This window comes from Streptomyces sparsogenes subsp. cuspidosporus (genome assembly GCF_039532705.1).
Taxonomy (GTDB): domain Bacteria; phylum Actinomycetota; class Actinomycetes; order Streptomycetales; family Streptomycetaceae; genus Streptomyces; species Streptomyces sparsogenes.
Map to the genome: position 1 here is coordinate 1 of NZ_BAAASD010000051.1, position 56,059 is coordinate 56,059.

At 72.3% G+C, this 56,059-nt stretch carries 49 protein-coding genes, 2 pseudogenes and 1 riboswitch (1 of these 52 cut by a window edge); of the genes and pseudogenes, 23 read left to right on the top strand and 28 right to left on the bottom strand.

Translation table 11 applies throughout. The features are described 5' to 3' along the window. The 5 genes and pseudogenes from ABFY07_RS36850 to ABFY07_RS36870 form a co-directional block, all read right to left on the bottom strand. A partial coding sequence (locus ABFY07_RS36850; RefSeq protein ID WP_346178669.1) for a magnesium chelatase ATPase subunit I occupies positions 1-1,329 on the bottom strand: 1,329 nt, incomplete at its 3' end. Between the two features lie 139 nt (positions 1,330-1,468). Continuing rightward, a complete protein-coding gene (locus ABFY07_RS36855) occupies positions 1,469-3,082 on the bottom strand; it encodes a cobyric acid synthase (protein ID WP_346178670.1) in 1,614 nt (537 codons plus the stop codon). 185 nt (positions 3,083-3,267) lie between these two features. Beyond that, positions 3,268-4,227, bottom strand: a pseudogene (locus tag ABFY07_RS36860) (cobalamin biosynthesis protein); the annotation flags it as partial. A gap of 124 nt (positions 4,228-4,351) precedes the next feature. Continuing rightward, a riboswitch (cobalamin riboswitch) is annotated at positions 4,352-4,551 on the bottom strand. Positions 4,552-4,752: 201 nt separating this feature from the next. Beyond that, positions 4,753-5,019, bottom strand: a complete 267-nt coding sequence (locus tag ABFY07_RS36865) for a hypothetical protein (protein WP_346178671.1) — start codon at positions 5,017-5,019, stop codon at positions 4,753-4,755. Between the two features lie 12 nt (positions 5,020-5,031). Continuing rightward, positions 5,032-6,279 carry an inorganic phosphate transporter gene (locus tag ABFY07_RS36870; protein ID WP_346178672.1) on the bottom strand — a complete coding sequence of 416 codons (1,248 nt, stop codon included), beginning with the start codon at positions 6,277-6,279 and terminating at the stop codon, positions 5,032-5,034. A gap of 358 nt (positions 6,280-6,637) precedes the next feature. On the opposite strand from ABFY07_RS36870, the gene ABFY07_RS36875 reads away from it, so the two are divergent. The 6 genes from ABFY07_RS36875 (at position 6,638) to ABFY07_RS36900 (ending at position 13,439) form a co-directional block, all read left to right on the top strand. Beyond that, positions 6,638-7,354 (top strand): class II aldolase/adducin family protein, encoded by a 717-nt coding sequence (locus tag ABFY07_RS36875; RefSeq protein ID WP_346178673.1) that lies wholly within the window; start codon positions 6,638-6,640, stop codon positions 7,352-7,354. 170 nt (positions 7,355-7,524) lie between these two features. Further along, positions 7,525-8,658: an alpha/beta hydrolase family protein gene (locus ABFY07_RS36880; protein ID WP_346178674.1), complete on the top strand. Its 1,134-nt coding sequence runs from the start codon at positions 7,525-7,527 to the stop codon at positions 8,656-8,658. Positions 8,659-8,744: 86 nt separating this feature from the next. Then, positions 8,745-10,214: a hypothetical protein gene (locus ABFY07_RS36885; RefSeq protein WP_346178675.1), complete on the top strand. Its 1,470-nt coding sequence runs from the start codon at positions 8,745-8,747 to the stop codon at positions 10,212-10,214. A gap of 158 nt (positions 10,215-10,372) precedes the next feature. Next, entirely contained in the window at positions 10,373-11,971 is a 1,599-nt protein-coding gene (gene abc-f, locus ABFY07_RS36890) for a ribosomal protection-like ABC-F family protein (RefSeq protein WP_065958309.1), read from the top strand. Between the two features lie 347 nt (positions 11,972-12,318). Then, complete coding sequence (locus ABFY07_RS36895) at positions 12,319-12,543, top strand: helix-turn-helix domain-containing protein (protein WP_065958307.1); 225 nt, start codon at positions 12,319-12,321, stop codon at positions 12,541-12,543. 116 nt (positions 12,544-12,659) lie between these two features. Then, positions 12,660-13,439, top strand: a complete 780-nt coding sequence (locus ABFY07_RS36900; protein ID WP_428837072.1) for an enoyl-CoA hydratase/isomerase family protein — start codon at positions 12,660-12,662, stop codon at positions 13,437-13,439. A gap of 218 nt (positions 13,440-13,657) precedes the next feature. Here the strand turns inward: ABFY07_RS36900 and ABFY07_RS36905 are convergent, their stop codons facing one another. The 7 genes from ABFY07_RS36905 to ABFY07_RS36935 all read right to left on the bottom strand — a co-directional run bounded on the left by ABFY07_RS36905 (position 13,658) and on the right by ABFY07_RS36935 (position 21,921). After that, complete coding sequence (locus ABFY07_RS36905) at positions 13,658-14,413, bottom strand: SDR family oxidoreductase (RefSeq protein ID WP_346178677.1); 756 nt, start codon at positions 14,411-14,413, stop codon at positions 13,658-13,660. A 4-nt stretch (positions 14,414-14,417) separates the two neighbouring features. Continuing rightward, a complete protein-coding gene (locus ABFY07_RS36910; RefSeq protein WP_428837071.1) occupies positions 14,418-16,232 on the bottom strand; it encodes a glycoside hydrolase family 15 protein in 1,815 nt (604 codons plus the stop codon). A gap of 26 nt (positions 16,233-16,258) precedes the next feature. Further along, on the bottom strand, positions 16,259-17,209 hold the full coding sequence (locus ABFY07_RS36915; protein ID WP_346178679.1) for an SURF1 family cytochrome oxidase biogenesis protein: 951 nt from the start codon (positions 17,207-17,209) through the stop codon (positions 16,259-16,261). Positions 17,210-17,291: 82 nt separating this feature from the next. Then, complete coding sequence (locus tag ABFY07_RS36920) at positions 17,292-17,525, bottom strand: hypothetical protein (protein WP_076971072.1); 234 nt, start codon at positions 17,523-17,525, stop codon at positions 17,292-17,294. A 63-nt stretch (positions 17,526-17,588) separates the two neighbouring features. Beyond that, entirely contained in the window at positions 17,589-18,590 is a 1,002-nt protein-coding gene (locus tag ABFY07_RS36925) for a DEDDh family exonuclease (RefSeq protein WP_065958288.1), read from the bottom strand. Between the two features lie 155 nt (positions 18,591-18,745). Beyond that, on the bottom strand, positions 18,746-20,290 hold the full coding sequence (locus ABFY07_RS36930) for a S8 family peptidase (RefSeq protein WP_346178680.1): 1,545 nt from the start codon (positions 20,288-20,290) through the stop codon (positions 18,746-18,748). Between the two features lie 65 nt (positions 20,291-20,355). Beyond that, positions 20,356-21,921, bottom strand: a complete 1,566-nt coding sequence (locus tag ABFY07_RS36935; protein ID WP_346178681.1) for a S8 family serine peptidase — start codon at positions 21,919-21,921, stop codon at positions 20,356-20,358. 273 nt (positions 21,922-22,194) lie between these two features. Here ABFY07_RS36935 and ABFY07_RS36940 point away from each other — a divergent pair, with 273 nt between their 5' ends. The 3 genes from ABFY07_RS36940 to moaA all read left to right on the top strand — a co-directional run bounded on the left by ABFY07_RS36940 (position 22,195) and on the right by moaA (position 25,308). Then, entirely contained in the window at positions 22,195-22,551 is a 357-nt protein-coding gene (locus ABFY07_RS36940; protein WP_065958281.1) for a DUF485 domain-containing protein, read from the top strand. After that, positions 22,548-24,146 carry a solute symporter family protein gene (locus ABFY07_RS36945; protein ID WP_346178682.1) on the top strand — a complete coding sequence of 533 codons (1,599 nt, stop codon included), beginning with the start codon at positions 22,548-22,550 and terminating at the stop codon, positions 24,144-24,146. The genes ABFY07_RS36940 and ABFY07_RS36945 overlap by 4 nt, the downstream gene beginning before the upstream one ends. A 172-nt stretch (positions 24,147-24,318) precedes the next feature. Further along, positions 24,319-25,308, top strand: a complete 990-nt coding sequence (gene moaA, locus ABFY07_RS36950) for a GTP 3',8-cyclase MoaA (protein WP_346178683.1) — start codon at positions 24,319-24,321, stop codon at positions 25,306-25,308. On the opposite strand, the gene ABFY07_RS36955 is transcribed toward moaA, so the two are convergent. Then, on the bottom strand, positions 25,291-25,530 hold the full coding sequence (locus tag ABFY07_RS36955) for a hypothetical protein (RefSeq protein ID WP_065958275.1): 240 nt from the start codon (positions 25,528-25,530) through the stop codon (positions 25,291-25,293). The two genes, moaA and ABFY07_RS36955, sit on opposite strands and share 18 nt — an antisense overlap. A 193-nt stretch (positions 25,531-25,723) precedes the next feature. Then, a complete protein-coding gene (locus ABFY07_RS36960) occupies positions 25,724-26,113 on the bottom strand; it encodes a DUF3099 domain-containing protein (protein WP_346178711.1) in 390 nt (129 codons plus the stop codon). Between the two features lie 239 nt (positions 26,114-26,352). On the opposite strand from ABFY07_RS36960, the gene ABFY07_RS36965 reads away from it, so the two are divergent. Beyond that, positions 26,353-26,634: a GlsB/YeaQ/YmgE family stress response membrane protein gene (locus ABFY07_RS36965; protein WP_346178684.1), complete on the top strand. Its 282-nt coding sequence runs from the start codon at positions 26,353-26,355 to the stop codon at positions 26,632-26,634. Between the two features lie 108 nt (positions 26,635-26,742). Here the strand turns inward: ABFY07_RS36965 and tyrS are convergent, their stop codons facing one another. From tyrS to ABFY07_RS36985, 4 genes are all read right to left on the bottom strand, one after another. Then, on the bottom strand, positions 26,743-28,164 hold the full coding sequence (gene tyrS / locus ABFY07_RS36970; RefSeq protein WP_346178685.1) for a tyrosine--tRNA ligase: 1,422 nt from the start codon (positions 28,162-28,164) through the stop codon (positions 26,743-26,745). A 111-nt stretch (positions 28,165-28,275) separates the two neighbouring features. Next, positions 28,276-29,685 carry a metallopeptidase TldD-related protein gene (locus ABFY07_RS36975; protein ID WP_065958268.1) on the bottom strand — a complete coding sequence of 470 codons (1,410 nt, stop codon included), beginning with the start codon at positions 29,683-29,685 and terminating at the stop codon, positions 28,276-28,278. Next, positions 29,682-31,208 carry a TldD/PmbA family protein gene (locus tag ABFY07_RS36980; protein ID WP_346178686.1) on the bottom strand — a complete coding sequence of 509 codons (1,527 nt, stop codon included), beginning with the start codon at positions 31,206-31,208 and terminating at the stop codon, positions 29,682-29,684. The genes ABFY07_RS36975 and ABFY07_RS36980 overlap by 4 nt, the downstream gene beginning before the upstream one ends. A gap of 198 nt (positions 31,209-31,406) precedes the next feature. Further along, complete coding sequence (locus ABFY07_RS36985) at positions 31,407-32,492, bottom strand: DUF5937 family protein (protein WP_346178687.1); 1,086 nt, start codon at positions 32,490-32,492, stop codon at positions 31,407-31,409. Between the two features lie 100 nt (positions 32,493-32,592). On the opposite strand from ABFY07_RS36985, the pseudogene ABFY07_RS36990 reads away from it, so the two are divergent. Beyond that, positions 32,593-33,844 (top strand): annotated as a pseudogene (locus ABFY07_RS36990) (MFS transporter). Between the two features lie 169 nt (positions 33,845-34,013). Here the strand turns inward: ABFY07_RS36990 and ABFY07_RS36995 are convergent. From ABFY07_RS36995 to ABFY07_RS37010, 4 genes are read right to left on the bottom strand one after another with little or no spacing between them, the layout of a single operon-like run. Next, positions 34,014-34,334, bottom strand: a complete 321-nt coding sequence (locus ABFY07_RS36995) for a hypothetical protein (RefSeq protein WP_346178688.1) — start codon at positions 34,332-34,334, stop codon at positions 34,014-34,016. Position 34,335: 1 nt separating this feature from the next. Beyond that, positions 34,336-38,784, bottom strand: a complete 4,449-nt coding sequence (locus ABFY07_RS37000; RefSeq protein ID WP_346178689.1) for a DUF6531 domain-containing protein — start codon at positions 38,782-38,784, stop codon at positions 34,336-34,338. Further along, complete coding sequence (locus tag ABFY07_RS37005) at positions 38,781-39,332, bottom strand: hypothetical protein (RefSeq protein ID WP_346178690.1); 552 nt, start codon at positions 39,330-39,332, stop codon at positions 38,781-38,783. The genes ABFY07_RS37000 and ABFY07_RS37005 overlap by 4 nt, the downstream gene beginning before the upstream one ends. Continuing rightward, positions 39,329-39,628, bottom strand: coding sequence for an SseB family protein (locus ABFY07_RS37010; RefSeq protein ID WP_346178691.1), 300 nt, complete (start codon positions 39,626-39,628; stop codon positions 39,329-39,331). The genes ABFY07_RS37005 and ABFY07_RS37010 overlap by 4 nt, the downstream gene beginning before the upstream one ends. A gap of 198 nt (positions 39,629-39,826) precedes the next feature. Between ABFY07_RS37010 and ABFY07_RS37015 the strand changes: the two genes are divergently transcribed. Next, positions 39,827-40,588 (top strand): class I SAM-dependent methyltransferase, encoded by a 762-nt coding sequence (locus ABFY07_RS37015; protein ID WP_346178692.1) that lies wholly within the window; start codon positions 39,827-39,829, stop codon positions 40,586-40,588. An 18-nt stretch (positions 40,589-40,606) separates the two neighbouring features. Here the strand turns inward: ABFY07_RS37015 and ABFY07_RS37020 are convergent, their stop codons facing one another. Further along, positions 40,607-40,942 (bottom strand): antibiotic biosynthesis monooxygenase family protein, encoded by a 336-nt coding sequence (locus ABFY07_RS37020; RefSeq protein WP_346178693.1) that lies wholly within the window; start codon positions 40,940-40,942, stop codon positions 40,607-40,609. A gap of 29 nt (positions 40,943-40,971) precedes the next feature. Continuing rightward, entirely contained in the window at positions 40,972-41,100 is a 129-nt protein-coding gene (locus ABFY07_RS37025; protein ID WP_346178694.1) for a hypothetical protein, read from the bottom strand. 9 nt (positions 41,101-41,109) lie between these two features. Between ABFY07_RS37025 and ABFY07_RS37030 the strand changes: the two genes are divergently transcribed. The 4 genes from ABFY07_RS37030 (at position 41,110) to ABFY07_RS37045 (ending at position 43,852) form a co-directional block, all read left to right on the top strand. After that, positions 41,110-41,673 (top strand): GNAT family N-acetyltransferase, encoded by a 564-nt coding sequence (locus ABFY07_RS37030; RefSeq protein WP_346178695.1) that lies wholly within the window; start codon positions 41,110-41,112, stop codon positions 41,671-41,673. Between the two features lie 147 nt (positions 41,674-41,820). After that, positions 41,821-42,525 (top strand): 3-oxoacyl-[acyl-carrier-protein] reductase, encoded by a 705-nt coding sequence (gene fabG / locus ABFY07_RS37035; RefSeq protein ID WP_065958253.1) that lies wholly within the window; start codon positions 41,821-41,823, stop codon positions 42,523-42,525. Between the two features lie 5 nt (positions 42,526-42,530). Next, positions 42,531-43,301, top strand: coding sequence for an enoyl-ACP reductase FabI (gene fabI, locus ABFY07_RS37040; RefSeq protein ID WP_065958252.1), 771 nt, complete (start codon positions 42,531-42,533; stop codon positions 43,299-43,301). Positions 43,302-43,525: 224 nt separating this feature from the next. Beyond that, on the top strand, positions 43,526-43,852 hold the full coding sequence (locus tag ABFY07_RS37045) for a hypothetical protein (protein ID WP_065958251.1): 327 nt from the start codon (positions 43,526-43,528) through the stop codon (positions 43,850-43,852). An 82-nt stretch (positions 43,853-43,934) separates the two neighbouring features. Here ABFY07_RS37045 and ABFY07_RS37050 read toward each other — a convergent pair whose 3' ends face one another. Then, positions 43,935-44,627 (bottom strand): FadR/GntR family transcriptional regulator, encoded by a 693-nt coding sequence (locus ABFY07_RS37050; protein WP_346178696.1) that lies wholly within the window; start codon positions 44,625-44,627, stop codon positions 43,935-43,937. Between the two features lie 114 nt (positions 44,628-44,741). Here ABFY07_RS37050 and ABFY07_RS37055 point away from each other — a divergent pair, with 114 nt between their 5' ends. From ABFY07_RS37055 to ABFY07_RS37070, 4 genes are all read left to right on the top strand, one after another. Continuing rightward, the gene (locus ABFY07_RS37055; RefSeq protein WP_346178697.1) at positions 44,742-46,043 is read left to right on the top strand and encodes a CynX/NimT family MFS transporter; all 1,302 of its coding nucleotides are present in this window, start codon (positions 44,742-44,744) and stop codon (positions 46,041-46,043) included. Positions 46,044-46,097: 54 nt separating this feature from the next. After that, positions 46,098-46,214 (top strand): SGM_5486 family transporter-associated protein, encoded by a 117-nt coding sequence (locus tag ABFY07_RS37060; RefSeq protein ID WP_281182456.1) that lies wholly within the window; start codon positions 46,098-46,100, stop codon positions 46,212-46,214. Between the two features lie 248 nt (positions 46,215-46,462). After that, a complete protein-coding gene (locus ABFY07_RS37065) occupies positions 46,463-46,651 on the top strand; it encodes a hypothetical protein (RefSeq protein WP_346178698.1) in 189 nt (62 codons plus the stop codon). A 109-nt stretch (positions 46,652-46,760) separates the two neighbouring features. After that, positions 46,761-47,279: a SixA phosphatase family protein gene (locus ABFY07_RS37070; RefSeq protein ID WP_346178699.1), complete on the top strand. Its 519-nt coding sequence runs from the start codon at positions 46,761-46,763 to the stop codon at positions 47,277-47,279. A 71-nt stretch (positions 47,280-47,350) separates the two neighbouring features. On the opposite strand, the gene serB is transcribed toward ABFY07_RS37070, so the two are convergent. Continuing rightward, the gene (gene serB / locus ABFY07_RS37075; RefSeq protein WP_065958242.1) at positions 47,351-48,586 is read right to left on the bottom strand and encodes a phosphoserine phosphatase SerB; all 1,236 of its coding nucleotides are present in this window, start codon (positions 48,584-48,586) and stop codon (positions 47,351-47,353) included. A 78-nt stretch (positions 48,587-48,664) separates the two neighbouring features. After that, positions 48,665-50,080, bottom strand: a complete 1,416-nt coding sequence (locus ABFY07_RS37080) for a streptophobe family protein (RefSeq protein ID WP_346178700.1) — start codon at positions 50,078-50,080, stop codon at positions 48,665-48,667. Between the two features lie 222 nt (positions 50,081-50,302). Between ABFY07_RS37080 and ABFY07_RS37085 the strand changes: the two genes are divergently transcribed. Further along, on the top strand, positions 50,303-53,023 hold the full coding sequence (locus ABFY07_RS37085; protein WP_346178701.1) for an FHA domain-containing protein: 2,721 nt from the start codon (positions 50,303-50,305) through the stop codon (positions 53,021-53,023). Positions 53,024-53,175: 152 nt separating this feature from the next. Here the strand turns inward: ABFY07_RS37085 and ABFY07_RS37090 are convergent, their stop codons facing one another. After that, positions 53,176-53,967, bottom strand: coding sequence for a transglycosylase SLT domain-containing protein (locus ABFY07_RS37090; RefSeq protein WP_346178702.1), 792 nt, complete (start codon positions 53,965-53,967; stop codon positions 53,176-53,178). Positions 53,968-54,414: 447 nt separating this feature from the next. On the opposite strand from ABFY07_RS37090, the gene ABFY07_RS37095 reads away from it, so the two are divergent. Continuing rightward, positions 54,415-55,572, top strand: a complete 1,158-nt coding sequence (locus tag ABFY07_RS37095) for a GAF domain-containing sensor histidine kinase (RefSeq protein WP_346178703.1) — start codon at positions 54,415-54,417, stop codon at positions 55,570-55,572. Continuing rightward, positions 55,565-56,059 carry the 5' portion of a response regulator gene (locus ABFY07_RS37100; protein ID WP_346178704.1) on the top strand. It continues 165 nt past the right edge of the window, so the window shows 495 of its 660 coding nt (coding positions 1-495); it begins with the start codon at positions 55,565-55,567; its stop codon lies beyond the right edge, outside the window. The genes ABFY07_RS37095 and ABFY07_RS37100 overlap by 8 nt, the downstream gene beginning before the upstream one ends.

Genomic DNA, 56,059 nt, shown 5'->3' on the forward strand with positions numbered 1-56,059 from the left:
CACCGCGCCGGGCTCGCCTCCGGCCCCGCCCGCCGCGCCCCCGTCGGCGGGGGCGGCCTCGCGCGGGTCGCCGGGGCCGTGGGGCGCGTCGGTGCCGGGGGAGGCGTCGGAGTCCGGGCGCTGCTCCGGGACGCGCCGGCCCGGTGCGTCGGGACCGGCCGGCGGCGCCTGCTCCGGCGCCCCGGGAGCGCCGGGAGCGCCCTGCGGCGGCCGCCCGCCCCCCGGTCCGTCGGGCCCGCCCGGCCCGTCCGGGCCCTCCTGCCCGTCCTGTCCGTCCCGCCCGTCCGGGCCCGGGTCCGGATCCGGGTCGTCGTCCCCGCCGCCGGCGTCGCGCAGCACCTCGTCGAGCTTGTCCTCGTCGAGGCCCGGCGCGTCGAACGGAGCCCGCCGGCGCCGATGGGGCAGCGACAGCAGCGCGGCCTGCCGCACGTCCTCCGTGGTCACCTCCGTACGCCCCGCCCACGCCGCGAGCGCCGTCGCGGTACGCGCCGTCACGATGTCCGCGCGCATCCCGTCCACCTCGAACGCCGCGCACACCGCCGAGATCTGCCGCAGCGCGCCGTCGCCCAGGCGCACCCGCGGCAGCAGGGCGCGCGCCGCCGCGACGCGCTCCCGCAGCGCCCCCTCCTCGTCCGCCCACCGCGCGGCGAACCCGGCCGGGTCCTCGTCGTACGCCAGGCGCCGCCGCACCACCTCGACCCGCTCGTCGGTGTCCCGCGACGCCGCGACCTCCACCGTCAGGCCGAAGCGGTCCAGCAACTGGGGCCGCAGCTCGCCCTCTTCGGGGTTCATGGTGCCCACCAGCAGGAAGCGCGCCGCGTGCCGTACGGACACCCCCTCGCGCTCCACATAGGAGGCGCCCATGGCGGCCGCGTCCAGCAGCAGGTCGATCAGGTGGTCGTGCAGCAGATTGACCTCGTCGACGTACAGCACGCCGCGGTGCGCGTCGGCCAGCAGCCCCGGCTCGAACGCCTTCACCCCGTCCGCCAGCGCCCGCTCGATGTCCAGCGCGCCCACCAGCCGGTCCTCGGAGGCGCCGACCGGCAGCTCGACCATCCGCGCGGGCCGTACGGCGCCGGCGCCCGGCTCGTGCGGGCCGTCCGGGCAGCCGGGGTCGGGCGCGGCCGGGTCGCAGGAGAACCGGCAGCCCGCGACGACGTCGATGCCCGGCAGCAGCGCGGCGAGCGCCCGTACCGCCGTCGACTTCGCGGTGCCCTTCTCACCGCGCACCAGCACCCCGCCCACGGCCGGTGACACGGCGTTGAGCAACAGCGCCAGCCGCAGGTCGGCCATTCCGACGAGCGCGGTGAACGGGTAGGGGGCGGTCATGCGGGGTTACCTCCTGCGGGGTGGACGCGGTGGGAGACGGGTAGGGCGCGGCGTGCGGCGCCTCCGGCGGGCCTCACGGCGCCCCCGCGCGTGCGCCCGGCTTCTTCGGCGGGGCTCATCCGGCCCTCTGCGGCGGTGTTCATCGCGCCCCCTGCGGCCGCGGGATCCGGGGCGCCCCCGGTGGCACGAAGGGCAGCCCTTCCGGAACGCCGTTCTCGATCAGCCGCAGCAGCGCGTCCGTGTCCGCGTGCTCTTCGATCAGGTCGCCCAGCCGGTCGAGCTGCTCCTCACGCAGCTCACCGAAGCTGGTGTCGGGGGCGGGGACGAACGCCCGGCCGGCCGCGGCCGCGACCCGGCGCAGGAAGGCGCGGCGGAAGCCGTCGCTCTCCAGCGAGCCGTGCCAGTGGGTACCCCAGACCGAGCCGACCCGGCAGCCGTCCAGGAACGGCTCGTCCGCCCCGTCCAGCAGCTCGGCGACCCCGTGGTGGATCTCGTAGCCCTCCACCCGCTCGCCGAGCGCCTCCCCGGCCGGCCGCGCCAGCGTCTTGTGCGCCGCGAAGCGGACCCGCACCGGCAGCAGCCCGAGCCCCTCGACCGTTCCGGCCCGCGACTCGACCTCGTCCTCGATGCGCTCGCCGAGCATCTGGAAGCCCCCGCAGATGCCCAGCACCGGGCGGCCCTCCGCCGCCCGCCGCGCGACCGCCTCGGCCAGCCCCCGCGTCCGCAGCCACTCCAGCGCCCGTACCGTCCCACGGGTGCCGGGCAGCACGACCAGGTCGGCGTCGGCCAGCTCCTCCGGGCGGTCCACGAACCGCACGACCACGCCGGGCTCGGCGGCCAGCGCGTCCACGTCCGTGAAGTTCGACATGAGCGGCACGGCGGCGACCGCCACCCGCAGGATGTCCGCGCCGTGCGGCGGCGCGACCACGCTCTCGCGCACCGCCCCGCGCAGCGACACCCGCAGTCCGTCCTCCTCGTCGATGCCGAGGCCGTGGGCGTACGGCAGCACGCCGAGGGTCGGGCGGCCGGTCAGGCCGCGCAGCATCTCCAGGCCCGGTTCGAGCAGGGTCACGTCGCCGCGGAACTTGTTCACCAGATAGCCCGCGACGAGCCGTTGGTCGGCCTCCGACAACAGCGCGGTCGTGCCGAAGAACGACGCGAAGACGCCGCCGCGGTCGATGTCCCCGACCACGACGACCGGCAGCCGGGCCGCCCGGGCCAGGCCCAGGTTGACGATGTCGGTGCGGCGCAGGTTGATCTCCGCGGGGCTTCCGGCGCCCTCGCAGATCACCGCGTCATGGGTGCGCCGCAGTTCGGCCAGGCACTCGGTGACGGTTCCGAGCAGCGCCTCCCGGCGCCCCGCGTGCAGCTTTTCCCCGGGGGACGCCCCCCCAGACCCCCCGAAGTATCCACGCGCGCTCAGCTCGCCCACCGGCTTGCCCAGCAGCACCACCTGGCTGCTGCGGTCGCTGCCCGGCTTGAGCAGCACGGGGTTCATCAGCGCGCTCGGCTCGACGCGGGCGGCCGCGGCCTGCATCGCCTGGGCGCGGCCGATCTCCGCCCCCTCGCGGGTGACGAAGGAGTTGAGCGACATGTTCTGCGCCTTGAAGGGCGCGACCTTGACGCCCTTACGGCTGAGCCACCGGCAGATCCCGGCCGTGACCACGCTCTTGCCCGCGTCCGAGGTCGTGCCCGCGACGAGCAGCCCGCCGCCCGGCCCGCTCCCGCCGCCCGTGCCATCCGTCCCGCTCATCCTCGATCCCTCCCCGCGGCCGAGGGCCGCGCCGTCGCCTGGCCGTACGCGCCGCCCGCGGCCCCGGGAGCCCCCAAGGACCGTGCCCGGTGAGCGAGCGCGCCATGTGGGGCGCGGGCGGCGCGTACGGGCACGCCGGGCCGCGCGGCCGTGAAGAGCCCCGTACGCGCGGCCGGGAAGAGCCCCGTACGGGCGGGCCGCAGCGCGCCGACGGCCAGCCGGGCCGCGACGGACACGCCGAGCGCCAGCGCTCCGACGCGCCGCGACAGCCGGACCGCGCGCTCGATGTCGACCGCTTCCACCGGCCGCCCGCCGGAGTTGAGCACCGGCCGGTGCTCGACGCGCCCGCCGTAGGCCAGGGTGCCACCGAGCCGTACGCCGAGCGCGCCCGCGAACGAGGCCTCCACCGGGCCCGCGTTGGGGCTCGGGTGGCGGTGGCCGTCCCGCCGCCAGGCGCGCCGGGCGCCGCGCGGATCCGGCCCGGCCAGGGCGGCGAGCACGGCGGTGAGCCGTGCGCCGGGCCAGCCGGCGAGGTCGTCGAGCCGGGCCGAGGCCCATCCGAAGCGCCGGTAGCGCGGCGACCGGTGACCCACCATCGCGTCCAGGGTGTTGACGGCACGGAAGCCCACCAGACCCGGCACCCCGGCCACGGCGCCCCACACCAGCGCGCCCACGACGGCGTCCGAGGTGTTCTCGGCGACCGATTCGACGACCGCGCGCGCGATCTGTTGCTCGTCGAGCGCCTGCGGGTCGCGCCCGCACAGGTGCGGCAGCCGCCGCCGGGCGGCGTCCAGGTCCCCGGCGGCCAGCGCGCCGCCGACGGCCCGCGCCTCCCGGCCCAGCGTGGTGCCGCCGAGCACGGCCCAGGTGGCGGCGGCGGTCAGCGCGGTGTGCGCGGCACGTGAGGGGCCAAGGGCGCGTACGACACGCGCCGTCAGGGCGGCACCCGCGGCCGCGCCGCCCGCGCACAGCGCGGTGTACAGGGCCCCGGCTCCGCGGTGGTCGCGCCACAGCAGCCGCTCGGCGGCCAGCGCGGCGGTCCCGAACGCGGCCACGGGGTGGCCGCGGCGCGGATCGCCCGTGGCGAGGTCGCCGAGGAAGCCGAGGGCGGCGCCGCACGCGTACGAGGCGTGGTCGGCACGCATCCTCAGCCCGCCGTCCCGCCCTGCCGCGTCCGGTCGTGGGGGAGGGGGAGGGGCCTCGTGGGAGGCGGCGGCATGGCGGTGCCGGGCATGGCGGTATGTCCTCACTCAGGGTCCGCGCCCTGGTTCGACGTGACCGGCGGTGAGAGTCTCCTGGCTCCCGGATCCGCGGTTCTCCCGGTCTTCCAGCCTCCGCGCGGGCGGCCGTGACTCGTAGGGCGATGGGAGAGCGCTCCCCGGTGACAGTGGCGGGACCGCGCCGGATTCTCACCGGCTTCCTCTCCTGCCGCCGTTTGGCTCCGGAAGTCCACCATGGGCCGCGAATGGCCGTCAACTCGCGAATGCCCCACCCTGCGTGAGTGTGCCGAGGCCCACACACCCCCCGACGCGACACCCCTTCCACGCCACGGCCGCCGGGCCGGACCACGCCGTGCGGCGCGGCCCGGCCCGGCGGCCGGTGGTGCTTCTCCGGATCAGGCCAGGGTCAGGTCAGGATCAGTCATCGATCAGACCGGTGTCAGGCGGGGATCAGGCCACGATCAGATTGATGCCGTACGCCACGGCCGCCGCGCACAGCGCGAAGCAGGCGTACGCGCCGAGACGCGCGGGCCCGAGGGCCGCGCCCGCCGTGGCCGAGGCGCCGGGGGTGGCGGAGGTGGCGCCCGGGCCCGCCTCCGCCGGCTGGGCCTTGCGGGAGGTGCCGAGGATGCCGAGGGTGAAGACGCCCACGAAGCCGACGGTCACCGCGAGACTGACGCCGAAGACCTGGCCGAGGGCCGCCCAGTCGATGCTCATCGCGTTACTTCCTTAGCTGGTACTGCCGGTGGCCGCGGACGCGCCTGCCGGGGTGGCGGAGGGGGTGGAGGAGACGGCGGCCACCGGCCCGGCGGGCGGCGGGGCCACGGCCTGGATGGCGGCCGTGACGACGCCCACCGGCTCGGCCGGCACGGTCTCGACCTCGTTGACGTTGGTGTGGTCCACGGGCTTGCGGCGCGAGGCCGCCCAGATCGCCGCGCAGGCGGCGACCGCGATCACGGCGACGGCGGTGACGCCCCAGTCGCCCTGGTCCGCGAGGAGCGCCGCGCCGCCCGCGACGAGACCGGCGGCGGGCAGCGTGAGCACCCAGGCGAGGACCATGCGGCCCGCGGTCGACCAGCGCACCACCCCGCCCTTGCGGCCGAGGCCCGCGCCCATCACGGAGCCGGAGCAGACCTGGGTGGTGGAGAGCGCGAAGCCGATGTGGGAGGAGGCGAGGATGACGGTCGCGGCGCCGGTCTGGGCGGCGAAGCCCTGCGGCGGCTGGATGTCGGTGATGCCCTTGCCCATGGTGCGGATGATCCGCCAGCCGCCCAGGTACGTGCCGAGGGCGATGGCCAGACCCGCGGAGACGATGACCCACAGCGGCGGGTCGGAGTCGGGGGCGATCGCGCCGCCGGTGATCAGTGCCAGGGTGATCACACCCATGGTCTTCTGGGCGTCATTGGTGCCGTGGGCGAGGGAGACCAGCGCGGCCGAGGCGATCTGCCCGGCGCGGTAGCCCTTCGCGGTCTCCTGGTCGTCGCGGCCGCGCGCCAGCCGGTAGGTGAGCCGGGTGGCGACCATCGCCGCGACACCGGCCACGATCGGCGCGGCCACGGCCGGGATCAGGACCTTCATGACGATCTTGTCGCTGTTGACCCCGTCCATGCCGACGGAGACCAGGGTGGCGCCGATGAGGCCGCCGAAGAGGGCGTGCGAGGAGCTGGAGGGCAGTCCGGCCAGCCAGGTCAGCAGATTCCAGAGGATGGCTCCGACCAGACCCGCGAAGATCACTTCGGGGCGGATCCCGGAGCCCTCGTCGATGATCCCCCCGGAGATCGTCTTGGCGACCTCCACCGAGAGGAACGCGCCGACGAGATTGAGGACCGCCGACATCGCCACGGCCGTCCGGGGACCGAGCGCTCCCGTGGAGATGGTGGTGGCCATGGCGTTGGCCGTGTCATGGAAGCCGTTCGTGAAGTCGAACACCAAGGCCGTGATGATCACGATCCCGATGAGAAGCGTGATGTGTTCCATCGAACTCCTTCGGGGGAGTGCGATCCCCGCACTTCGTGGCACGGAGCGCCACTGGGTCGCTACAGTTTGTGGTGCACCGCGAGGTGCCGGTCAGGGCTTGGCCGTCGTGTGGTCGCCGAGGTGACCGCACGAGAAGCCCCCTCCTGTGGGAGGGGGAGGAGTCACACACCCGGGCAATCCGTGCGACGGCCAACGGGTGCGCCACGACCGTAAGGACGTGGGGTGAACGGAAGGTGAACTGGGGTGGGCCCAGGGGTGACGCGTCTGTCGGGAAGGGCGGACCGATGATCCCCTGGCCCCTCCCTGATGCGTACAGGGCTGCTCGCCTGCCATGATCGGCGCCCGGAGGTGAGGGGCCATGACGAAGCCGAAGCCCACGCCCAAGCCGGGACGGGAGGCGGAGACTGCGCGATCGCCGAGGCCCGCCGGGCGGCGGGACCTGGCACAGGCCTGGGAGCGGGTGGTCGAGACGGCCCGCAGGACCGTCGCCGACGGCCTGGTCGTCGGCACCTCGGGCAATGTCTCGGCCCGGGTCGGCGACACCGTGCTGGTGACCCCCAGCGGCGTCCCGTACGACCGGCTCGGCCCGGGCGACGCGGTCGGCGTCGATCTCGACGGCCGCCAGATCCTCGGCGAGCTGGCCCCCACCAGCGAGCTGCCCATGCACCTCGCGGTCTACCGCCACACCGACGCCGCGGCCGTGGTCCACACCCACGCCGTGCACGCCACGGCGGTCTCCACGCTGGTCGACGAGGTCCCGGCGGTCCACTACATGACGGGCGCGCTCGGCGGCCCGGTGCGCGTCGCCGGATACGCGCTGTACGGCACCGACGCCCTGGCCCGCGAGATGCTCGCCGCGCTGCGCGACCGCACCGGCTGTCTGCTGCGCAACCACGGCACGGTGGTCCACGGCGCCACGCTCGACCAGGCGTACGACCGGACCGCCCAGCTGGAGTGGATGTGCCGGGTGTGGCTCACCGCCGCGGCCGTCCCCGGCCACACCCCGGCCCTGCTGTCCCCCGACGAGCTGCGGGCGGCGGCGGACAAGCTGAGCGGCTACGGCCAGCCCCGCTGAACCAGGCGCCCGCCGAGCCCGACCCCGCCGGACCGGCACCGCCCCGCCGGACCGGCACCGCCCCGCCGGGGGCGCCGGGGCCGTCCCCGGCCCGCTCGGGGAGGCGGGCGGCTCACCCGGCCGGGCCCGCCCGCTGGCCCCCGGCGCCCCGGACGACCACACTGGGAGGGATGCGCCTGCGGACGAAGGCGGTTGCGGCCGCCACGACGATGATCGGTGTCAGCGCGGCCGCGGTGGCGGCCGGGCGGTACGCCAGCGACGCTGCCCTGAAACCGAGGCCCGACCGACCCCTGCCGCACGACCCGCCGCTCACCGTGCACGCCACCGCGGCCGGCCAGATCACCCTCACCCGCAGCCTCGCCTCGCTGCGCCCCGGCACCTACGGCCTCACCGGCGCCGGATGCCACGCCGTGGTCGGGCCGGTCCTGGAGGACGCCCCGCACCCCGCGGACTGCGTGGTCCGCCGCCTGGAGCGGGTGAGCCGAGGCACCCTCGCCCCCGGCACCCGCGTCCGGTTCACCCCGCAGGTGTACACCGGCGACCCCCGGGACGCGCTCGGACTCGACCACACCGACGTGGACGTGCCCGGCGAACTGGGCCCGCTGCCCGCCTGGTTCATACCCGCCGACCGCTCCGCCTGGGTGATCACCGTGCACGGCCTCGGCACCACCCGCGAGCACCCCATGGTGGTCCTGCCGTTCCTGCACAAGCGGCAGTTCCCCGTGCTCGACCTCGGCTACCGCGGCGACCCCGACGCCCCCCGCTCCGAGGACGGCCTCGGGCACTTCGGCCGCACCGAGTGGCACGACCTGGACGCCGCCATCCGCTACGCGGTGCGCCACGGCGCGCAGAGCGTCATCCTCTACGGCTGGTCCACCGGCGCCACGATGGCCCTCCTCGCCGCCGCGAACTCCGCGGTGCGGGACCGGGTCAGCGGCCTGGTCCTGGACTCCCCGGTCCTCGACTGGCAGGCCACCCTGCGGGCCCTCGCCTCGGCCCGGCGGATCCCCTCCGCGCTGCTGCCCCTGGCGATACGGGCCGCGGAGGGCCGGGCCGCGCTGCCCGAGGGACGGCTGGTGGACGCGGTGGCCGCCGACCTGGACGGGCTGAAGGTGCCGACCCTGATCCTCCACGGCCCGGACGACACGGTCGCCCCCTGGGCCCCCTCCCGCGAACTCGCCGCCCGCCACTCCGAGCTGGTCACCCTTCACCAGGTCCGCCAGGCCCCGCACGCCGCGATGTGGAACGCGAACCCCGAGGGGTACGAGGACATGCTGGGCCGCTTCCTGACACCCCTGATGTAGAGCGAAGAGCCCCGAGAAGCGCGCCCCGGCAACCGCCGGACGGGTGCCGATTGGGCTTTCGGGCCGTCACCGGCGAGACTGCTCCCGTGACGTCCCGTACTCCGCGCGACTCCCGGCTCCGACTCGTCCGCCACCGGCCGATGGCCACGGCCCGCCGGGCCGTGCCGAACCGCGGCTCCCGACCGGCGCCCCGCCCGCCCGAGGGCACACCGCCGCCCTCGGAGCTGGCGAGACAGGCCAGGTCGGGACTCGCCGGTGCCGTACGGATCGCCCGCTGGGCCGCGAGCCGGCACGGTGTGCCGGGCGTGCTCTCCGCCGAGGCCCTGGCCGAGGCGGCCGCCGAGCTGGGGGTCTCTCCCGACCAGGCCCGGGCCGACTGGGACCGGGCCCGTCTGGTGGGCCTGATCGAGCTGCACGGCGGCACCGCCCGCCCCGGCTGGCGGCTGCGCGCCTGGGACCGCGACGACAGCGCGGTGCTGCGCGGCTGGGTCGCGCTGCTCGACGCCTGGTCCCTGGCCCGCCCGGCCCCGGCGACGGCCGAGCCCGCCGCCGTGGCGGAGGTCGTCGAGGCGCTGCCGCAGCTGCTGTCCCTGCTCCAGCTGTCGGCCGGTCCGGTGCCGGTCGCCACGCTGCTCGACATGCTCGGGCAGCGCGTCGTCGAGCTGCGCACCGAGCGGTGCGAAGTGCCGTACGGCCCGGCGGCCGCCCCCGGCCCCGAGGACCCCTCGCCCCCCGGGGAGCCGGGCGCCCCGGACTCCCCGGCCTCCCCGGCCTCCCCGGGCACCCCAGGCTCCCTGGACTCCCCGGGCTCCCTGGAGCCGCTGCTCGACTGGGCCCTGGACGCGCTCGCGTCCGTCGGCGCGCTCGTGATGCTGGACGGCTCCGGGGAAGCCGGGGACCAAGGCCGCGAGGCCGTGCTCACGGCGCTCGGCAACTGGGCGGTGTGGGTCAAGCTGGAGCAGATCTGCGTCGCCGCCCAGAGCCCCGCCGGGAACATCGAGCAGCCCGCCGCCGACATGCTGCGCGGCTGCGCGGGCCTGACCCCCGGGCCGGCCCGCGCCGAATACCGGGCCTGGCTCGCCGCCCGCCCCGTCGGCAGCGCCGTCAGCGAGCTGATCGAGGCGGCCCGCGGGGACGACGCCCTGTTGCGCGGGCTCGCCTTCGAGGCGCTGCGCGTGGTGGGGGCGCCCGCCGAGCCCGCGGTGCGGGCCGTGGTCGACGAGTCCGCGCTGCGCCCGTACGCGCTGCTGTGGCTGGCCGAGCACGAGGGGGTGGACCCGGAGGACGCCCTGGACGTGCTCACCCGCGAGGAGGCCACCTGGCTGTGGGTGGACACGGCCGCGGCCATCGCCGACCACGGCGAGAGCCCGCTGCTGGTGCGCCACCTGGAGTCCGCCGTGCAGGGCACGGTTCCGGCGCTGCTGGAGGAGGTGCGGGCCGTGGGCCACCCGCGCACCGTGCAGGTCCTGGTCGCGCTGGCCGCCGCCCACCCCGACCCGGCGCTCGCCAAGGCGGTGCGGCGCGCGGCCTTCCAGGTGCACACGGGCGGCGTCTGAGCGGCTCCCGCGGGGAGGCGCCCCCGGTCGCCCGGGCGGAAAAAACGCTTGCGCGCCCCGCTAAACTAATCGCATGGCAATTCTCCTCGCGCATTAGACGGCGTCGGCCTCCTCACGCCCGCCCGTCCCGCCGTCCACCCTGCCCTGGAGTAATTTCCGTGATCACCGCCTCCGGCATCGAGTTGCGCGCCGGCGCCCGTGTCCTCATCGAGTCCGCCTCCTTCCGCGTCGCCAAGGGCGACCGCATCGGCCTGGTCGGCCGTAACGGGGCGGGCAAGACGACGCTCACCAAGTGCCTGGCCGGCGAGGGCATCCCGGCCGCCGGCACGATCACCCGCTCCGGCCAGGTCGGCTATCTGCCGCAGGACCCGCGCACCGGCGACCTCGACGTCCTCGCCCGCGACCGCATCCTCTCCGCGCGCGACCTGGACTCCGTGCTCCGCAAGATGCGCGAGAACGAGGACCGGATGGCCAACGGCAAGGGCGCCACCCGCGAGCGCGCGATGAAGAAGTACGAGCGGCTGGAGACCGAGTTCCTCACCAAGGGCGGGTACGCCGCCGAGGCGGAGGCCGCGACCATCGCCGCGAGCCTGGGCCTGCCCGACCGCGTCCTCGGCCAGCCCCTGCACACGCTCTCCGGCGGTCAGCGCCGCCGGGTCGAGCTGGCCCGCATTCTGTTCTCGGACTCCGACGTCCTGCTGCTGGACGAGCCGACCAACCACCTCGACGCCGACTCGATCATCTGGCTGCGCGACTACCTGAAGACCTACCGCGGCGGCTTCATCGTCATCTCCCACGACGTGGACCTGGTCGAGACGGTCGTCAACAAGGTCTTCTACCTGGACGCCAACCGTTCGGTCATCGACATCTACAACATGGGCTGGAAGCTCTACCAGGCCCAGCGCGAGGCCGACGAGAAGCGCCGCAAGCGGGAGCGGGCCAACGCGGAGAAGAAGGCCGCAGCCCTCAACTCCCAGGCGGACAAGATGCGCGCCAAGGCCACCAAGACGGTGGCCGCGCAGAACATGGCCCGCCGCGCCGAGAAGCTGCTGTCCGGCCTCGAAGCGGTCCGGCAGGCCGACAAGGTCGCCAAGCTCCGCTTCCCTGACCCCGCCCCCTGCGGCAAGACCCCGCTGTCGGCCGAGGGCCTGTCCAAGTCGTACGGGTCGCTGGAGATCTTCACCGATGTCGGCCTGGCCGTCGACCGGGGCTCGCGGGTGGTCATCCTGGGGCTCAACGGCGCGGGCAAGACGACCCTGCTGCGGCTGCTGGCCGGGGTCGAGAAGCCGGACACCGGGCAGGTCACCCACGGCCACGGCCTGAAGCTCGGCTACTACGCGCAGGAGCACGAGACGCTGGACCCGGACCGCACGGTCCTGGAGAACATGCGCTCGGCCGCCCCCGACCTGGACCTGGTGGACATCCGCAAGACGCTGGGGTCCTTCCTGTTCTCCGGCGACGACGTCGACAAGCCGGCCGGGGTGCTCTCCGGCGGCGAGAAGACCCGGCTCGCGCTGGCCACCCTCGTGGTCTCCTCGGCCAATGTGCTGCTCCTCGACGAGCCCACCAACAACCTCGACCCGGCCAGCCGCGAGGAGATCCTCGGCGCGCTGCGCACCTTCACGGGCGCGGTGGTGCTGGTGACCCACGACGAGGGCGCGGTGGACGCCCTCCAGCCGGAGCGCATCATTCTGCTGCCCGACGGCGTGGAGGACCTGTGGGGCGAGGACTACGCGGATCTGGTCGCGCTCGCCTGACCCGCTCCCCGTAGATCGTTCGCTCTGGATCATTCGGCCTAGGCGTGATCCTTCATCTGAGTGAGAACGGCTCGTACCGCGGCGCGCCGCCGCCGAGCGGCGCATGACGCGTGCCGCGCGCCGGAGCGCGGTGCCCCGCTCACGCCCACCCGCGGCCTGACCTGCCGATTCGTCCACGATGTGGACCGCTCCTCGGCGCGACTGCCTGCGGAATCTTTGATTCCGGGGGCGGTCGCCCCATGAATTCGGGGAATCCTTCCTCCGCGGACCTTGCCGAATGGGTGGCCAGGAAGCCGCGTAGGGGTGATCATGAGAGTCCAGAGCGCACTTCCCATGAGGAGGCACGGGTGGCCGAGACTCTGAAGAAGGGCAGCCGGGTGACCGGCGCCGCGCGCGAAAAGCTCGCGGCAGACCTGAAGAAAAAGTACGACTCCGGAGCGAGCATCCGGGCGCTGGCCGAAGAGACCGGTCGCTCCTACGGATTCGTCCACCGGATGCTCAGCGAGTCGGGCGTGGCCCTGCGTGGTCGCGGTGGAGCGACGCGGGGCAAGAAGGCCACAACATCGGCCTGAGGCCCCAAGCGCTTCGTATCGGTGGGTGTGAGCGGTGCCACCCGGTTGATCGGACCGTCGGCCGGGTGGTTACTGTTCAGTCACTTAGTCGTGTGACCGCACCCCCGGAGGCTTCTGTGACCCTGCTGGACAAGGACGGCGTTCACCTCGCCGTGGACGACTCGGTCGCCACGGTGACCCTGACCAACCCCGACAAGCGCAACGCCCAGTCGCCCGCGACCTGGCGGGCGCTGACCGAGGCCGGCCGGGCGCTGCCGGGCAGCGTCCGGGTGGTGGTGCTGTGCGCCCAGGGCAAGTCCTTCTCCGCCGGGCTCGACCGGCAGGCGTTCACCCCGGAGGGGTTCGACGGCGAACCGTCCTTCCCCGAGCTGGCTCGCCGCTCCGACGCGGAGCTGGACGCGGCCATCGCCGGGTACCAGGAGGCGTTCACCTGGTGGCGGCGGCCCGACCTCGTCTCCGTCGCCGCCGTCCAGGGGCATGCCATCGGCGCGGGCTTTCAGCTTGCCCTCGCCTGTGACCTGCGCGTCTGCGCGGACGACGCGCAGTTCGCCATGCGCGAGACCAGCCTCGGGCTGGTCCCCGACCTCACCGGCACCCATCCGCTGGTCTCCCTGGTCGGCTACGGCCGGGCGCTGGAGATCTGCCTGACCGGCCGCTTCGTCCACGCCGAGGAGGCCGAGCGCATCGGCCTGGCCAATCTGGTCGTGCCCGCCGCGGAGCTCGACGCCGCGGCCCGTGATCTGACGGCGGCCCTGCTCGCCGCGCCGCGGGACGCCGTGATCGAGACCAAGGCGCTGCTGCGCGGGGCAGGGGAGCGGACGTACGAGGAGCAGCGCGCCGCCGAGCGCGCCGCCCAGGCCCGCCGGCTGCGCGACCTGACGGGCGTCGCCGAGTAGTAGCGAGGGGGCCCGGGCGCCCTGCGCGCCCGGCCCGCCACCGCACACACCGGTCCCGCACCGCTAGGCCCGCACCGCCACCGCACACACCGGTCCCGCGCCGCTACGCCCGCACCGCTTCGAGTACGAGCATCGCGAGGTCGTCGTCGATCGGCTCGGGGCCGGCGCAGTGGCGTACCAGGAGAGATCCGGGGCGTGCGAACCGGGCCCTGAGGGCCTCAGAAGCCGTGCAGCGCGCCGCCGTCCACCGGGAGCATGAGGCCGGTCAGGTAGGACGCGGCCGGCGACAGCAGAAACGCCGCCGTCCGGCCGAACTCCTCCGGCTTGCCGTAGCGCCGCAGCGGGATCTGCTCGCTGTGGCGGGCCCGGGCCGCCTCCGCGTCGCCGGACAGCGCGTCCAGCTCGCGGACCCGGTCGGTGTCGATACGGGCCGGCAGCAGGCCGACGACCCGGATGCCGCGCGGGCCCACCTCCTGGGAAAGGGACTTCGCGAAACCCGCCAGGCCCGGCCGCAGCCCGTTGGAGACCGTCAGGCCCGGGATCGGCTCGTGGACGGAGCCGGAGAGGACGAAGCCGATCACACCGCCGGAGGGGAGCTCCGCGGCGGCGCCGCGGGCCAGGCGGACCGCGCCGAGGAAGACCGAGTCGAAGGCCGCCTGCCACTGGGCGTCGGTGATGTCCGCCGTCGGGCCCGCCGGGGGCCCGCCGACGCTGATGAGCACGCCGTCGAAGCCGCCGAAGCGGTCGCGGGCCGTGGCGATGAGGCGCTCGGCCGTGGCCGGGTCTGCGTTGTCCGCCGCGACGCCGACGGCGTCCGGGCCCAGCTCGGCCGCGACCTCCGCCGTGGTTTTCTCGTCGCGTCCCGTGATCACGACCTTCGCGCCGTCGGCGACCAGCTCCCGGGCGGCCGCGAGGCCCAGCCCTCGGCTGGCCCCGGTGAGGACGTACACCCGGTCTTTGAGTCCAAGATCCATGGGCTCAGTCTGCCCTGCGGTCCTCGGCGAGTGTAAGGGCGGTCCGCACCAGGCCGATGTGGCTGAACGCCTGGGGGAAGTTGCCGAGCAGCCGGCCCGCTTTCGGGTCGTACTCCTCGGACAGCAGACCCACGTCGTTGCGCAGCGACAGCAGGCGCTGGAACAGGGTCTCGGCCTCCTGCCGGCGGCCGGCCAGCATGAGGGCGTCGGCCAGCCAGAACGAGCAGACGAGGAAGGCGCCCTCGGAGCCGGGGAGGCCGTCGACATTGCCGCCGTCGTCGCCCCCGTGGTCCCCGTCGGTGGTGTAGCGGCGGATGAGGCCGTCGTGGCTGAGCTCCCGGCGGACCGCGTCGATGGTGCCGATCACCCGGGGGTCGTCCGCGGGCAGGAACCCGACGCGCGGGATGAGCAGGGTGGCCGCGTCCAGCTCGGCGGAGCCGTAGGACTGGGTGAAGGTGGAGCGGGTGTCGTCGTAGCCCTTCTCGCAGACCTCCCGGTGGACGGTCTCCCGCATGACGCGCCAGCGGTCGATGTCGCCGGGCAGTTCGGGGTGGGCCTCCAGGGCGCGCACCGCCCGGTCGGCGGCGACCCAGGCCATCACCTTGGAGTGCACGAAGTGGCGGCGCGGGCCGCGGATCTCCCACAGGCCCTCGTCGGGGTCCTGCCAGGCGGACTCCAGGAAGTCCATCATGGCGCGCTGGATCTGCCAGGCGTGCGGCTCGGCGGGCAGGCCGGAGCCGCGGGCCAGGTGGAAGGAGTCCATCACCTCGCCGTAGACGTCGAGCTGGCGCTGGCCGACCGCGCCGTTGCCGACCCGTACGGGAGCGGAGTCCGCGTACCCCGGCAGCCAGGGCAGCTCGTACTCATGGATCCGGCGCTCGCCCCCGAGGCCGTACATGATCTGCAGCTCGGCGGGGTCGCCGGCGATCGCGCGCAGCAGCCAGTCGCGCCAGGCGGCCGCCTCCTCGCGGTAGCCGGCCAGCAGCAGGGCGCTCAGGGTGAGGGTGGAGTCGCGCAGCCAGCAGTAGCGGTAGTCCCAGTTGCGGACCCCGCCCAGGCGCTCGGGCAGCGAGGTGGTGGGGGCGGCGACGATGCCGCCGGTGGGCGCGTAGGTCAGCGCCTTGAGGGTGACCAGGGAGCGGACCACGGCGTCCCGGTGGGGGCCCTGGTAGCGGCACCGCGCGGCCCAGGCGCGCCAGTCCTTCAGGCTGTGGTCGAGGGCTTCGTACGGGTCGATCTGGGGCGGCCGGGGCTCGTGGGAGGGGTGCCAGGTCAGCACGAAGGCGACCTTGTCCCCGGCGGAGACGGTGAACTCGGAGCGGGTGCTGAAGTCCTGGCCATAGGTGTGCACGGCCGGGTCGGAGCGCAGCCACACCGAGTCGGGCCCGGCGACGGCGACGTGGTGGCTGTCGCTGCGGCGCACCCACGGCACCACCCGGCCGTAGTCGAAGCGCAGCCGCAGGACGCCGAGCATCTCGACCCGGCCGCGGACGCCCTCGACGATGCGGACGACATCGGGGGCCCGGTCGCGCTGCGGCATGAAGTCGATGACCTTGACCGTGCCGCCGGCCGTCTCCCACACGGACTCCAGGATGAGGGAGTCCTCCAGGTAGGCGCGGCGGGTGCACGCGCCCGCGCCCGCCGGGGCGAGCCGCCAGTGGCCCTGGTCGAGGCCGCCGAGGAGGGCGGCGAAGCAGGCGGGGGAGTCGAAGCGCGGCAGGCACAGCCAGTCGAGGGAGCCGTCCCGGCCGATCAGGGCGGCCGTCTGGTGGTCCCCGATGAGTGCGTAGTCCTCGAGTGCCGAAGTCACATCGGGCATCTTCCCGGCGCGTCGGCGATTAGTCGCTACTCGGCCTCGGCCCCGGCGTGGGCCGGCTGGGCCCCGGGTCCGCCCCTGGCCTGCGACGCGCCGCCCGGCCCAGCGTCCTGCCCGGCTTCCGGCTCGGTGTCCGACCCGGCGTCCCGCCCGGCGTCCGGCCCGGCGCCCGGCTTCGGGTCCGGCCCGTCCCCCGAGCCGGCCTCGGCCTCGGCCTCGGCGGCCCGCGCTGCCGCCCGGTCCTTCAGCTCGCGGCGGACCAGGATCACCCAGCCGATGGGTACACCGGCGGAGAAGAGCCACCACTGGATGGCGTACGCCATGTGCGGGCCGATGCCGCTGTGATCCGGTGCCGGGACCGGCTCCGGCTGGCCGGCGCCCTTCGGGGAGGACCTGGTCAGCTCGATGTAGCCGCCGAGGACGGGCCGGGACAGGGACTTCGCCTGCCGCTCGCTGTTGATCAGCATGACCTGGCGGGCGGGCAGCCCCGGCTTGTCCTTGATGCCGCTGTTCCCGGTCGTCTCGTCGGCCTTGAGCCGCCCGGTGACGGTGACCTCACCGGAGGGGGCGGCGGGCACCTCGGGGAAGCGGGTGAGGTCGTTGCCCGCCGGGATCCAGCCGCGGTTGACGAGGACGGCCCGGCCGTCGTCCATGACCAGCGGGGTGATCACGTAGTAGCCGATGGACTGCTCGTCGGCGGCGGTCCGCTGGCGCACGACCACCTCGTGCCGGGTGTCGTACCGGCCCTTGGCGGTCACCGTGCGCCACATGTCGTCGTGGGCGACGGTGCGCCCCGGGGAGGTGAGCCGGTCGACGGGGACCGCGGGCGCGGCCAGGCTCTTCGCGATCAGCTCGTTCTGCGCGACCCGGTGCTCATGACGGTGGAGCTGCCAGAAGCCCAGTCGGATCATGACCGGGATCAGGACGAGGCCCACCAGAGTGAGGATCACCCACTGCCGGGACAACAGGAAGCGGTACACGTCCTTGACAGTACTCGCCGTGGGTCGCCCCCCGGCCGCTGGGGGCACCGAGGGGCGGTCCCGCGCCGCCGGCGGCGCGGGCTCACACACGGTCGATGATCCCCACCCTCCCTTCGGCCCGGGAGCAGTGGGCGCCGCAGTAGAAGTGGCCGTCCACCTCCACGCCCTGGCCGATGATCTGGCACCGGCAGTGCTCACAGATGGGCGCCATGCGGTGGATGGCGCAGGAGAAGCAGTCGAAGACGTGCACCGCGCCCTGCGCGTGCACCTCGAACGTCATGTGGTAGTCGTTTCCGCAGACCTCGCAACGTGCCATGGGGCACAGGGTGCGGGCTGCGGCCGCGGTGGGGGAGCGGCGGGCGGGCGTGTTGGTCCGACTTCACCTGTTTGGTGCGGGGGCCACGTCCCGCAGCAGCTGGGTGAAGGCCGCCTCGTCGATGACCGGGGTGCCGAACGAACGCGCCTTGGTGATCTTGGAGGTCGCGGCATCCGGGTCATTGGTGACCAGCAGGCTGGTGAGCCGGGAGACGCTGGTGGCCACGTGCAGCCCGGCCTCGACGGCCTGGTCCTCCAGCAGCTCGCGGTCGATCGAGGTGTCGCCGGAGAACGCCACCCGCATGCCCTGCACCAGCCGGCCGCCCGGCTCGTAGCGCCCCGGGTTGGGGTAGGGGCAGGCCGGGCGCTTGCGGCTGGGGCGCCAGCCGGCGGAGCGGTACGAGCGCTGGTAGCCGATCGGGCGGGGGGCGTCGGACCACTCGGTCAGCGGCTGGCAGGCGAGCAGGGGCAGCCGCAGCCCGGTCGAGGCGGCCGCGTGCAGGCTCGGCCGGAAGGTCTCGGCGAGCACCCGGGCGTCGTCCAGGGCGTGGTGGGCGCGCCGCTGGACGACCCCGTAGTGCGCGGCGAGGGACTCCAGCTTGTGGTTGGGCAGCGGCAGGCCCAGCTCCTTGGAGAGGGCGATGGTGCACAGCCGCTGCCGCACCGGCGCGGCGCTGCCCGCGCGCGCGTACTCCCGGGCGAGCATCGACCAGTCGAAGACCGCGTTGTGCGCGACCAGCACCCGGCCGTCCAGGCGCGCGGCCAGCTCCTCGGCGATCTGGCCGAACAGCGGGGCGTCGGCCAGCACCTCGCTGGTCAGGCCGTGGATCCACACCGGGCCCGGGTCGCGCTGCGGATTGACCAGGGTGTACCAGTGGTCCTGCACCGCGCCGCGCCCGTCCAGTTGGTAGACGGCGGCGGAGACGATCCGGTCGTCGCGGGCGAGCCCGGTCGTCTCCACGTCGACGACCGCGTACCCCTCGGGATAGCCGTCCGGCCACGGGTCGGGCGGCGGGGTGAGCTGGGGGGCGAGCCGTGGTGCGGCCGCCGTGCGGTCTTCGAGCATGGTCCATGAGGATACGGGCCCCCGCAGACAGTCCGCCCCCACCACCCCAAGCGACGGCCTTCCCGACTCTTCTGACGGGGCGTCGGACCATGCGTACGGGCCGCCGGACGAACCCGCCCGACGGCCCGTGCCTTGTGCCAGTCCTCCTGGGTGACCTACTTGGTGACCGCGTCCAGGGCGTCCGCGATCCCCGCCCCGTAGAAGCCGTTGTACGCGGCGTTGCCCTCGCACACCGCGTCCGCCTTGCCGTCCCCGTTGATGTCGTACGGGTCGGGGCAGGCGGTGTCGTCGGCCTGGGCCTTGAGCAGCGCCTTGACCTTCCACGCGGAGGCGTGCGGGTGGGTGCTCTTGATGAGCGCCGCGACCCCGGCCACGTGCGGGGAGGCCATGGAGGTGCCCGCCATGTAGCCGTACTTGCCGCCGGGGAGGGTGTTGTAGATGAGCCCGCTCTCCGCCGGGGGAGCCGGCTTCTGGTAGGCGGTGCTGTCGCCACCGGGGGCCGCGATGTCGATCACGCCGAGGCCGTAGTTGGAGAAGGAGGACTTGAGCCCCTTGGCCCCGGTCGAGGCCACGGTGACCACACCCGGCAGCTGGGTGGGGATGTCCAGGCAGGTGCGGGGGTCGATCTCCCGGTCGCCGGGGGTGGTGTCGTTGGGGCTGGAGGGGTCGGTGATGGAGTCCGCGGCCAGGTCGTAGTTCTCGTTGCCCGCCGCGGCCACGTTGACCACGCCCTTGCCCTCCGCGTACAGCGAGGCCCGGGTGACGGCCTCGACCAGGGCCTTCTGGTCCGGGTCGGTGGTGCAGTTGAAGTACCAGGGGTCGGTGTAATAGCTGTTGTTGGTGACGTCCACGCCGTGCTCGGCGGCCCACACGAAGCCGCACACCACGGCCTCGGTGTAGAAGAAGCCGTCCGGGTTGGACACCTTGATGCCGGAGACCTTGACGCCCGGGGCCACCCCGGTGACGCCGATGCCGTTCTTCGCGGCGGCGATCTCCCCGGCGACATGGGTGCCGTGCGGGCTCTCGGAGGCCGAGGGCCGCCAGGCGCCGTCGGCGGTGTTCGGCTTGCCGGTGACGCAGTTGACCGACGCCTTGCGGTCGAAGTTGGGGGCCAGGTCCGGGTGGGTGTCGTCCACGCCGGTGTCGATGACGCCCACGGTGACGTCCCGGCTGCCCAGGCTCTTCTCATGGGCCTTGTCCGCCTTGATCGCGGGCAGGTCCCACTGCAGCGGCTCCAGCGGGTCCTGCCCCGCGGTGGCCCGCGCGGCCACGGCCTTCTGCTGCTTCTCGGTCAGCATCCGCGGCGCGCCGGTGTCGGTGGTGGACTGGGCGGGCAGCGGGGCGGTGCGGGTGGCGCCCGCCGAGGAGACGCCGCGCACGGTGCGGATGGTCTTGGCGAAGTCGGGGTTCGCGGAGTGGACCACGATGACGCCGATCCGGTCGTACGACACGACGACGCTGCCGCCGGCCTTGGCGATGGCCTCCTTGACCCGGGCCGTCTGCTTGGCGCCGGGCCGGGTGTTGACGACGTAGCTCAGCGACGGGCCGTCGGCCGCGGCGGCGGTGGCCTGGGCGGCGCCGTCCGCCGAGTGGCCGGCGGCGGTGGCGCTCGTGGGCAGGAAGGCCAGGGCGGAGGTGAGCGCCAGGGCCGCGGGTATCGCGGCGGCGCGCACGGGCAGGGAGAGGGAGTGCGACGTCATGGGTACTCCGGTTCTTCCGGTTCTTCCGGTCTTCAGGGATGGGCGGGCGTGGGGGACGTGAGGGGTCACCGGGCGACCGCGTCCAGCGCGTCGACGATGCCGTAGCCGTAGAAGCCGTTGATGTGCTTGGTGCCGGTGCAGGTGGCGTCCGTGTCGCCGTCACCGTCGGGGTCGTACGCACCGGTGGGGCAGCCCGGGTTGTCCGCCTGGGCCTTCAGCAGCCACTGGATCTCCTGCGGGCTGGAGCCGGGGTGCGCGCTCTTCAGCAGCGCCGCGACCCCCGCCACATGGGGCGAGGCCATCGAAGTGCCCTGGAGGTAGGCGTAGTCGCCGCCGGGCATCGTGGACAGGATGCGGCCGTCCTTGGCGGGCAGCTCGGGCACCTGGTACTTGTCGCCGCCCGGGCCCGCCACGTCGATCTGGCCCAGGCCGTAGTTGGAGTAGTACGACTTCGCGGAGGTGACGCCGGTCGCCGCGACCGTGACCACGCCCGGGAGCTGGGCGGGCACGTCCGGGCAGGCCGACGGGTCCACGGTGCGCTCCACCGGGGTGGTGTCGTTGGGGCTCGTGGTGTCGGTGAGCGAGCCGGCCGCGAGGTCATGGCCGGAGTTGCCCGCCGAGGCGACGTTGACCACGCCCTTGCGCTGCGCGTACGCCGAGGCCCGGCCGACCGCGTCGGCGATGGCCTTCTGGTCCGGGTCGGCCGCGCAGTTGTACTTCCAGGGGTCGACGTAATAGCTGTTGTTCGTCACCTCGACGCCGTGGTCGGCCGCGAAGACGAAGGCGCACACCACGCTCTCCGCGTAGAACAGGCTCGTCGTCGGCTCGCTGACCTTGATGGCGGAGACCTTCACGCCGGGGGCCACACCGGCCACGCCCACGCCGTTGCGGGCGGCGGCGATCTCCCCGGCCACATGGGTGCCGTGGTAGTCCTCGGCCGGGTCGAACGGGCGCCAGGCGCCGGGGCTGGTGTCGGCGACGCCGCCCACGCAGCTGGCCGACTGGGCGCGGGAGAAGTTGGGGGCGAGGTCGGGGTGGGTGTCGTCCACGCCGGTGTCGATGACGGCGACGGTCACCTTGCGGCTGCCCGGGTTCACCTTCGCGGCCCGGTCGGCCTTGATGGCCGGGAGGTCCCACTGCAGGGGCTCCAGCGGCTCCTGGCCGGCGGTGGCCCGCGCGGCGACGGCCTTCCGCTGCTTCTCCGCCACCTTCTCGGGCCGGCCGACCTCGGTGGTGGCCGCGGCGGTCAGCGGCGCGGTGCGGGTGGCGCCCGCCGACTGGACGCCGCGCACCTGGCGGATCGTCCGCGCGAAGTCGGGATCGGCCGAACGGGCGACGATGACGCCTATGGGTTCGTAGGCGGTCACCACCGTGCCATGGGAGGCGGTGATCGCCTTCTTCACCGCGCCGACGGTGCCGCGGTCGGTGGCGGTGTTGACCACGTACGACAGCGTGGGGCCGTCGGCCGTGGCCGCGGAAGCGGGCGCGCCCCGGGGGATGGCCGAGGCCGCCTGGGGGAGCAGGACGAGGGACGCGGTGAGCGCCAGCCCGGCCGGCACCGCCGCCAGGGCGCGCCGTCGTCTGATGCCTGGTCGTCCGGTACCTGGGTGTGCCGGTCTGTGATGAGCCATGGGGTCTCCACATCATCCGTGCAGACCGCCCGGCGCGAGTCGCGCGTGGGCGGGTACATGACGAGCGAAACTATCGTCGATCAAGGACCCTCTCAAGGCATTCCGGAGGAAATCCCGCCACAGCACCCGGAGTCAATCGCTCCGCCGACTTATTCGCCCCTTTCAACTACCAGCCCCTGTCGCGCGCCCCCCGGTCGCCCTACGATGCGTGATCCGGATCACTACAACCGCCGTATCACGTCCCCGTCAGACGCCACCTCACCAGGAGAGACCGTGGACACCGCGCCGGCCAGCGATCGCCCCGACGATCAGCGACAGCAAGAACCACCCCCCTACGCCGAGGTGCAAGCGAGCGCGGAGTTCGGTGAACTGCGCCGCGCCCACCGCTCCTTCGCCTTCCCGCTCACCATCGCGTTCGTCAGCTGGTACCTGCTGTACGTCCTGCTCTCCAACTACGCGGACGACTTCATGGGCACCAAGCTGGTCGGCAACATCAACGTCGCTCTGGTGTTCGGCCTCGCCCAGTTCCTGACCACCTTCCTCATCGCCTGGTGGTACTCCCGCCACGCCGCGGCCAAGCTCGACCCGCGGTCGGCCGCGATCAAGTCAACCCTGGACGGTGGAGCATGAGCCTGCATCAGCTCGCGGTCGACAGCGCCTCGGACCACCGGCCGCTGATCATCACCCTCTTCTCGGTCTTCGTCCTCGCGACCCTCGGCATCACCGTATGGGCCGGCCGCCAGACCAAGGACGCCACCGACTTCTACGCCGGCGGCCGCTCCTTCAGCGGCTTCCAGAACGGCCTGGCCATCTCCGGCGACTACATGTCCGCCGCGTCCTTCCTCGGCATCGCCGGCGCCATCGCGCTCGCCGGCTACGACGGGTTCCTCTACTCGATCGGCTTCCTCGTCGCCTGGCTGGTCGCCCTGCTGCTGGTCGCCGAGCCGCTGCGCAACACCGGCCGCTACACGATGGGCGACGTGCTCGCCTTCCGGATGCGCCAGCGCCCGGTCCGCACCGCCGCCGGCGTCTCCACCATCGTCGTGTCGATCTTCTACCTGCTGGCCCAGATGGCGGGCGCCGGCGTGCTGGTCTCCCTGCTGCTGGGCATCACCAGCGAGGCCGGGAAGATCCTCATCGTCGTCCTCGTGGGCGTCGTGATGATCCTCTACGTGTCCATCGGCGGCATGAAGGGCACCACCTGGGTGCAGATGGTCAAGGCCGTCATGCTGATCGCGGGCGCCCTGCTGATGACCTTCCTGGTGCTGCTCAAGTTCGACTTCAACGTCTCCGACCTGCTGGGGAAAGCGGCGGAGAACACCAAGCTCGGCCACGCGTTCCTGGAGCCGGGCCTGAAGTACGGGGTCACGGGCACCACCAAGCTCGACTTCATCTCGCTCGGCCTCGCCCTGGTGCTCGGCACCGCGGGCCTGCCGCACATCCTCATCCGCTTCTACACCGTCCCCACCGCCAAGGCCGCCCGTAACTCGGTGAACTGGGCGATCGGCATCATCGGCGCGTTCTACCTGATGACCATCGCACTGGGCTTCGGCGCCGCCGCGCTGCTGAACAAGACCGACATCACCACATCCAACAAGGCCGGCAACACGGCCGCACCGCTGCTCGCCGAGGAACTCGGCGGCCCGGTGCTGCTCGCCGTGATCTCCGCGGTCGCCTTCGCGACGATCCTCGCCGTCGTCGCCGGACTCACCCTCGCCTCCTCGTCCTCCTTCGCCCACGACCTGTACGCCAACGTCATCCGCAAGGGCGAGGCGACACAGGAGGAGGAGGTCAGGGCCGCGCGCTGGGCGACCGTCGGCATCGGCGCCGTCGCGGTCGTGCTCGGGGTCTTCTCCCGCGACCTCAACGTCGCCGGGCTCGTCGCCCTCGCCTTCGCGGTCGCGGCGTCCGCGAACCTCCCGACGATCCTCTACAGCCTGTTCTGGAAGCGCTTCACCACCCAGGGCGCGCTGTGGTCCATCTACGGCGGACTGATCTCCTCCGTCGTCCTGGTGCTCTTCTCGCCGGTCGTCTCCGGCAAGGAGAGCTCCATGTTCAAGCACGCCGACTTCGACTGGTTCCCGCTGGAGAACCCCGGCCTGATCTCCATCCCGCTCGGCTTCCTGCTCGGCTGGGTGGGCTCCCTGCTGTCCAAGGAGAAGCCGGACCCCGACAAGTACGCGGAGCTGGAGGTCCGCTCGCTCACCGGCTACGGCGCCCACTGACGGAGCGCCCCGGCACCCCCGGCGGCGGCCCCGTCACGGACCCGCCCGACCGCGCCATCGGACCCGTGCGGCCTCGAATGTCACAGGCGTCGCGTACGCTGCGAGACAATTGAGTGAAGCGTGAAGAAGGCGCGAAGTCGAGCACCAACGAGTCCGTGGAGGGGCCGCCGCCATGCTGATCGACACCTACGGTCGCGTCGCGACGGATCTGCGCGTCTCCCTCACCGACCGCTGCAATCTGCGCTGCACCTACTGCATGCCCGAAGAGGGCCTCCAGTGGCTCGCCAAACCCGACCTGCTCACCGACGACGAGATCGTCCGGCTGATCCGGATAGCCGTCACCGACCTCGGCGTCACCGAGGTCCGCTTCACCGGCGGCGAGCCGCTGCTGCGCCCCGGGCTCGTCGGCATCGTCGAGCGCTGCGCCGCCCTCACCCCCCGCCCCCGGATGTCGCTCACCACCAACGGCATCGGCCTGGAGCGCACCGCCCGGGCCCTGCGCGACGCCGGCCTGGACCGGGTCAACGTCTCGCTGGACACCCTGCGCCCCGACGTCTTCCAGGCCATGACCCGGCGCAAGCGCCACGCCGACGTTCTGCGCGGCCTCGCGGCGGCCCACGCCGCCGGGCTCACCCCCGTCAAGGTCAACGCGGTGCTGATGCCGGGGCTCAACGACGACGAGGCCCCCGACCTGCTCGCCTGGGCCCTCGAGTGCGGCTACGAGCTGCGGTTCATCGAGCAGATGCCGCTGGACGCCCAGCACGGCTGGAAGCGCGAGGGCATGATCACCGCCGGGGACATCCTGGCCGCCCTGCGCACCCGCTTCACCCTCACCCCCGAAGGGGACGACGAGCGTGGCTCCGCGCCCGCCGAGCGCTGGCTGGTCGACGGCGGCCCCGCCCGCGTCGGGGTCATCGCCTCCGTCACCCGCCCCTTCTGCCGCGCCTGCGACCGCACCCGGCTCACCGCCGACGGACAGGTGCGCACCTGCCTGTTCGCCCGCGAGGAGTCCGACCTGCGCGGCGCCCTGCGCTCCGGCGCGCCCGACGCGGAGATCGCCCGACTCTGGCGCCTCGCCATGTGGGGCAAGAAGGCCGGCTCCGGCCTGGACGACCCCTCCTTCCTGCAGCCCGACCGCCCGATGTCAGCGATCGGCGGCTGAGGCCCACTCCTCCAGGGTCACCACGTCCTTCAGGAAGCCCCGCACCCCGAGGAACTCGGAGAGATGGCCGCGGTGCTCCTCACAGGCCAGCCAGGTCTTGCGCCGCTCCGGCGTGTGAATCTTCGGGTTGTTCCAGGCCAGCACCCAGACGGCGGGGGCCCGGCAGCCCTTCGCTGAGCAGATGACGGCGTCGGTCTCGGAGGCGGACTCGGCAGTGTTCACACCGCAGACTCTACGGAAGCCGCGCCGGACATGGCGACGCCGGGCAGCCACGGGGGGAGCCGCCCGGCGTCGGTCCGTCGCTCCGACGGGGGATGCGGAGCGCGTACGAAGTATGTCACGAGCGATGGGGCACAGTGCAGCGGAACCGCGCAATTGATCTGAGGTTTTCCTGAGCTTACGGAATCGGCCCAGGTCAGCCGTGCTCGGCGCGTCCATTCTCGGAGGACGCCGCGGCGCCTTCCGCGTCCGATTCCGCCCCGGCCGTCCCCGAATCCCCCTTCTCCTGGCCCGAGATGAGCATCGGGCGGTGCGGCACGGGGATGAAGGTGGAGGGGAGCGAGGGGGCGTTCTCCCGGCCCGCGTTCGCTATCACCACGGCGATGTACGGGAGCACCGCGCCCAGCACCAGGGCCACCACGGCCACATGCCGCTCCACGTTCCACAGCACCGCGGCCAGAATCACGGACACGGTCCGGATCGACATGGAGATGATGTACCGCCGCTGCCGGCCGCGCACATCGTCGGCCAGCCCCTGCCGGGCCCCGGTGATCCGGAAGACCTCGGTTTCACTGTGCTTCCGCATCACGTTCCACCACCCGATCGCCACGCCGGAACTCCCCGCTTCCGGACGTACCCCACGTTACGCCCGAAGTCCTGGGGGTACGCGAGTGGGGCACCCTGGAGGGTGGTGGCGTCGCTACGCCGTACGCCTATGGCCGACTACGGCGTGCGTCGCATCACGCCCGCCCGAAAACTGAACCCATACGAACACGCGCGCCGCGCGGGGCCTGCGCCCGCCGCGCGGCGCGTCGGGAGGCGATCATGAACTGGCTGTGGGCGATCGTCGTAGGTCTGATCCTCGGTGTGCTCGCCAGGGCCATCCTGCCGGGCAGACAGCCCATCCCGCTCTGGCTGACGACGATCTTCGGAATCCTCGGCGCCATCGTGGGCAACGCGGTGGCGAGCTGGGTGGGGGTCCGGCACACCTCGGGCATCGACTGGTGGCGCCATCTGCTCCAGGTGGCCGGAGCGGTGGTCATCGTCGCGCTGGGCACGCCCCTGTACGCCTCGATCCGCGGCGGACGGCGCAGGGAACGGGCCTGAGGCGAGCCTGAGCCGAGCCCGAGCCCGACCGGGTGGACGCCCGGTCTGAGCCGAGCCTGAGCCCGACCGGCTGGACGCCCGGTCGGGCTCAGGCTCCGGCCTGACCGGCTACAGCCCCCGCAGCCGGGCGATCTTCCGCCCCGCCTTGAGGTACACACTCCCCGAGTCGGCCGCGAGCCCGGCACCCGCCAGGGCCTCCGCCGCCACCTCGGCCAGCGGCCGCACCGCCTGCGCCTCGGTGAGCACCAGCGACTCCTGCCCGCCCTCGGTCTCGATGACCAGGCGCAGACCGTTCTGCTTGGCCACCCGACGGGCCGCCGAGGCGCTCGGCTGGAACTCCAGCACCTTGCTCAGCACGCCCGCGACCGACTCGCCGCCGTGCTCCGCCACATCGACCTCAGGCAGCGTCTCGACATCCGTGAAGGACTTCTTCGAGAACTGCGCCACGAACCCCGCGCGCGCCGCCATCGCCGCCGCCACGCCGTACAGGGCCGTCACCACCTCGCCCGCCAGGACCTTCTTCAGGTCCATCGGGTGCAGCGAGCGGTCCTCCAGGCGCGCCTTGACCACGTCGATCTCGCCGTCGGTCCACTCCGTCCAGGCCCGCAGGTACGGGGCCATCAGCCGGTCCGGGATCGACATGATCTTGCCGAAGACGTCATCCGCCGGCGCGGACAGCGGAATGTAGTTGCCCTTGGACTTGGACATCTTGGCGCCGGTGCCGTCCGTGCCCTCGATCAGCGGCATGGTGACGACCAGCTGCGGCCGCTGCCCGCGCAGCTCCATCAGCTTCCGGCCCATCTGCAGGTTGAGCAGCTGGTCCGCGCCGCCCAGCTCGACATCGCACTCCAGCGCGACCGAGTCCAGCCCCTGGGCGACCGGGTAGAGCAGCTCCGACATGGTCAGGCCGTGGCCCTCGGCCAGCCGCTTGCGGAAGTCCTCGCGCTGCAGCAGATGCGAGGCCGGGACCTGGGCGAGCAGCCCCAGCAGCTCCGGGAAGGTGTACGACGCCAGCCACTCGCTGTTGCGCCGGAAGCTGACCTTCTTCTCGAAGTCGAAGAACGGCCGGACCTGGTCCTGGTAGCCCGCCAGGTTCCGGGCGATGTCCTCGTCGGTGAGCGGCGGCCGCTCCGCCGTACGCCCGCTGGGGTCGCCGATCTTCGCGGTGAAGTCGCCGATGAGCAGGGTGACGTCATGCCCCATCCGCTGGAAGCGGCTGAGGATGATCACCGGCACGGCGTGACCGAGGTGCACATCGGCGGCCGTCGGGTCGATGCCCAGCTTGATGCGCAGGCCCCGGCCCGCCGTCCGGCGCTCCTCGATCCGCTCGGCCAGCTGGTCCACGCCCGGCAGGACCTCGACCGTACGCGCCGCGATCAGCTCGGCCTGGTCCTTCGCCGACAGGTCCGTCAGGTCCAGATAGCGCCGGGAGCCCGTCTCCTCGAGCAGCTTCTCCACGGTCGTGTCGGAGGAGAGGTCTGCGGTGAGCAGTGCGCTGGCGCGGGCGACGGATTCGCCGAGGCGTGTCATGGCGTTCCTGGTTTCCTGGTGGTGGTCGGGACTGGTGATGGTCGGAATCGGTGATGGATCGACGGTGGACCGACGGTGACGGATGGGCGTGGACCAGTCTATTCGCCCCGTTCAGACGCCCTTGCTGACGGAGCTCATGTTGAAGTCCGGGATCCGCAGCGCGGGCATCGCGGCCCGGGTGAACCAGTCGCCCCACTCGCGCGGCAGCGTACGCTCCGTACGGCCCGCCTCGGTGGCCCGGGACAGCAGGCTCACCGGCGACTCGTTGAACCGGAAGTTGTTCACCTCGCCGACGACCTCACCGCCCTCCACCAGATAGACCCCGTCCCGGGTCAGCCCGGTGAGCAGCAGCGTCGCAGGATCGACCTCGCGGATGTACCACAGGCAGGTCAGCAGCAGACAGGGCCCGCCGCCCTCGGTCGCCGCCACCATCTCCTCCAGCGAGCGTGGCCCGCCGCCCTCCAGGATCAGATTGTCGACCCCCGGGGCCACCGGCAGATCCGTCAGACCCGCCGTGTGGCGCGTGGTGATCAGCTGGTTCAGCACCCCGTCCCGGATCCAGTCGGTGGCGGTCAGCGGCAGCCCGTTGTCGAACACCGACGCGTCGTCCCCCGACGAGTGCGCGATCACGAACGGAGCCGCCTCCAGACCCGGCTCCGCCGGGTCGCTGCGCAGCGTCAGCGGCAGCTCCGTCAGCTTCTCCCCGACGCGCGTGCCACCGCCCGGCTTGGAGAAGACCGTGCGGCCCTCCGCCGCGTCCCGCGCCGCCGAGGACCAGAACTGGTAGATCAGCAGGTCCGCGACCGCCGTCGGGGGCAGCAGCGTCTCGTACCGCCCGGCCGGCAGCTCCACCTTCCGCTGCGCCCACACCAGCCGCCGGGCCAGCTCGGCGTCGATCGCGGCCGGGTCCACGTCCGTGAAGTCGCGCGTCGCCTGCCCCGCCCAGGCCGAGCGGGTGCGGTCCGGGGACTTGGCGTTGATCTCCAGGCTGCCGGTCGGCTGGTCGTGGCGCAGCCGCAGCCCCGTGGAGGTGCCCAGGTAGCTGGTCACCACCTCGTGGTTGGCGAACCCGTACAGCTCCCGCCCGCCCGCGCGGGCCTGCGCGAAGGACTCGCCGAGAGCGGGCGCGAAGGCCGCGAACACCTCCGAGGACGTCTCGTCCGGCGCGTCGGTGAAGCCCGCTGAGGCCGCCGCCCCGCCGCCGGCCTCCACCAGCGGCTGGGCGTCCTCCGCCGGCCCCGCCTCCCGCGCCGCCGCCTCGGCGGCCCGCACCAGCGGCTCCAGGTCCTCCGCGGTGACCGCCGAGCGCGACACCACGCCGGAGGCGGTGCCCCGGCCGCCGTCCACCGTGGCCACGACCGTGAGCGTCCGGCCGCGGGTCACCCCGTTGGTCGTCAGGGCGTTGCCCGCCCAGCGCAGATTGGCGGTGGAGGTCTCGTTGGCGATCACCACACAGCCGTCCGCCCGGGACAGCTCCAGGGCCCGCTCGACGATCTCGTGAGGCTTGTTCACGCCGCTCATGCACCCGCCTCCTGCGTGGTGTTCAGAATGTTGATGTTCCGGAACAGGGCGGACGGGCAGCCGTGCGAGACCGCGGCGATCTGGCCCGGCTGGGCCTTGCCGCAGTTGAAGGCCCCGCCCAGGACATACGTCTGCGGGCCGCCGACCGCGCTCATCGAACCCCAGAAGTCGGTGGTGGTGGCCTGGTACGCGAAGTCCCGCACCTGGCCCGCCAGCCGCCCGTTCTCGATCCGGAACGCCCGCTGCGCGGTGAACTGGAAGTTGTAGCGCTGCATGTCGATCGACCAGGAGCGGTCGCCCACGAGATACAGCCCCCGCTCGACCCCGCCGATCAGCTCCTCGGTCGAGGGCCCGTCCGGCGCCGGCCGCAGCGACACGTTCGCCATCCGCTGGACCGGCACATGGCCGGGGGAGTCGGCGAAGGCGCACCCGTTGGACCGCTCGAACCCGGTCAGCCTGGCGATCCTGCGGTCCAGCTGGTAGCCGACCAGCGTGCCGTCGCGCACCAGGTCCCAGGACTGCGCGGCCACCCCCTCGTCGTCGTACCCGATCGTGGCCAGCCCGTGCTCGGCGGTCCGGTCACCGGTGACGTTCATGATCTCGGAGCCGTACTTCAACTTGCCGAGCTGGTCGAAGGTGGCGAACGAGGTGCCCGCGTACGCCGCCTCGTAGCCCAGCGCCCGGTCCAGCTCGGTCGCGTGCCCGATCGACTCGTGAATCGTCAGCCACAGGTTCGACGGATCGATCACCAGGTCGTACGACCCCGCCTCGACCGACGGCGCGCGCATCTTCTCCGCCAGCAGCTCCGGGATCTCGGCCAGCTCCGCGTCCCAGTCCCAGCCCCCCGCCCCGGTCAGGTACTCCCACCCGCGCCCCACCGGCGGCGCCAGGGTGCGCATCGACTCGAACTCACCGCTGTCCGGATCCACCGCCACGGCCGTGAGCTGCGGATGCAGCCGGACCCGCTGCTGGGTGGTCGTGGTGCCCGCTGTGTCCGCGTAGAACTTGTTCTCCTGCACCGTCAGCAGCGACGCGTCCGCGTGCGCCACCCCGTCGGCCGCCAGCAGCCGCTCACTCCAGTCCGTGAGCAGCCCCGTCTTGTCCGCGTCCGGCACATCGAAGGGGTCGATCTCGTACGACGAGACCCAGGTCCGGTCCGCGTGCACCGGCTCCGCCGCCAACTCCACGCGCTCGTCCGACCCCGAGGCCTGGATCACCTGCGCGGACAGCTTCGCCATCGCCACCGCCTGCGAGGCCACCCGCGCCGCCGCGTCCATCGTCAGGTCCACCCCCGACGCGAACCCCCAACTCCCGCCGTGCACCACCCGCACCGCGTATCCCAGGTCGGTGGTGTCCGACGACCCCGCCGGCTTGCCATCCCGCAACCGCCACGCGGCGCTGCGCACCCGCTCGAGCCTGAAGTCGGCATGCTCGGCCCCCAGCGCGCGGGCGCGCGCGAGCGCCGCGTCGGCGAGGGCGCGCAGCGGCAGTGCGAGGAAGGACGGATCGATCTCATGCGGCACGGGCGACTCCCCTTCGGTCGGTGTGTCCGGCTCGATACCTGTCGATCCGCAGTGAACCATGCCGCTACGGCCCAGGTGCGGTTATTTCCCGCCGAGCCCGAGCCCGAGGCCGGGGCCGGAGCCGGGGCCGGAGCCGGGGCCGAGGGACAGCAGGCGGCCGTAGCGAGGGCCGCACCGGTCCCCGGAGACCGAAACCACTCAGCGCAGTACGGCCGCCAGCAGATCGGCGCCCAGCGCCGTCAGATCGGGCAGGTTGAGGGTGTAGCGGACGTAACGGCCCTGCCGCCGGGGCGTGAGCAGGCCCGCGCGGCGCAGGACGGCGAGGTGGCGGGAAACCTCCGGGGGTGAGAGTTCCCAGAAGTGGGCCAGCTCGCTGGTGGTGTGCGGGCCGCGGGCCAGGGTGCGCAGCAGCCGTAGCCGCACCGGATACGCGAGCGCCTCCAGCCGGAGGGTGATGGTCTCCAGCGACACCGGCTCCGATGGGCTCGGCTCGGCGACGGGATACTGCACCACCGGATGCCACCCGGGCGCGTGGACCGCCACCAGGTGCGGGCGGCCGAAGACGCTGGGGATGAAAGTGACCCCGGCGCCACGGGCGGCGGTCGCCTTGTCCTGCACCTTGTCCACGATGATGCAGTCGCCGTCCGGCGCCAGGGTGACCGCGCCGGAGACCGAGGCGAGTGCCGCCCCGACGCCGTGGCGCCTGAGCAGTTCGTTCTTCAGCCGCAGATCGGTGGCGAGCTGCACCGCGACGCCCGCCCAGGCGCCGTCGAAGAAGGCTTCGGCACATTCTTCGAGGGTGTGGCGCACCCGCGCTCGTACCGCGGCCGGGTCCGCGAGCAGCCGCTCCGCGAAGGCCTCCTGCAACCCGCCGCGGGCCTGGGCCACGTCCAGGGCCCGCTCGCGCGCGGTCGTGTCGGTGAGCGGCGACGCCCCGGGGAAATGGACCCGGTTGCTGCCGCACGTGGTGACGAGCGCGGCGGTCACATAAGTCTCGTCGTCGATCCGGTCCACGTCGTCCAACTCCTCGGCGAGGGTGGGCCGGGGCCGTGCGGGGTACAGGAAGTCGGCCTGTGAGGAACGCCAGAGGAAATCCGCCTCCCTGAGCCGCTCCGCCAGCTCCGGCCGCAACCCGGCCCAGACGTCCGCGGCCCAGCCGGCGAACTGCGGATGATGGCCGGGCTCGGCCAGCACGTGCAGCATCGCGGTCAGCTCGGCCAGCGGCGAGGCGGCGAACCGCAGCCGCTCGGACGGCAGGCCGCTGATGTCGATCCTCAACGTCATCCCCTCATCATCACCGCCCGGGCGGTCGGCGACGGCGTCGATTGACGGTGTCCGTCAACCGACGTGCCCGCCCGGTCGGCCGTACGCACGGTTTGACGCCATGGCAACCACCACCAAGATCCGGCCCCGCGCCCTCGTCCGTGCCTCCGGAGGCCCCCGGTACGCCGTCGCCCTGGCCGTGGACGCGCTCGGCACCGGCCTGCTGCGGCCCTTTCTGCTGCTCTACGGCGTGACGGTGCTGAGGCTGTCCGCGCCCGCCACCGGCACCGCCATGACGATCGGCGTCGTCGCGGGCCTGGTGTGCATGCCCGCGGTGGGCCGATGGCTGGACCGGGGCGCACGCAGCACGGTCGTGGCGGTGTCGATGCTGGTACGGGTGGTGGGCGTGGCCCTGCTGCTGGCCACCCCGGCGGGCCACGTCTGGCCGTTCGCGACGGCGACGCTCTTCCTCGGCATCGGCAACCAGGCATGGCCGGCCGCCCACGCGGCCCTCGTGGCCACGGTCGCCCACGGCCGCGAACGCGACGCCGCCCTCGCGGCAGGCCGCGCCCTGCGCAACGCCGCCCTGGGCATCGGCGCGCTTCTCGCCACCGCCTGCCTGGCGGGCGGCACCACCGCCTTGCGGTCCTTGGCAGCCGCCACCGGCCTCGCCTATCTCGCCGCGGCCGCCTTGGCCTGGTCGGTCCACCTCCACGCGCGTCCGGCCGCTGCCTCGGCCGAGGACGGGGGCGGGGACGGGGCCGGTGGGGCCGATGCGGCCGACGGTCCCGCGCCCCGGATGCGCGCGTTGCTGGCCGCCAACGTGATCTACGTCTTCTGCCTCAACATCCCCGAAATCGCGCTCCCCCTGGTCCTGGTCACCCAGTTGCACGCGTCCCCGGTGTGGTCAGCGGCCATCTTCGTGGCCAACACGGTCCTGGTGGTCACCCTCCAGGTCCCGGTCACCGTCCTGATGTCCCGCTTCCCCCGGCGGACCGTGCTGGCCCTCGCCGGCGTGGTACTCACCGCCTCCTACCTCGGCTTCCTCGCAGCCACCTCCCTGGCACCCGGCTGGGCCGCCCCGGCCGTCGCCGCGGTGTCCGTGGTCTGCACCCTCGGCGAGATCATCTACGCCGGCACCGCCACCGCCCTCGTCACCGCCCTCGCCCCACCTCACGCCCTGGGCCGCGCCCTCGCCCGCTTCCAACTCTCCACAGGCCTCGGCCTCGCCGTCTCCCCAGCGGTCATCACCACCCTCACCCCCCCACGGCCCCGCCCCCCTCTGGGGCACCCTCGCCACTGCGACGCTGCTCTCCGCGTCTGCCGTCGCCGCGGAGAAGGACCGGGATCGCTTGGCCCCCGCCGCGTGTTGAGCTGATCCCGTCAGTCACAGCATTAAGCCATCACATGGCAGCGCCGTCATTAACGCGGAGTCTGGCATCGGGGGAGTGGCGGCGCCGTGCGCGACTGTCACCGTGATGACCGCTTTTACCGGCAAGAGGGCAGCCCCCAGCGGCTAGCCAGGAGCGACGTTCTTGTGTCTCAGTCATCGTCGACCCTGGTCAGAAAGCTTTGGTGGGAGTCTGTCTCCACTAGGTCTCGAACCGCATTGAACATTTCTCTTACGCCGGGGCGTCTAATAATGACCAGGTCCGAGCAGACAAAATATCCGCCGTTGAGGTACTCGCCGGTGTGTGACCACTTCTCAAGGATCTTACCTACTGCGGCATACGTCAGGAATGTTGCGGCCCATTTCTCCCCATTGGGCAACTCGACCCACCCGTCAGCATTCTCCACTGTGTCCGGTGAGTCACCGCCGAGTTCGATCTCGACCTTCAGTCCGTTCTCGATGATCTCATACATATCAGTGGCCGTAGAGTTCCATGAGGCGATTGATTACTTTCTGCTCATTCTGTTTGCTTGCCTTGCCGAGGATTTCAATTCCGTCGTCTGTCTCTCGGAAGAACACGCGAGCTCCGCTGCGTGCCCGAAGATATCGAATGCTTGATCCCGGTAGGGTCTTGTTGTCGATCCCGGGGTTCTTGTTGCCTTCCTTGTATTTTGCTACAAGGCTGTCCAGGTCGCGTTGTACAGTCTGATCCTTGCCAGCCTTCTTGGCGGCTTCTACCAGCAGTTTGTCGTCGCTGATCCTGGACGTGACCTTGATGCACTTGAGTCCCAGAGGATCGGCCCACTCCATCGGGTTGGCAACATACCCATGGTGGTTCGGTGCTGGCTCAAGACCTAGAGGGTCAGGGCTGACGTAACGGGCGGTTTCTGGGTCGTAGTGGCGGAAGTAGTTGTAGTCGAGGCCTGTTTCGGGGTCGGCGTATTGGCCGGGGAAGCGGAGCGGGCAGTCGGCGGCGCCGGGTGGGGTGGGGAGTGGGGTGCCCCAGAGGGTGGTGCGGTGTTGCCAGGCGAGGGTGCCGTCGGGGGTGACCAGTTCGGTGGGGGTGCCGACGAGGTCGGTGATGATGGCGTGGAAGCGGGCGTCGTATTCCGATTGAGGTGTCGCATCAGTCAGGCGGAGGATTGATGATGTCTCCTCCACCTGCTCACGTGGAGCATGACGCTCGGTCTGGGATATGGGGCGGTGGGTCCCCGGGGCGTAGTCCCAGGTTGTCACCAAACCGCCGGACGTGGTTTGTTCCGCCAGGCGGGTGCCGTCCCAGGTGAAGAGGATCTGGTCGGCGACCGTGCCGTCCTTGGCGAGTCTCTGTTTCGTGGTGCGGCGGCCGAGGGGGTCGTACGTGTAGTGCCAGCGTTCCCCGTCGGGGGTCGTGGCGTCGGTGAGGCGGTCTTCCGCGTTCCAGGTGTAGGTCCAGGTGCGGGTCTGGCCGTTGAGCAACTTGCGGGTGCGGCGGACGAGGCGGCCCTGGGCGTCGTGTTCGTAGGTGGTGCGGCCGGCGCGGTGCAGGATCGTGCCGGTGAACTGGCGTTCGCCGGGCGAGGAATGGTCGGGGGCGGTGGCGTGGGTGAGGTTGCCCGCGCTGTCGTAGGCGTAGGTCTCCGTCCAGCCGTGGGCGTGGACCGCCGTCACGCGGCCGACCGGGTCGAGGTCGAAGCGGCGGGTGCCGGAGGTCAGCTCGCGGATTTCGGTGAGGTGGTCGTCGGGGCGGTAGGCGTAGGCGCGGTGTTGGAGCAGCGCGGAAGCGTTGCCGTGGGTGAGGGCCTGGGTCGTCAGGCGGTCCAGGGAGTCCCACGTCTGGGTGAGCGCCACATCGGCGCCGAAGGTGCGCGACGTCTCGCGGCCCGCCGCGTCGTACGCGAAGTACAGGGAGTTGTCCGCCGTGGTGAGGGCCGTGGGGCGGCCGGCCGCGTCGTAGGCCCAGTCCGAACGCAGGCCGCTCGGCGTGAGGCGTTCGGTGCGGTTGCCCGCCTGGTCGTAGGCGTAGGCGGTGGTCTTGTCGTTGACCGTCTCGGTCAGGACCCTGCCTCGCGCGTCATACGTGCGGCGCAGGTCCGTGTCCGGGTTCGTCGCCCCTGTCAGGCGGCCGGAGGCGTCGTACGCGTACGTCGTCTCCACGCCGTCCGCCGTGCGGCACGCGACCGTGCGGCCGAGCGCGTCGCGGGTGTAGATGAGCGTTTCCCCCGCGCCGTTGGTGCGCGATATCAGGCGGCCCGCTGCGTCGTGGGTGTAGGTGAGGGTGCGGCCGTTGAAGTCCTTTTCGGAGGTGAGGCGACCAGCGCCGTCATAGGTGTACGTCCAGGTCAGGCCCTGCGGGTTGGTGACCGTCGTGAGGCGCAGCTCCGTGTCGTACGCGAAGGCGTACGTCGCCCCGTCCGGGTCCGTCCGGGTGGCGGACACGTCGAAGTGGGTGTGGGTGTGGCGGGTGGTGTTGCCCGCCGGGTCGGTGTGTTCGACCAGGTTGCCCTCGCCGTCCCAGGTCCAGGTCTCGCGGGAGCCGTCGGGGCGGGTGCGCCAGGCGGGCTTGCCCTCGATCGTCCAGCCCTGGCGGGTGACATGGCCCAGGGGGTCGGTGATACGGGTGATGCGGCCGTGGACTCCCCGGCCGACGATGGTCGTGTTGCCCAAAGGATCGGTGATCGCCACCGGGAGGCCGGCCGCATCCGTGGTGACCTGGGTGGTGTTGCCCCGAGCATCCGTGATGGACGACAGGTGACCCGACGCGTCGTATGTGTAGTGAGTGGTGGCGCCACTAGGGTCGGTGGTGGAGGTGCGTGAGCCGCGCTGGTTGTAGGTGTGGCGCCAGAGGGCGCCGTTCGGCTCGCGGATCTCCAGCGGCAGACCCCGGTCGTCGTAGACGGCCTCCGTCACGGTGCCGTCAGGCTGCTCGACGGTCGTGAGGCGGTCCTCGTCGTCGTACCGGTAGCGCGTGGTGTTACCCAGAGGGTCGGTCACCGCGATGGGGTGGCGGTTGGCCTCGTCCCATTCGGTGCGGGTGGTGTTGCCCAGCGGATCGGTCTGCGCGATGACCTTGTACGCCTCGTTGCACACGTAGGTCGTGGTGTTGCCCTGCGAATCGGTGTAGCGGGTGGTGCGGGCCTCGCTGTTGTAGTGGAGGCGGCCGGAGAGGATGCCATCCGGCCCGATCCCGCGCAGCACCCGGCCCCGGTGGTCGTAGACGTAGGCGTACGAGGTGCCGTTGCGGTCCTTCCACGAGGTGATCCGGTGCTGGTCGTCGTACTGGTACCGCAGCGGCAGACCGGTGGAGTTGATGACCTCGGTGAGATCCCCGGCTTCGTCATAGCCGTAGGAGATCAGCGTGGTGCTCTGCTTGTGGCCTTCGCCGTGCAGCAGACGCAAGGCCGTGATCCGCAACAGGGTGGGATCGGTGTCGATGGCGATGCGGTAGCCACCGGAGTGAGTGACCTCTGTCGGTGCGCCCTGCTCGTCGTACGTGATGTCGATGCGGTCGCCGTCGCCTGTCCGATCGGTGATCGCCGTCAGGGCCAGCTCGCGGCCGCCTGCCGGGAGTGGGGCGAAGTGGAGGGTGCGGTTGTGTTCCGGGACGGTGACGGTGAAGGTGCTGTCGGGCTTGCCGTCCCAGCGCAGTGGCCAGCGCGGCCCTGATGTGGGCAGGGTCGGGACGTCGGGCTCGGGCACCGGGTAGGTGAGGAGCATGCCGTCGTCGGTGACGTAGACGACGCCGGCCTCGTCGATCTCCAGGCGCTGGTCGAGAGTCCCGGCCCAGGCACGGCCGAACCAGCCCCCGCACGGATGCCCCGACACGTAATGCCGCTCCAGCACCAGCGGCAGCACACCGGGCAGGCTGACATCGGTGGCCGACATGACCATCTCACCGGTCGACACATCAATCGGCTCACCGGTCGTGCACTTGTCCCCGCCGGGCGTGCAGCTCCCCTTGGGATCACGGTCGGTCCGCCTGCGGGCGCTGCCGTCCCGGCGCAGCGCCCGCTCACGGTTCAGCAGGCGCTGGGCGGCGTTCTTGGCCGCCGAGCCGCCGCGGCGCACCGCGCCGGAGCCGCCGGTGGCCAGGGCGAGGAGGAGTTCGGGGGTGAGCTGGCCGGCGGCGCGGGCGGGGTTGCGCTGCCACTCGTCCCAGTTGGTGACGGCCTTGGCGAACTCTTTGGGGTGGTCGACGGCGTAGGCGATGCCGTCCTGGATGCCGGCCAGGTGGAGGCCGAGTCCCTGGGGTCCGTCCTTGACGAGGTCGTCGAAGCCCTCGTACCAGTCGTACAGGGTGTCGCCCGCGCCGCCGACGAAGTCTCCGAACCCCTTCTTGACCTTGTTCCAGCCCTTGGGCGCCGGCGGCTTGTCCGGGGCCTTCTCCGCCGCCTTGGCGAGTTTCTTCTTCGCCGCGTCGATGACGGGCTGCAGCTCACTTTCCAGCTTGTCCAGCCGCTGGTAGCACCCCTCCAGCGCCGCGATCCCCGGATCGTCCTCGGGCGGCCGCTCCGGCAGCGGATCATCCTTACGGTCCTGGGCGTCGTAGTAGTCGTTGACGTCCTTCCAGTACTTCTTGGAGGCCGCCCGCGCCGCATCCGCGTCCTCGATGATCGGCTTGACCCGCTTCTGGACGGAGCGCAGCTTGTCCGCGTATGCGTCCAGAGCGTTCGCGGCGGCGTTGAAGTAGGTCTGGGCGGACTCCAGCTCCCGGGGAAGCTTCTTCGTCGCGTTCTCGAACCCCTCCGACCCGGCGCCGGTCCAGTCCATCAGCATCAAGGCGTCCAGCTGGTCGCGCCCGTCCTTGAACGCGCCTGTGTAAGCCCGCAGTTTGACGACCAGGTCATCGACGTCGGACGGATTGCCGTAGATCACCTCGGAGGGTTCCGCGCCCGGCGGTATGCGCTCGGCGGAATTGCCCTCCGTCGAATCACGCTGGCTCATGCGATCGTCCCCTTCGATCCGCCGTCGACCTCCCAGCCGCCGTCAATCCGCTTACGGGGGTTGGTCGGCACGTCATAGTTGCCGCCGTCCCCGTAGTCCTCCAGCCACGGCTCCTGATAGATCTGCGGTGGCGGATCGAACTTCGGTCGGGACCCCTCTTGCCATGCCCTCAGTCCGTTCTCCCCGAACGGCAGCTTGGCGATGTTGTCCGCGGTCGGCGCGAAATCCTTGATCCGGAGCAGATCGGCCAGCACGTAGGCGGCGATCACCTGCCGCAGCGTCTCCACCACCGCGTCCGTGTGCTCCGCCACGCGCCCCATCCCGAACCCCCAGGACGAGAGCATCTTCTCCGCGGCCTCATAGACATCGAAGTCGGCCGAATTCTGTATGTGATCCGCCAGCTTCTTCCAGTCGCCCTTGATCTTGCGTGCGGCGACGACCGACTCCTCCAGTGGCGTCAGCACCTGCCGCACCGAATCAATCTCGATCTTGTAGCCGTCGCCCGGCTTCGGACCGCTCGATGACGCGCTCCCACCGTGATCCGTCACTCCGCACCCCCTGAGTTCGCGGCCCTGAGCGCTTCCGCGTCGAGCAGGAACGGACGCTCACCCCACGGATCCACCAACGCCCGCACGCCCTCGGGCAGCAGCTCCACCAGGTCCTCGACCGTCGTGGACGCCCATCCGCACGCCCCCGCGAAGCGCGCCAGCCCTTCCAGCGAGGTGAAGACGGGCACCAGCGGGCCGGCCTCTTCGGTCTCCGAGACGAGGAAGCCCGGGTTCTCCGGGCGCTGGAAGTACAGCCGCGCCTTCCGCAGCGCGGCCCGCTTCTCCTGCTCCGACATCTGCGCGGCGGTTTCCTGGCGTACGAGGTCCGCCAGCCTCTGACTGCCGCCCTGACCAGGCGGTCGGCCGTTCCCTCCCCCAAACATGAGGGCTATCTTCACACAGGGGACCGACACCACGAGTGACCGACGCGCCGCGCTTCGCAGCCGAGCGCTGACCGTCGGCTCGACGAGCCCATGACAGGCGATGATGAGGGCATGACCGTCAGCTCACGCGCCCAGTCGTTCGATGCAGCCGCGGAGCAGTACGCGGCGAACCGGCCCTCGTACCCAGCCGAACTCTTCGACCACCTTGAGGAGTTCGCAGGTTGTCGGTTGGCGGGTGCGCGGGTCGCCGACGTCGGTGCGGGCACCGGCATCGCCACCGTCCTGCTGCGGGAGCGGGGGGCCGATGTGATCGCCGTCGAGCCGGGTGAGGCCATGGCCGGTGTGTTTCATCGGGCGCTCCCGGGCGTGCCGATCGTGAGGGGTGACGGCAACGCTCTGCCGCTGGCCGGGGCTTCCTGCGATCTCATCACGTATGCGCAGTCCTGGCAGTGGACCGACCCCGGCCGGTCCGTTCCGGAGGCGTTGCGTGTTCTGCGAGCGGACGGTGCTCTGGCGATCTGGTGGAACACCACGGCCTTCGACGTACCGTGGATCCGCGAGCAGCACGAGCGCATCGCGCACCACTGCGGGGTGAAGCCGAGGTCCGCGGTGCGTCCTTCGGACGGCGACGCGATCCGGCTGGCCGGCCTGACGGGTCTCCGGGTTGCGCGCCGCCAAGTGCGGTGGAGCCGCACCGTCTCCCTGGACACGCATCTGGCCAACATCGGCAGCCGCTCGGCGTTCCTCGTCCTTGAAGAGACCGACCGGCGCGCGTTCGTCGTCGACGAACGTGAGCGGCTGGGCAGGACTTTTCCCGGCGGGAAGGTGGAGGAGACCTACGTGGTCGATCTCCTGGTCGCGCTCCGCCCCTGACGCTGTGGGGCAGCGCCCTCAGCTGTCGCCGGGGGATCGCAGGGCGGCGTCCGGCTCAGGGTTCGGCTCCGCCAGCATGTCGTCGATGATCTGCATACGGATCTCCGGAAAGCGCTCCTCGACCGCCTCCCGCATCATGGCCAGACCCTCGGGGTCGACTGTCCCGGATCGGTCGCGGGTCGCCGCGTCGGGCCAGCGGGCGTAGGCGACCCACGTACCGTCGTCCGCCTGGTGCAGCCTCGACCCGTAGCTGCCGCACTGCTGGTGGATCGCCGCGGTCACCCGGTGCCAGCCGTCGACGAACTGTTGTTCCTTGCCCGGTCGGAGCCGCCACCGGTAGATCACTGCGAACATTCTCGGGGTCCTCTCGTCGTATGGCCCGCTCAGCGGGTCTTGAAGGCCTTGCGGAGGGCGGCCCTGTCCTCCCAGGAATCCGCTGCCGGGCCCTTGGTCATGTCGGTGAAGAAGCTGTCGTGGCGGAGGAAGAAGTCGGCCCGCTCCTGATCGGTCATCCCGCCAAGGTGCTCGACGTGGGGCTGGCCGGGCAGGTGACCCGGCACGTACTCGTCGATGCCGACGCGCCGCTGATACGCAAGCTCACCGGGACGGCCACCGCCCCCGGCACCTGGCTGAAGTTCTTCCTGCCGCCGGAGTCGGTGGCGTCATGCGTGGCCCCCGGCTGGCGCTTCGACATCGACGGCTTTCTCATGTCGGCGCGGCTGCGCACGGCCGAGGCCGTGGCTCCCAGCGGTTACCGGGCGCGCACCTGGGCTCGGGGCGGCACCACCCGGGTACTCGTCCTGACGGAGGACGGCGCGTTCGCCGCGCGGGGGCAGATCGCCGTGCCCGCCCCCGGGCGCCCCGCCGTCGTCGACCAGGTCGAGACCTCTCCCGCCCACCGCCGCAGGGGGCTCGGCAGCCTGGTCATGCGTACGCTCGCCAACGCCGCCGTCGAGGCGGGCTCCTCGGCGGCGGTGCTCGGCGCGACGATCGAGGGGAGGGCGCTGTACGAGTCCCTCGGCTGGCGCACCGACGGCCCGCTGACCGGCCTGATCCGCGAGGCCTCGCCGGACATGCCCGGGTGAGCGTTCTGTAGGAAGTCAACAGTGACCGGGGAGTGCCCCTGTGCGTGCTCGATTCCCCGGCCCGGGGGTTTGCCCGATAGTTTGCGTACACAAGGGTCGCCACACATAGTGACGCCCGGCACGACATCCAACAGAGAGGGTGGTCCCTTGAGCCGCTCGGTTCTCGTCACCGGAGGAAACCGCGGTATCGGCCTCGCCGTCGCCCGTGCCTTCGCCGACGCAGGCGACAAGGTCGCCATCACCTACCGGTCCGGGGAGCCGCCGGCCGGCTTTCTCGCGGTGAAGTGCGACATCACGGAGCCGGAGCAGGTCGAGCAGGCGTACAAGGAGATCGAGGAGAAGCACGGCCCGGTCGAGGTGCTGGTGGCCAACGCCGGCATCACCCGGGACCAGCTGCTGATGCGGATGACGGAGGAGGACTTCTCCACCGTTCTGGAGACGAACCTCACCGGTACGTTCCGTGTCGTCAAGCGCGCCAACCGCGGGATGCTGCGGGCCCGCAAGGGCCGTATCGTGCTGATCTCGTCCGTGGTGGGTCTGCTGGGCTCCGCGGGGCAGGCGAACTACGCCGCGTCCAAGGCCGGTCTGGTGGGCTTCGCTCGCTCCCTCGCCCGTGAGCTCGGCTCCCGGAACATCACGGTCAACGTGGTCGCGCCCGGTTTCGTGGACACCGACATGACCCGCGCGCTCGACGAGCAGCAGCGGGAGAACATCGTCAAGCAGGTGCCGCTCGCGCGCTACGCGCAGCCCGAGGAGATCGCCGCCTCGGTCCGCTTCCTGGCCTCCGATGAGGCCGCGTACATCACTGGAGCCGTCATCCCTGTCGACGGCGGATTGGGCATGGGTCACTGAACGTCATGAGTGGAATTCTCGCCGGCAAGCGCATCCTGGTCACGGGCGTCATCACCGAGTCCTCCATCGCCTTCCACGCCGCCAAGCTCGCCCAGGACGAGGGCGCCGAGGTCATCCTCACCGGCTTCGGCCGGGTCTCCCTCGTCGAGCGGATCGCCAAGCGGCTGCCCAAGCCCGCGCCGGTCATCGAGCTGGACGTGCAGAACCAGGAGCACCTGGACGGGCTGGCCGACAAGGTCCGCGAACACCTCGGCGAGGGCGTCGACCTGGACGGCGTCGTGCACTCGATCGCCTTCGGCCCGCAGGGCGCCTTCAACTTCCTGGAGGGCTCCTGGGAGGACGTGTCCACCGCCGTGCACGTCTCGGCGTACTCGCTCAAGGCGCTGACCATGGCCTGCCTGCCGGTCATGCCGCGGGGCGGCTCGATCGTCGGCCTGACCTTCGACGCCCAGTTCGCCTGGCCGAAGTACGACTGGATGGGTGTCGCCAAGGCGGCGCTGGAGTCCACCAGCCGCTACCTCGCCCGGGACCTGGGGAAGAAGAACATCCGCTGCAACCTGGTCTCCGCCGGCCCCATCAAGTCGATGGCCGCCAAGTCCATCCCGGGCTTCGAGGAGCTGGCGACCGTGTGGGACAACCGCGCGCCCATCGGCTGGGACCTGAGCGACCCGGAGCCGGCCGGCCGTGGCGTGGTCGCCCTGCTGTCGGACTGGTTCCCGCGTACCACCGGCGAGATCGTGCACGTCGACGGCGGGGTGCACATGATGGGCGCCTGAGCCCGTCCCGGCTGGTCCGGTCCCGGCCGGTTTCGTCCCGCCCGGCTCCGTCCTGGCTTTTTCCGGCCGCCGCCCCGGTTCCCGCGCTCCGCGGGCCGGGGCGGGGGCCGTTCGCCCGTTCGGAGCAGTGTGCCGCGCGCAGCGGCCGTCGGCACGGGCACTGTGGAGTATCGGGCGCTGCGGCGGTTCGGCACGGTGGAGAGCACGGTCGAGGAGGTCCTGCCATGCGTAGGTCCCGTTGCGTCGCGGCCGCGGTGCTGGTCGCGGCCGTGGTCGGGTTCATCGCCGTCGCCTCGAACTCGGCCGCCCAGGAGCGTACCCGGCCGCGTGAGGCGGCGTGCAGCACCTGGGTGCGCGGGTCGCACGCCACGGCCAGCTGCTTCAACCCGAACCCGCAGACGGACCGGGTCCAGCTGCATGTCGAGTGCGCGCGATGGTGGGACCCGGACATGGACGGCCGCTCCATCGAGGTCGGCCCGGCCCAGCACGTACGGCTCGCCGAGCGCTGCTGGAAGGAGATACGGAAGGCCTGGGTGAGCCACCACCGCTGACCGGGGCGGTCCGGGTCAGCCGGCGGTCGCCGGTTCTGGTCAGCCGGCGGTCCGGTCCGAGTCGGCCGGAATCCGGTCCGCGTCAGCCGGCGGTCCGGTCCGCCCGGTCCGCGTACCGGCAGCTGAAGGGGTGGGTGCCGGCCTCTGCCGCGGCGCGCTCGCCGTCCCCGGCCCGGATGGCCTCCACCAGCCGCGCGTGGTCCACATGGTCCTCGGGGCGCAGCCCGCCCTCGACGTCACCGTGCAGGAACTGCCGGATCACCCCGCCCAGATCCGCGTACAGCTCGGCCAGCACCTCGTTGTGCGAGGCCGCGACGACGGCCATGTGCAATGTCGCGTCCGCCTCGACGAACGCCTCGGCGTCCCCGGAGGCGAATGCCTGCTCGCGCCGGTCGAGCAGCGCGTCGATCTGCTTGAGGTCCTGTTCGGTGCGGCGCTCAGCGGCCAGCCGCGCCGCCTTCGTCTCCAGGGCACTGCGCAACTCGGCGACGTGCAGCGGGTCGGCGTCCGCGAAGCGGCGGTGCATCACCCCGGCCAGCTCGCTGGTCGCCAGCACATAGGTGCCCGAGCCCTGCCGGATGTCCAGCAGGCCGTTGTGCGCGAGCGCGCGCACCGCCTCGCGCACGGTGTTGCGCGCCACCCCGAGCTGCTCGACCAGCTCCGGCTCGGTGGGGATCCGGGATCCCACCGGCCACTCTCCTGAGGTGATCTGGGCGCGCAGCTGGGCGATCACCTGGTCGGCGAGCGCGGAGCGCCGGGGTGAGGTCAGCGGCATGACTCTCCTGTGCCTGGGCCGGGATGCGGGTGCTCTCATGATGCCGTCCGCCCGTCGTCGAGCGGTGGGGAACCACTGGACACCCATTCATCCCATCATTCTATGATGGCGGGCATGGCCGACCAGGAACTCGCGACACCCGACACCGACGCACCGACACGACAGCCACGCCGGGCCGGCGCGCCGGAGCCCGCCGGTGGCCCCTGGCGGCGCCGCCTGCTGGTCCTCGCCCTGGTCCTCGCCGCGGTCAATCTCCGCCCCACCGTCACCAGCCTCGGCCCGCTCCTCGAAGAGGCGCGGGCCGACCTCGGCATGAGCGGCACCGTCGCCGGGCTGCTCACCTCGGTGCCCCCGGCCTGCTTCGCCCTGTTCGGCCTCGCCGCGCCCCGGCTGGCCCGCCGCTGGGGGCCGGGCGCCGTCGTCTGCGCCGGGCTCGCCGCCATCACCGCGGGCCTGGCCGTACGCCCCCTGGTGGGCGGGACCACCGCCTTCCTCGCCGCCAGCGCGCTCGCGCTGGCCGGGATCGCCGTGGGCAACGTCCTCATGCCGGTGCTCGTCAAGCGCTGGTTCCCCGACCGGGTGGGCCCGATGACCGGCGGCTACTCCATGGCCCTGTCGCTGGGCGGGGCGGGCGCGGCCGCCGTCACGGTCCCCATGACCGATGCCCTGGGCGGCAGCTGGCGGGTCGGGCTCGGGGTGTGGGCGGTGCTCGCGGCCGTCGCCGTGCTGCCCTGGCCGCTGCTCGCCCGCGACCGCACGGGCGGCGCCGCAGCACCCGAGACGGGCCCGGCCCCCGCCCCCGGCACGGCCACTGCCAAGGCCCCGGCCGCCGCCCGGACCCGGATCACCAAGAGCCCCACGGCCTGGGCGCTGGCCGTCTTCTTCGGCCTCCAGGCCACCGCCGCCTACATCACCATGGGCTGGATGCCGCAGGTCTTCCGGGACGCCGGGGTCTCCGCCTCCACGGCCGGGCTGCTGTTCGCGGTCACCATGGTGATGGGCGTGCCGCTGGCCTTCGTACTGCCCTCGCTCGCGGCTCGGCTGAGCAGCCAGGGTCCGCTGGTGGTGGTCCTGGGAGCCTTCGGGCTCGCCGGGTACGCCGGGCTGTGGCTCGCGCCGGCCCAGGGCGCCTGGGTGTGGGCGCTGCTGCTCGGCGTCTCCAACTGCTCCTTCCCGCTCGCCCTGACCATGATCGGCATGCGGGCCAGGACCGCCGCGGGCGTGGTGCGGCTGTCCGCCTTCGCCCAGAGCACCGGCTATCTGCTGTCCATCCCCGGGCCGCTGCTGGTCGGCGCGCTCTACCAGCACACCGGCGGCTGGGACCTGCCCATCGCGCTGATGGCCGGGCTGATGCTGCCGCAGATCGCCGCCGGGCTCGTCGCCGGGCGCGACCGTACCGTCGAGGACGAGATCTGAGTGGACGGCCGGGGCGGTGACGGGGCGGGCCCGGGGCGGTGGGACACTGGGGCCATGCCAGTGCTCGACGAGAACCCGCCGAACGGTCAGAAGAAGCTGCTCATCATCCTGGGCGTGATGCTCGGCATCACCGTGGTCATCGGCGTGGTCGCGACCATCGCCTCGCCCTGAGCGCGGCGCCCCGAACGCGTACCCGCGAGCGCGCGTCCGTGGGCGCCCGCCCGCGTACGAGAGGGTGCAGCGGGCCCCACCATCCCCTAGGGGGCCGGGGTCAGGGGGAACTGGGTGGTTCACCGGATGGGACCGGCCCCCGGCGCTCCGTACATTCGACATGTCGGAACGCGAAGGCGGGGCCGAAGGCACGGCGCCCGTCGCCGGCCCCCCGTCACCCACCGCATCGCACCCCGGAGGCGATCCCCATGTCCGCGCGCACCCAGCCTGAACAAGCTGTCAGCCGGCTGCCGTGGTGGGCCATCGCCCTCCCGTCCCTGGCCTTCGCCGCCCTGCTGCTGCTCGCCGGCTCCGCCGACGCGCACGCCGCCGGCGGCTCCGGCACGCTCTCGCAGCTCTTCGGGCTGGTCCGGGACGCCCTCACCCACCAGCCGTGACACGGGCGGCCCGCTCGCCGCGGCGGTGGGCGCCGCCGTTGCTCACCTGAGGACGAGGTCCGGCCAACCCCCTGCGCCGAGCCCCCCGTTTCATGCGAAGCTGGGAAACATGAGCGTCGATGTGCCCCGCAGGATCGTCCTTCTCCGACACGCCAAGGCCGACTGGCCCCAGGTATCCGACCATGAACGGCCGCTCGCGGAGCGCGGCCGCAAAGACGCCCCAATCGCCGGACGCCGGCTCGTCGAAGCCGGGATCAATCCCGAGCTGACCCTCTGCTCCACCGCCGTCCGCACCCGCGAGACCTGGAAGCTCGTGGTGCACGAGCTGCCGCAGCGGCCGAAGACGGTGTACGAGGAGCGGCTGTACGAGGCCTCGCTCGGCGAACTCCTCGCGCTGCTCAACGAGACGCCCGACGACGTGAGCGATCTGCTGCTGGTCGGCCACAACCCCGGCATGCACGCCCTGGCGGACGCGCTCGCGGGCGAGGCCGAGGAGGGCACGCGAGAGCGGATGGCCCGGAGCGGATTTCCGACCTCCGCGTTCGCGGTGGTGACCTTCAGCGGCTCCTGGAAGTCGGTCGAGCACGGCGTCGGTCGCCTCAGCTCCTTCTGGGCGCCCCACGAGTGATCAGAACGTGTCGGGCCCGGACGGCCTCGCCGCCCGGGCCCGGCGCCGTACGGCGACCCCGCTCACGGCGCTCAGCCGTCGACGGTGTCCGCCGCCTCCACCTCTTCGCGGGTGATGCCCAGCAGATACAGCACGGTGTCCAGGAACGGCACGTTCACCGCGGTGTGCGCGGCCTCCCGCACCACCGGCTTGGCGTTGAAGGCGACACCGAGCCCGGCCGCGTTGAGCATGTCCAGGTCGTTGGCCCCGTCCCCGATCGCCACGGTCTGCGCCAGCGGCACCCCGGCCTCGGCCGCGAATCGCCGCAGCAGCCGGGCCTTGCCCGCCCGGTCCACGACCTCCCCGACCACGCGCCCGGTCAGCTTGCCGTCGGCCACCTCCAGGGTGTTGGCGGAGGCGAAGTCCAGCCCCAGCCGCTCCCTGAGGTCGTCGGTCACCTGCGTGAAGCCGCCGGAGACCACGCCCACCTGGTAGCCGAGCCGCTTGAGGGTGCGGATCAGCGTACGGGCGCCGGGGGTGAGCCGCACCTCCGCGCGCACCTTCTCCACCACGGACTCGTCGATCCCCGCCAGCAGCGCGACCCGCGCGTGCAACGACTGCTCGAAGTCCAGCTCACCGCGCATCGCCCGGGCCGTGACCTCGGCGACCTCAGCCTCGCACCCGGCGTGCGCCGCGAAGAGCTCGATCACCTCGTCCTGGATCAGGGTCGAGTCCACGTCCATGACCACCAGGCGCTGCGCCCGGCGCTGCAGCCCCGACGCCACGACGGCCACGTCCACCCCGATCCCGGCGGCCTCGGTGACCAGCGCCGTGCGCAGCGTGCCGGTCTCGGCGCCGGACACCTCGAACTCCACGGCCGTCACGGGATACTTCGCGAGCCGGAAGATCCGGTCGATGTTGCCCCCGCTGCCGGTGATGCTCGCCGCGATGCGCGCCGTCGACTCGGCGGTCAGCGGATGGCCGAGCACGGTGACATGGGACCGGCCCGTGCCACGGGGGCGGTTGTCGCCCCGCCCGGAGATGATCTCGGCCTGGAGCCGCATCGACTCGGCCCAGCTGTGCACCGTCGCCCGCAGGTCGCCCTCCGAGGTCCAGCCGCCCGTGGGGGCCGTCACCAGCACGCACAGCACGATGCGGCCTCGGGTGACCACCTGCTCTATGTCGACTATGTTCACGCCGTAGGCGGCGAGGGTGTCGCAGAGCCCGGCGGTGATGCCGGGGCGGTCCTTGCCGAAGATCTTGACGAGGAGGGTGGGGACGTCATCGCCCGGGACGGCGGTGGCAGGAGGGGTCTGCGGTGTGCTCATGGTCTTCCCACCGTATCCGGCCCCTCGGACCGATCGCGCGCCAGTCCGCGCTACGGACGGCTGTCCGGTACAAAACGTTCATTTCGCCGTCGCCGGGGCGTCACCCGGCTCTGAGCGGAGCGTCGCGTACCGGGACGCCCGCCCGCCCGCGGCCCCCGTTGCCCGCGCGGCCAGCGCCCCGACGGCGCCCGCCGCCGCACCCCAGCCCGCGCCCAGGGCCGCCGCCGCCGGAGCGGAGCCGTGCAGCTCGATCCCGGCGCCGAAGGCGTCGAAGCCCAGCACGGACAGGCTCGCCCCGGCCGACACCCCGGTGAGGCGGACCAGCAGCGGCAGCGCGAGCGCCGTGAGGACCCCCAGCCACAGCGCGCACCGCCCCGTGAAGCCTGCCGTCCCGGCCCGGCCGACCGGCGTACGGACCGCCGTCAGCACCCCGGCCGCCAGCACCATCAGCACACAGGCGACCGTCAGCAGCCACACCCGGCCGTCCAGCTCCGCCAGGCGCGCGACCGTGATCGGCTGGTCCTCCCGGCCGTCCAGCAGTTTGTCCAGCGGGTCGGGCAGCACCCGCACCAGCGCCCCGATCGCCCCGCCGTGCCAGGGCACGAACAGCCCCAGCGGCACCCCGAGCCACACCCCGTTCGGCGCGCCGAGCAGTGCCGCGCCCAGCACCAGCCGGGGGTGGTCGTCGCCGATCGCCGCGTACACCGCCGCCGCGAGCCCCGCCCCGACCGCCAGCACCAGCACCCCGTACAGCGCCGAGGCGGCCGGCCGGACGGTGCGGTGCGCCGCCTCCAGGCCGCGCGGCACCGGCGCGCGGCGCGCCACGAGCAGCGCGATGAGCAGCACCGCGACGACCCAGACCGCGCCGCCGAGCAGCGAGCGGCCCGCTTCGACGGTGAACCCGACCGCCGCCTTGGCGTCGATGAGCCGCTCGATCCGGTCCGGCAGCAGTCCGCTGCCGATGTCCGCGATGTCCCCCAGTTCACGGGGGAGTTTCTCGAGCAGCCCGCCCGGCCGCTCCGGTCCGCCCGTCAGACCGAGCGTGGCGGCGTCGATTGTGACGGTATCGTTGCCCGCCCAGGCGAGCCCGGCGAGGACGAGCAGGAAGAGCAGTACCACCGCGCCCGCCCGGGCGGCCAGTTCGGCCCGCCCGATCGCCGCTCCCGCCCCGCGCAGCGACCGTACGAACAGCCACCCCAGCAGCAGCGCGCCCACCAAACCGACCCCCAGTGGCGCGATGTCGACGGCCGAGTGGGCCTGGGCGCCCTTGAGCCCGAACGCCTCCACGTCCCCGGCGGGGGTGACGGAACCGCCGACCGCGAGCACCACCACGGCCGCCGTCATGGGGCCGAGCGCGCCCGCGCCGTCCGCGCCGACCAGGTGCAGCCCGAGCGCGGCGACCCCGGCCATGGCCAGAAAGGCCCAGCTCACCGTCGCCACCGCGGACAGCAGCAGCTCTCCCGGGCGCACCCGCCCGCTGCCACTCGCGCTCATGGCGTCGGCCCCCCGATCGGTATGAGTTGCCCGGTTGGTCCATGTTCCGTCCCATCCTTGGGCGCTTACCACTTTCCGGGGGCCTTTCGGATGAGTCAACGGCGCGCGGGTCCGGTCTTGTCAATGCCCGACTTCCGGTTCGGCGACTGAGCCTGAAATAGTTCCTCACGATGTTCGCCATCCCTAGACTCCCCGAGCAGGGGATCCATCGGGGGACAAGTAGTGGGGCGTGGAGTGCCGGAACTCGTACTGGAATTGAACGGACAGACCTGGACACTTGATCCTTCCAGGTCATACAGGATCGGACGCGATCCGCAGGGCGACATGGTGCTGGACGACGCCAGGGTGTCCTGGCGGCATGCCACCGTGCGCTGGGGCGGGCGCAGTTGGATCATCGAGGACCACGGCAGTACCAATGGCACGTATGTGCAGGGCCGGCGGATCCAGCAGATGGAGATCGGCCCCGGGTCGACCGTGCATCTGGGGAACGCGAGCGACGGTCCCCGGCTGGCCCTCTCCGGGAGCGCCGCGGGCACCGGCGCCGCCCCCGGGGTCGGCGCGGGCGCCTACAGCGCGCCGTCGGCGATGGGCGCGGCGCCGCAGGCCCCCCACCAGCAGCCCCCGTATCAGCAGCCCGCGCCCGCCTGGCCCCAGCCGGGGCAGCAGCCCCAGCCTCAGGGCTGGCCGCAGCCGCAGGGCGCGCCCCAGCAGATACCGCACCAGCAGCCCTTCGTACCGCAGCAGCAGGCCCCGCAGCAGCAGGCCCCGCAGCAGCAGGCCCCGCAGCAGCAGGTCCCCCCGCACCAGGCACCCCACCCCCACGTCCCGCAGCACCACGCACCCCAGCACCAGGCTCCGCAGGCGCACGCCCCGCAGCAGAACCCGGTGCAGAAGGTCCCCGGCGCCGGCGCCGGGGCCCCGCCGGCCCACGGCGGCGACCGCAGCCCGACCACCTTCCACCAGCTCGCCGTCGGCCGGGTGATGCGCATCGGCCGTGCGCTGGAGAACGAGCTGGTCGTCTCGGACCTCCAGGTCTCCCGCCACCACGCGGAGTTCCGCGCCCTGCCCGACGGCCGCTTCGAGATCCGCGACCTGGGCAGCCACAACGGCACCTACGTCAACGGCCAGCCGGTCCGCCAGCAGATCATCGGGCCGAACGACATCGTCGGCGTCGGCCACTCCACCTTCAGGCTCGTCGGCGACCGCCTCGAGGAGTTCGTCGACACCGGCGCGGTGTCCTTCTCGGCCCGCCATCTGACGGTGACGGTCGACGGCGGCAAGCAGATCCTCAAGGACGTCTCCTTCGGCGTCCCCGAGAAGTCCCTCGTCGCGGTCATCGGCCCCTCGGGCTCCGGCAAGTCCACGCTGCTCAAGGCGCTCACCGGCTACCGCCCGGCCAACCAGGGCGACGTCCTCTACGACAACCGGAACCTCTACAAGCAGTTCGCCGAGCTGCGCCAGCGCATCGGCCTGGTCCCGCAGGACGACATCCTGCACAAGGAGCTGTCCGTCCGGAAGGCGCTGCGCTACGCCGCCAAGCTCCGGTTCCCGGGCGACACCGCCGAGGCGGAGCGCGAGGCCCGGATCGGCGAGGTGCTGCGCGAGCTCAAGCTCGACATCCACGCCGACAAGAAGGTCACCTCACTCTCCGGCGGCCAGCGCAAGCGCGTCTCCGTCGCGCTGGAGCTGCTCACGAAGCCGTCGCTGATCTTCCTGGACGAGCCGACCTCCGGCCTCGACCCGGGCATGGACCGCGATGTGATGCAGCTGCTGCGCGGTCTGGCCGACGACGGCCGCACCGTGCTGGTGGTCACCCACTCGGTGGCCGAGCTGGCGCTGTGCGACAAGCTGCTGGTCATGGCCCCGGGCGGCGCGGTCGCCTACTTCGGCCCCCCGGAGGAGGCGCTCAACTTCTTCGGGTACGAGACCTGGGCCGATGTCTTCTCGGCCTTCGAGAACTACCGCGACTACGACTGGGCGGGCCGCTGGCGCGGTTCGCAGCACTACCAGATGTACGCCGCGGACCTCGACGCCGTCGCGCCCCAGTCCGTCCACGTCCAGCCGCCCCCGGCGCGCATGCAGAAGCCGCAGAGCTGGGGCTCCCAGCTGTGGACGCTGATGCGCCGCTACCTCTCGGTGATCGCCTCGGACAAGGGCTTCATGGGCCTGATGGTGATCCTGCCCGCCGTCCTCGGCGCGGTGAGCATCGTCATCCCGTCCGACTTCGGGCTCACCATGGCACCGAAGGGCCAGTTCAACCAGGACGCGGGCACCATCACGCTGATCCTCGTGGTCGGCATGTGCTTCTCCGGCGCGGCCAACTCCGTACGAGAGCTGATCAAGGAACGGGTGATCTACGAACGGGAACGGGCGGTCGGCCTGTCCCGCTCGGCCTATCTGATGTCCAAGGTGATCGTGCTCGGCGTGATCACCGCCTTCCAGGCCGTGATCATCTGCGCCATCGGCTTCTCCACCCGGGAACTGCCGGAGGAGGGCCTGGTCCTGCCCCCGGCCCTGGAGCTGTGCATCGCCATCATCGCGATCGGCTTCACCTCCATGATGGTCGGCCTGGTGATCTCCGCGCTGGTGAAGACCGCCGAGAAGACCATGCCGCTGCTGGTCATGTTCGCGATCGTCCAGGTCGTGTTCACCGGCATCCTGTTCAAGATCTACGGATCGCCGGGCATCGAGCAGTTCGCCTATCTGATGCCGTCCCGCTGGGCGGTCGGCGCCGCCGGGGCGACCCTGGACCTCGGCCCCGGCCCGGGCCACATGATGGCGCCCTGGGACCGCAAGAAGCCCAATGACACCGACCCCCTGTGGGAGCACGCCACCTCGCAGTGGAGCATCGACATCCTGGTGCTGCTCGCGCTCGGCGTCGTCTGCGCCTTCGCGGTCGCGCGGCTGCTGCGCCGCCACGAGCCGGAGGTCATGCGCAAGTAGCGGCTGCCCGCGGTCTGCCTCGCGCCGGAACGCCGAAGGGCGGCGGCACCCCTCGATACGGAGGGTGCCGCCGCCCTTCGGCGTCAGGCGTCCGGACGCTTAAGATGCTCCGGAAAGTCTGAATCGGCAGGAATCAGGCCGAATCGGTCGGATCAGTACGGGCCGTTGACGTTGTCCATCGAGCCGTACCGGTGGTACGCGTAGTTGCACGCGGCGGTGATGTTGGCGACCGGGTCGTAGATGTCCCAGGAGGTGCCCTCGACGTGGTAGGCCTTGAAGGTCGGGTCTATCACCTGGAGCAGGCCCTTGGAGGGAATGCCGTTCTGGGCGTTGATGTCCCAGAGGTTGATGGCGCGCGGGTTACCGCTCGACTCCCGCATGAGGTTCCGGTAGATCCCGTTGTAGCTGCCCGGGATGCCCTTCTCCTTCATGATGGCGAGCGATTCCTTGATCCAGCCGTCGAGGTTGTTCGCGTAGACGGGCTTGCGCGCGGCGGCCCGGCTCGCGGCCTCCTTGGCGGCCCGCTCCTTGTCCGCCTTCTCCTTGGCGGCCTTCTCCTCGGCGGCCTTCTTGGCGGCGGCCTCCTCGGCGGCCTTCTTCTTCGCGGCTTCCTCGGCGGCCTTCTTCTTGGCGGCCTCTTCGGCGGCCTTCTTCTTCGCCGCCTCCTCGGCCGCCTTCTTCGCGGCGGCCTCCTCCTTCGCCTGCTGCGAGGCGAGCTCGGACTGCTGGACGAGGCTCTCGTGCTGGGCCTGGTGGTCGACGACCTGGTGGCTCCACGCCACGGGCTTGGCGGGCAGCTCCTTGACGGCGGTCGTCTGGCCCTCGGCCTGACCCGGGACGACGGCGAACGCGAGGGCGGCGGCGCCCGCGGCGGCGATGCCGGCGGCGGAGAACTTGTGCGTCTTGGTCAAGCGGCTGTAACCGGGAATGCGGGGGACGGGCATGGCGGACTGAACCTCTTCCAATCGCTCGTGTCGCAGGCCAAATCGGCGCTCGGGAACGCCGTGTTCTGAGCTACGGCGCGGTGCGACTGGGAAATTCTTAGCGTCCGCAAAATGTTGTGGCAAAGGTGTGACATACGACCCTGCTTAGTGGACACCTGGGCCGCTCCCACCTGTGCGAGCGGCTGTTCTCCCCGCTCACCACTGTTTTAAAACGTCCACTAACCGTGGTCGTACGTGATTTAGGTCCTGTGTCAGGGGTCACAGCACTGAGGCTTCCGTATCGCGTGATGTGCCTGCGCAAATACATACTGTGGTCGTCATTCCAGGTCATGGCGACGCGCCGTCAATGCGCGATTGACTCCCCCCTCAGGCCTAGGTCCCAGGTCCCGGAGAAGGCCGCCCACCGGCGGATATGTCCGAGTCCGTGCCGCCGGTACCGTGTCGGGCATGACAAAGGGACCGGGCGGCGGGGCCGGAGCGGGCCTGGCCAATGTGAGCGGCGCGCTCCTCGCCATGAGCCGACACCTGGAAGTCCGGGATGTCCTAAAGACGATCGTTGTGTCGGCCCGTGAGCTGCTTGATGCGGAGTACGCCGCATTGGGGGTTCCGGACGACCATGGGGGCTTCGCCCAGTTCGTAGTAGATGGGGTCAGTGAGGAGCAGTGGAAGGCCATCGGCCCGCTGCCCCGCCAGCACGGCATCCTGGCCGCGATGCTGCGGGATGCCACCCCCCAGCGGCTGGCCGACGTCCGCCGGGATCCGCGTTTCGAGGGATGGCCCGACGCACACCCGGATATGTCCGACTTTATTGGACTTCCCATTGCCGATGGCGACGAAGTACTCGGCGCCGTCTTCCTCGCCAACAAGCGCTGCCCCAAGCCCAGCGGCGGCTGCGGGTTCACCGCCGAGGACGAGGAACTGCTGGGCATCCTCGCCCAGCACGCCGCCATCGCCCTCACCAACGCCCGGCTCTACGAGCGCAGCCGCGAGCTGACCATCGCCGGGGAGCGCGCCCGGCTCGCCCACGAGCTGCACGACGCCGTCTCCCAGAAGCTGTTCTCGCTGCGGCTCACCGCCCAGGCCGCCGCCGCCCTCGTGGACCGCGACCCCGCCCGGGCCAAGGGGGAGCTGCAGCAGATAGCCGCCCTCGCCGCCGAGGCGGCCGACGAGCTGCGCTCCGCCGTCGTGGAGCTGCGCCCGGCCGCCCTCGACGAGGACGGCCTGGTGGCCACCCTGCGCACCCAGATCCAGGTCCTCGACCGCGCCCACAGCGCCCGCGTCACCTTCTGCGCCCACGGGGTGCGGGCGCTGCCCGCCGCCCAGGAGGAGGCGCTGCTGCGGGTGGCCCAGGAGGCCCTGCACAACGCGCTGCGCCACGCGGACGCCGAGCGGGTCGAGGTCACCCTGAGCCGCCGTGGCCAGGGCGCGCTGCTGCGCGTGGCCGACGACGGCGCGGGCTTCGACCCCTCGGCCGTCCGTCGGGCGGGGCGCCACCTCGGCCTGGTCTCGATGCGCGACCGGGCGGGCGGCGTGGGCGGGAGTCTGACCGTGGAGTCGGCGCCCGGCAAGGGCACCGTGATCGAAATGGAGGTGCCCGGTGGCTGAGCGAGAAGGCACGGGGCGGCGAATCCGGGTGTTGCTCGTGGACGACCACCAGGTGGTGCGGCGCGGGCTGCGGACGTTCCTGGAGGTGCAGGACGACATCGACGTGGTGGGGGAGGCGGCCGACGGCGAGGAGGGCGTGGCCCGCGCCGAGGAGCTGCGGCCCGACGTCATCCTGATGGACGTGAAGATGCCCGGCACCGACGGCGTCGAGGCGCTGCGCCGGCTGCGCGGCCTCGACAACCCCGCCCGTGTGCTGGTCGTCACCAGCTTCACCGAGCAGCGCACGGTCGTCCCCGCGCTGCGCGCCGGCGCGGCGGGATACGTCTACAAGGACGTGGACCCCGAGGCCCTCGCGGGCGCCATCAGGTCCGTACACGCCGGGCACGTACTGCTTCAGCCCGAGGTGGCCCTGGCGCTGCTCTCCCAGGAGGAGTCGGGCGGCGGCCAGGGGCGTGGCGGCTCGCTCACCGAGCGGGAGCGCGAGGTG

Excerpts from the sequence above, each read along its gene's own strand:
- ABFY07_RS36875 (WP_346178673.1), top strand. The coding sequence starts at position 6,638 with ATGACGAAGCCGAAGCCCACGCCCAAGCCGGGACGGGAGGCGGAGACT.
- ABFY07_RS36975 (WP_065958268.1), bottom strand. The coding sequence starts at position 29,685 with ATGAGCGGCGTGAACAAGCCTCACGAGATCGTCGAGCGGGCCCTGGAG.
- ABFY07_RS37010 (WP_346178691.1), bottom strand. The coding sequence starts at position 39,628 with ATGTCGGAGCAGGAGAAGCGGGCCGCGCTGCGGAAGGCGCGGCTGTAC.
- ABFY07_RS37000 (WP_346178689.1), bottom strand. The coding sequence starts at position 38,784 with ATGAGCCAGCGTGATTCGACGGAGGGCAATTCCGCCGAGCGCATACCG.
- ABFY07_RS37060 (WP_281182456.1), top strand. The coding sequence starts at position 46,098 with ATGCCAGTGCTCGACGAGAACCCGCCGAACGGTCAGAAGAAGCTGCTC.
- ABFY07_RS36920 (WP_076971072.1), bottom strand. The coding sequence starts at position 17,525 with ATGGCACGTTGCGAGGTCTGCGGAAACGACTACCACATGACGTTCGAG.
- ABFY07_RS37045 (WP_065958251.1), top strand. The coding sequence starts at position 43,526 with ATGCGTAGGTCCCGTTGCGTCGCGGCCGCGGTGCTGGTCGCGGCCGTG.
- ABFY07_RS36985 (WP_346178687.1), bottom strand. The coding sequence starts at position 32,492 with ATGACGTTGAGGATCGACATCAGCGGCCTGCCGTCCGAGCGGCTGCGG.
- ABFY07_RS36905 (WP_346178677.1), bottom strand. The coding sequence starts at position 14,413 with ATGGATCTTGGACTCAAAGACCGGGTGTACGTCCTCACCGGGGCCAGC.
- ABFY07_RS36930 (WP_346178680.1), bottom strand. The coding sequence starts at position 20,290 with ATGACGTCGCACTCCCTCTCCCTGCCCGTGCGCGCCGCCGCGATACCC.
- ABFY07_RS36960 (WP_346178711.1), bottom strand. The coding sequence starts at position 26,113 with ATGCGGAAGCACAGTGAAACCGAGGTCTTCCGGATCACCGGGGCCCGG.
- ABFY07_RS36870 (WP_346178672.1), bottom strand. The coding sequence starts at position 6,279 with ATGGAACACATCACGCTTCTCATCGGGATCGTGATCATCACGGCCTTG.
- moaA (WP_346178683.1), top strand. The coding sequence starts at position 24,319 with ATGCTGATCGACACCTACGGTCGCGTCGCGACGGATCTGCGCGTCTCC.
- ABFY07_RS37025 (WP_346178694.1), bottom strand. The coding sequence starts at position 41,100 with ATGACCGATCAGGAGCGGGCCGACTTCTTCCTCCGCCACGACAGCTTC.
- ABFY07_RS36925 (WP_065958288.1), bottom strand. The coding sequence starts at position 18,590 with ATGCTCGAAGACCGCACGGCGGCCGCACCACGGCTCGCCCCCCAGCTC.
- ABFY07_RS36880 (WP_346178674.1), top strand. The coding sequence starts at position 7,525 with ATGCGCCTGCGGACGAAGGCGGTTGCGGCCGCCACGACGATGATCGGT.
- ABFY07_RS36965 (WP_346178684.1), top strand. The coding sequence starts at position 26,353 with ATGAACTGGCTGTGGGCGATCGTCGTAGGTCTGATCCTCGGTGTGCTC.
- tyrS (WP_346178685.1), bottom strand. The coding sequence starts at position 28,164 with ATGACACGCCTCGGCGAATCCGTCGCCCGCGCCAGCGCACTGCTCACC.
- ABFY07_RS37090 (WP_346178702.1), bottom strand. The coding sequence starts at position 53,967 with ATGCCCGTCCCCCGCATTCCCGGTTACAGCCGCTTGACCAAGACGCAC.
- ABFY07_RS37015 (WP_346178692.1), top strand. The coding sequence starts at position 39,827 with ATGACCGTCAGCTCACGCGCCCAGTCGTTCGATGCAGCCGCGGAGCAG.
- fabI (WP_065958252.1), top strand. The coding sequence starts at position 42,531 with ATGAGTGGAATTCTCGCCGGCAAGCGCATCCTGGTCACGGGCGTCATC.
- ABFY07_RS36945 (WP_346178682.1), top strand. The coding sequence starts at position 22,548 with ATGAGCCTGCATCAGCTCGCGGTCGACAGCGCCTCGGACCACCGGCCG.
- ABFY07_RS37050 (WP_346178696.1), bottom strand. The coding sequence starts at position 44,627 with ATGCCGCTGACCTCACCCCGGCGCTCCGCGCTCGCCGACCAGGTGATC.
- ABFY07_RS36935 (WP_346178681.1), bottom strand. The coding sequence starts at position 21,921 with ATGGCTCATCACAGACCGGCACACCCAGGTACCGGACGACCAGGCATC.
- ABFY07_RS36995 (WP_346178688.1), bottom strand. The coding sequence starts at position 34,334 with ATGTATGAGATCATCGAGAACGGACTGAAGGTCGAGATCGAACTCGGC.
- ABFY07_RS37070 (WP_346178699.1), top strand. The coding sequence starts at position 46,761 with ATGAGCGTCGATGTGCCCCGCAGGATCGTCCTTCTCCGACACGCCAAG.
- ABFY07_RS36855 (WP_346178670.1), bottom strand. The coding sequence starts at position 3,082 with ATGAGCGGGACGGATGGCACGGGCGGCGGGAGCGGGCCGGGCGGCGGG.
- ABFY07_RS36910 (WP_428837071.1), bottom strand. The coding sequence starts at position 16,232 with ATGCCCGATGTGACTTCGGCACTCGAGGACTACGCACTCATCGGGGAC.
- ABFY07_RS37095 (WP_346178703.1), top strand. The coding sequence starts at position 54,415 with ATGACAAAGGGACCGGGCGGCGGGGCCGGAGCGGGCCTGGCCAATGTG.
- ABFY07_RS37080 (WP_346178700.1), bottom strand. The coding sequence starts at position 50,080 with ATGAGCGCGAGTGGCAGCGGGCGGGTGCGCCCGGGAGAGCTGCTGCTG.
- ABFY07_RS36865 (WP_346178671.1), bottom strand. The coding sequence starts at position 5,019 with ATGAGCATCGACTGGGCGGCCCTCGGCCAGGTCTTCGGCGTCAGTCTC.
- serB (WP_065958242.1), bottom strand. The coding sequence starts at position 48,586 with ATGAGCACACCGCAGACCCCTCCTGCCACCGCCGTCCCGGGCGATGAC.
- ABFY07_RS37065 (WP_346178698.1), top strand. The coding sequence starts at position 46,463 with ATGTCCGCGCGCACCCAGCCTGAACAAGCTGTCAGCCGGCTGCCGTGG.
- ABFY07_RS37020 (WP_346178693.1), bottom strand. The coding sequence starts at position 40,942 with ATGTTCGCAGTGATCTACCGGTGGCGGCTCCGACCGGGCAAGGAACAA.
- ABFY07_RS37055 (WP_346178697.1), top strand. The coding sequence starts at position 44,742 with ATGGCCGACCAGGAACTCGCGACACCCGACACCGACGCACCGACACGA.